This window comes from Novosphingobium sp. (genome assembly GCF_027486195.1).
GTDB lineage: Bacteria > Pseudomonadota > Alphaproteobacteria > Sphingomonadales > Sphingomonadaceae > Novosphingobium.
Map to the genome: position 1 here is coordinate 1 of NZ_JAIXPP010000010.1, position 55,621 is coordinate 55,621.

The 55,621-nt window shown below is 65.4% G+C and carries 60 protein-coding genes (1 of these 60 cut by a window edge); 43 read left to right on the plus strand and 17 right to left on the minus strand.

From position 1 onward, the window contains the following. From Q0071_RS01500 to Q0071_RS01535, 8 genes are all read right to left on the minus strand, one after another. Positions 1-564 (minus strand): hypothetical protein (locus Q0071_RS01500; RefSeq protein ID WP_298164516.1); only part of this gene is annotated, 564 nt, incomplete at its 3' end. Positions 565-606: 42 nt separating this feature from the next. Then, positions 607-990, minus strand: coding sequence for a hypothetical protein (locus tag Q0071_RS01505; protein WP_298164519.1), 384 nt, complete (start codon positions 988-990; stop codon positions 607-609). Beyond that, the gene (locus tag Q0071_RS01510) at positions 987-1,229 is read right to left on the minus strand and encodes a hypothetical protein (RefSeq protein WP_298164522.1); all 243 of its coding nucleotides are present in this window, start codon (positions 1,227-1,229) and stop codon (positions 987-989) included. The genes Q0071_RS01505 and Q0071_RS01510 overlap by 4 nt, the downstream gene beginning before the upstream one ends. Next, on the minus strand, positions 1,226-1,573 hold the full coding sequence (locus Q0071_RS01515) for a hypothetical protein (protein WP_298164524.1): 348 nt from the start codon (positions 1,571-1,573) through the stop codon (positions 1,226-1,228). Before Q0071_RS01515 ends, Q0071_RS01510 begins: the two co-directional genes overlap by 4 nt. After that, on the minus strand, positions 1,566-1,871 hold the full coding sequence (locus Q0071_RS01520; RefSeq protein ID WP_298164527.1) for a hypothetical protein: 306 nt from the start codon (positions 1,869-1,871) through the stop codon (positions 1,566-1,568). The genes Q0071_RS01515 and Q0071_RS01520 overlap by 8 nt, the downstream gene beginning before the upstream one ends. Positions 1,872-1,991: 120 nt before the next feature. Then, entirely contained in the window at positions 1,992-2,174 is a 183-nt protein-coding gene (locus Q0071_RS01525) for a hypothetical protein (RefSeq protein WP_298164530.1), read from the minus strand. Further along, positions 2,171-2,623, minus strand: a complete 453-nt coding sequence (locus Q0071_RS01530; protein WP_298164532.1) for a hypothetical protein — start codon at positions 2,621-2,623, stop codon at positions 2,171-2,173. The genes Q0071_RS01525 and Q0071_RS01530 overlap by 4 nt, the downstream gene beginning before the upstream one ends. A gap of 87 nt (positions 2,624-2,710) precedes the next feature. Further along, positions 2,711-3,070: a helix-turn-helix transcriptional regulator gene (locus Q0071_RS01535; RefSeq protein ID WP_298164534.1), complete on the minus strand. Its 360-nt coding sequence runs from the start codon at positions 3,068-3,070 to the stop codon at positions 2,711-2,713. Between the two features lie 95 nt (positions 3,071-3,165). On the opposite strand from Q0071_RS01535, the gene Q0071_RS01540 reads away from it, so the two are divergent. Genes Q0071_RS01540 through Q0071_RS01550 form a run of 3 tightly spaced genes read left to right on the plus strand, consistent with a single transcriptional unit; the run spans position 3,166 to position 6,781 of the window. Continuing rightward, entirely contained in the window at positions 3,166-3,432 is a 267-nt protein-coding gene (locus Q0071_RS01540; protein ID WP_298164537.1) for a helix-turn-helix transcriptional regulator, read from the plus strand. Next, positions 3,432-4,715, plus strand: a complete 1,284-nt coding sequence (locus tag Q0071_RS01545; RefSeq protein WP_298164540.1) for a hypothetical protein — start codon at positions 3,432-3,434, stop codon at positions 4,713-4,715. Before Q0071_RS01540 ends, Q0071_RS01545 begins: the two co-directional genes overlap by 1 nt. Continuing rightward, a complete protein-coding gene (locus Q0071_RS01550) occupies positions 4,712-6,781 on the plus strand; it encodes a hypothetical protein (protein WP_298164543.1) in 2,070 nt (689 codons plus the stop codon). Before Q0071_RS01545 ends, Q0071_RS01550 begins: the two co-directional genes overlap by 4 nt. A gap of 171 nt (positions 6,782-6,952) precedes the next feature. On the opposite strand, the gene Q0071_RS01555 is transcribed toward Q0071_RS01550, so the two are convergent. From Q0071_RS01555 to Q0071_RS01565, 3 genes are read right to left on the minus strand one after another with little or no spacing between them, the layout of a single operon-like run. Further along, complete coding sequence (locus Q0071_RS01555) at positions 6,953-7,090, minus strand: hypothetical protein (RefSeq protein ID WP_298164545.1); 138 nt, start codon at positions 7,088-7,090, stop codon at positions 6,953-6,955. A gap of 16 nt (positions 7,091-7,106) precedes the next feature. After that, a complete protein-coding gene (locus Q0071_RS01560) occupies positions 7,107-7,295 on the minus strand; it encodes a hypothetical protein (RefSeq protein WP_298164548.1) in 189 nt (62 codons plus the stop codon). Further along, positions 7,292-8,083 (minus strand): BRO family protein, encoded by a 792-nt coding sequence (locus tag Q0071_RS01565; RefSeq protein ID WP_298164551.1) that lies wholly within the window; start codon positions 8,081-8,083, stop codon positions 7,292-7,294. Before Q0071_RS01565 ends, Q0071_RS01560 begins: the two co-directional genes overlap by 4 nt. A gap of 264 nt (positions 8,084-8,347) precedes the next feature. Here Q0071_RS01565 and Q0071_RS01570 point away from each other — a divergent pair, with 264 nt between their 5' ends. From Q0071_RS01570 to Q0071_RS01650, 17 genes are all read left to right on the plus strand, one after another. Continuing rightward, the gene (locus Q0071_RS01570; RefSeq protein ID WP_298164554.1) at positions 8,348-8,707 is read left to right on the plus strand and encodes a hypothetical protein; all 360 of its coding nucleotides are present in this window, start codon (positions 8,348-8,350) and stop codon (positions 8,705-8,707) included. Positions 8,708-10,078: 1,371 nt separating this feature from the next. Beyond that, the gene (locus Q0071_RS01575) at positions 10,079-10,690 is read left to right on the plus strand and encodes a hypothetical protein (RefSeq protein WP_298164557.1); all 612 of its coding nucleotides are present in this window, start codon (positions 10,079-10,081) and stop codon (positions 10,688-10,690) included. Continuing rightward, on the plus strand, positions 10,687-12,243 hold the full coding sequence (locus tag Q0071_RS01580) for a hypothetical protein (protein WP_298164560.1): 1,557 nt from the start codon (positions 10,687-10,689) through the stop codon (positions 12,241-12,243). Before Q0071_RS01575 ends, Q0071_RS01580 begins: the two co-directional genes overlap by 4 nt. Continuing rightward, positions 12,243-12,497: a hypothetical protein gene (locus tag Q0071_RS01585; RefSeq protein WP_298164564.1), complete on the plus strand. Its 255-nt coding sequence runs from the start codon at positions 12,243-12,245 to the stop codon at positions 12,495-12,497. The genes Q0071_RS01580 and Q0071_RS01585 overlap by 1 nt, the downstream gene beginning before the upstream one ends. Before the next feature lie 32 nt (positions 12,498-12,529). Continuing rightward, entirely contained in the window at positions 12,530-13,471 is a 942-nt protein-coding gene (locus Q0071_RS01590; protein WP_298164566.1) for a hypothetical protein, read from the plus strand. 65 nt (positions 13,472-13,536) lie between these two features. Further along, the gene (locus Q0071_RS01595) at positions 13,537-15,204 is read left to right on the plus strand and encodes a portal protein (RefSeq protein ID WP_298164714.1); all 1,668 of its coding nucleotides are present in this window, start codon (positions 13,537-13,539) and stop codon (positions 15,202-15,204) included. Further along, entirely contained in the window at positions 15,194-15,565 is a 372-nt protein-coding gene (locus Q0071_RS01600) for a hypothetical protein (protein WP_298164569.1), read from the plus strand. Before Q0071_RS01595 ends, Q0071_RS01600 begins: the two co-directional genes overlap by 11 nt. After that, on the plus strand, positions 15,562-16,410 hold the full coding sequence (locus tag Q0071_RS01605) for a hypothetical protein (RefSeq protein WP_298164571.1): 849 nt from the start codon (positions 15,562-15,564) through the stop codon (positions 16,408-16,410). The genes Q0071_RS01600 and Q0071_RS01605 overlap by 4 nt, the downstream gene beginning before the upstream one ends. A gap of 318 nt (positions 16,411-16,728) precedes the next feature. Then, positions 16,729-17,673, plus strand: coding sequence for a phage capsid protein (locus Q0071_RS01610; RefSeq protein WP_298164573.1), 945 nt, complete (start codon positions 16,729-16,731; stop codon positions 17,671-17,673). A gap of 74 nt (positions 17,674-17,747) precedes the next feature. Beyond that, positions 17,748-18,203 carry a hypothetical protein gene (locus Q0071_RS01615; protein WP_298164575.1) on the plus strand — a complete coding sequence of 152 codons (456 nt, stop codon included), beginning with the start codon at positions 17,748-17,750 and terminating at the stop codon, positions 18,201-18,203. Between the two features lie 102 nt (positions 18,204-18,305). Beyond that, positions 18,306-18,938: a hypothetical protein gene (locus Q0071_RS01620; RefSeq protein ID WP_298164577.1), complete on the plus strand. Its 633-nt coding sequence runs from the start codon at positions 18,306-18,308 to the stop codon at positions 18,936-18,938. Between the two features lie 6 nt (positions 18,939-18,944). Continuing rightward, on the plus strand, positions 18,945-21,152 hold the full coding sequence (locus Q0071_RS01625) for a hypothetical protein (protein WP_298164579.1): 2,208 nt from the start codon (positions 18,945-18,947) through the stop codon (positions 21,150-21,152). Beyond that, positions 21,149-21,625: a hypothetical protein gene (locus Q0071_RS01630; protein ID WP_298164581.1), complete on the plus strand. Its 477-nt coding sequence runs from the start codon at positions 21,149-21,151 to the stop codon at positions 21,623-21,625. The genes Q0071_RS01625 and Q0071_RS01630 overlap by 4 nt, the downstream gene beginning before the upstream one ends. Then, on the plus strand, positions 21,622-22,119 hold the full coding sequence (locus tag Q0071_RS01635) for a hypothetical protein (RefSeq protein ID WP_298164583.1): 498 nt from the start codon (positions 21,622-21,624) through the stop codon (positions 22,117-22,119). The genes Q0071_RS01630 and Q0071_RS01635 overlap by 4 nt, the downstream gene beginning before the upstream one ends. Position 22,120: 1 nt before the next feature. Beyond that, on the plus strand, positions 22,121-24,076 hold the full coding sequence (locus Q0071_RS01640) for a hypothetical protein (RefSeq protein WP_298164584.1): 1,956 nt from the start codon (positions 22,121-22,123) through the stop codon (positions 24,074-24,076). After that, the gene (locus Q0071_RS01645) at positions 24,073-26,532 is read left to right on the plus strand and encodes a hypothetical protein (protein ID WP_298164586.1); all 2,460 of its coding nucleotides are present in this window, start codon (positions 24,073-24,075) and stop codon (positions 26,530-26,532) included. The genes Q0071_RS01640 and Q0071_RS01645 overlap by 4 nt, the downstream gene beginning before the upstream one ends. Continuing rightward, positions 26,529-29,024, plus strand: coding sequence for a hypothetical protein (locus tag Q0071_RS01650; RefSeq protein WP_298164588.1), 2,496 nt, complete (start codon positions 26,529-26,531; stop codon positions 29,022-29,024). The genes Q0071_RS01645 and Q0071_RS01650 overlap by 4 nt, the downstream gene beginning before the upstream one ends. 12 nt (positions 29,025-29,036) lie before the next feature. On the opposite strand, the gene Q0071_RS01655 is transcribed toward Q0071_RS01650, so the two are convergent. Beyond that, positions 29,037-29,348: a hypothetical protein gene (locus Q0071_RS01655; RefSeq protein WP_298164590.1), complete on the minus strand. Its 312-nt coding sequence runs from the start codon at positions 29,346-29,348 to the stop codon at positions 29,037-29,039. A 286-nt stretch (positions 29,349-29,634) separates the two neighbouring features. Between Q0071_RS01655 and Q0071_RS01660 the strand changes: the two genes are divergently transcribed. From Q0071_RS01660 to Q0071_RS01770, 23 genes are all read left to right on the plus strand, one after another. Further along, entirely contained in the window at positions 29,635-30,384 is a 750-nt protein-coding gene (locus tag Q0071_RS01660; RefSeq protein ID WP_298164593.1) for a Bro-N domain-containing protein, read from the plus strand. Further along, on the plus strand, positions 30,381-30,587 hold the full coding sequence (locus tag Q0071_RS01665; RefSeq protein WP_298164595.1) for a hypothetical protein: 207 nt from the start codon (positions 30,381-30,383) through the stop codon (positions 30,585-30,587). Before Q0071_RS01660 ends, Q0071_RS01665 begins: the two co-directional genes overlap by 4 nt. A gap of 107 nt (positions 30,588-30,694) precedes the next feature. Further along, positions 30,695-33,358, plus strand: a complete 2,664-nt coding sequence (locus tag Q0071_RS01670; RefSeq protein ID WP_298164597.1) for a hypothetical protein — start codon at positions 30,695-30,697, stop codon at positions 33,356-33,358. Positions 33,359-33,383: 25 nt separating this feature from the next. Continuing rightward, the gene (locus Q0071_RS01675) at positions 33,384-34,223 is read left to right on the plus strand and encodes a hypothetical protein (protein ID WP_298164598.1); all 840 of its coding nucleotides are present in this window, start codon (positions 33,384-33,386) and stop codon (positions 34,221-34,223) included. A 3-nt stretch (positions 34,224-34,226) separates the two neighbouring features. Further along, positions 34,227-34,475, plus strand: a complete 249-nt coding sequence (locus Q0071_RS01680) for a hypothetical protein (RefSeq protein ID WP_298164601.1) — start codon at positions 34,227-34,229, stop codon at positions 34,473-34,475. A gap of 3 nt (positions 34,476-34,478) precedes the next feature. Next, positions 34,479-35,159: an N-acetylmuramidase domain-containing protein gene (locus Q0071_RS01685; RefSeq protein WP_298164603.1), complete on the plus strand. Its 681-nt coding sequence runs from the start codon at positions 34,479-34,481 to the stop codon at positions 35,157-35,159. Further along, positions 35,156-35,500 carry a hypothetical protein gene (locus tag Q0071_RS01690; protein WP_298164605.1) on the plus strand — a complete coding sequence of 115 codons (345 nt, stop codon included), beginning with the start codon at positions 35,156-35,158 and terminating at the stop codon, positions 35,498-35,500. The genes Q0071_RS01685 and Q0071_RS01690 overlap by 4 nt, the downstream gene beginning before the upstream one ends. Further along, complete coding sequence (locus tag Q0071_RS01695) at positions 35,497-35,853, plus strand: hypothetical protein (RefSeq protein WP_298164607.1); 357 nt, start codon at positions 35,497-35,499, stop codon at positions 35,851-35,853. Before Q0071_RS01690 ends, Q0071_RS01695 begins: the two co-directional genes overlap by 4 nt. Positions 35,854-35,887: 34 nt before the next feature. Next, on the plus strand, positions 35,888-36,043 hold the full coding sequence (locus Q0071_RS01700; RefSeq protein WP_298164608.1) for a hypothetical protein: 156 nt from the start codon (positions 35,888-35,890) through the stop codon (positions 36,041-36,043). 649 nt (positions 36,044-36,692) lie between these two features. After that, entirely contained in the window at positions 36,693-38,972 is a 2,280-nt protein-coding gene (locus Q0071_RS01705) for a TonB-dependent receptor (RefSeq protein ID WP_298164610.1), read from the plus strand. 75 nt (positions 38,973-39,047) lie between these two features. Further along, complete coding sequence (locus Q0071_RS01710) at positions 39,048-39,776, plus strand: TetR/AcrR family transcriptional regulator (RefSeq protein ID WP_298164612.1); 729 nt, start codon at positions 39,048-39,050, stop codon at positions 39,774-39,776. After that, the gene (locus tag Q0071_RS01715) at positions 39,773-40,654 is read left to right on the plus strand and encodes an NAD(P)-dependent oxidoreductase (protein WP_298164614.1); all 882 of its coding nucleotides are present in this window, start codon (positions 39,773-39,775) and stop codon (positions 40,652-40,654) included. Before Q0071_RS01710 ends, Q0071_RS01715 begins: the two co-directional genes overlap by 4 nt. A 64-nt stretch (positions 40,655-40,718) precedes the next feature. Continuing rightward, positions 40,719-41,642, plus strand: a complete 924-nt coding sequence (locus Q0071_RS01720) for an SMP-30/gluconolactonase/LRE family protein (RefSeq protein ID WP_298164617.1) — start codon at positions 40,719-40,721, stop codon at positions 41,640-41,642. Beyond that, positions 41,636-42,433, plus strand: a complete 798-nt coding sequence (locus Q0071_RS01725; RefSeq protein ID WP_298164716.1) for an SDR family oxidoreductase — start codon at positions 41,636-41,638, stop codon at positions 42,431-42,433. Before Q0071_RS01720 ends, Q0071_RS01725 begins: the two co-directional genes overlap by 7 nt. Before the next feature lie 20 nt (positions 42,434-42,453). Further along, the gene (locus Q0071_RS01730) at positions 42,454-43,437 is read left to right on the plus strand and encodes a 3-keto-5-aminohexanoate cleavage protein (protein WP_298164618.1); all 984 of its coding nucleotides are present in this window, start codon (positions 42,454-42,456) and stop codon (positions 43,435-43,437) included. Between the two features lie 25 nt (positions 43,438-43,462). Continuing rightward, positions 43,463-44,794, plus strand: a complete 1,332-nt coding sequence (locus tag Q0071_RS01735; RefSeq protein ID WP_298164620.1) for an aminotransferase class III-fold pyridoxal phosphate-dependent enzyme — start codon at positions 43,463-43,465, stop codon at positions 44,792-44,794. After that, positions 44,791-45,870 carry a CPBP family intramembrane glutamic endopeptidase gene (locus Q0071_RS01740; RefSeq protein WP_298164622.1) on the plus strand — a complete coding sequence of 360 codons (1,080 nt, stop codon included), beginning with the start codon at positions 44,791-44,793 and terminating at the stop codon, positions 45,868-45,870. The genes Q0071_RS01735 and Q0071_RS01740 overlap by 4 nt, the downstream gene beginning before the upstream one ends. Continuing rightward, positions 45,860-47,188, plus strand: a complete 1,329-nt coding sequence (locus tag Q0071_RS01745) for an aspartate aminotransferase family protein (protein ID WP_298164624.1) — start codon at positions 45,860-45,862, stop codon at positions 47,186-47,188. The genes Q0071_RS01740 and Q0071_RS01745 overlap by 11 nt, the downstream gene beginning before the upstream one ends. Next, on the plus strand, positions 47,185-47,964 hold the full coding sequence (locus Q0071_RS01750) for a TIM barrel protein (RefSeq protein WP_298164625.1): 780 nt from the start codon (positions 47,185-47,187) through the stop codon (positions 47,962-47,964). The genes Q0071_RS01745 and Q0071_RS01750 overlap by 4 nt, the downstream gene beginning before the upstream one ends. Then, positions 47,964-49,037: a serine hydrolase domain-containing protein gene (locus Q0071_RS01755; protein ID WP_298164717.1), complete on the plus strand. Its 1,074-nt coding sequence runs from the start codon at positions 47,964-47,966 to the stop codon at positions 49,035-49,037. Before Q0071_RS01750 ends, Q0071_RS01755 begins: the two co-directional genes overlap by 1 nt. Then, positions 49,034-49,456 carry a hypothetical protein gene (locus tag Q0071_RS01760; RefSeq protein WP_298164627.1) on the plus strand — a complete coding sequence of 141 codons (423 nt, stop codon included), beginning with the start codon at positions 49,034-49,036 and terminating at the stop codon, positions 49,454-49,456. The genes Q0071_RS01755 and Q0071_RS01760 overlap by 4 nt, the downstream gene beginning before the upstream one ends. Further along, positions 49,456-50,409, plus strand: coding sequence for an alpha/beta fold hydrolase (locus Q0071_RS01765; RefSeq protein WP_298164629.1), 954 nt, complete (start codon positions 49,456-49,458; stop codon positions 50,407-50,409). Before Q0071_RS01760 ends, Q0071_RS01765 begins: the two co-directional genes overlap by 1 nt. Next, a complete protein-coding gene (locus Q0071_RS01770; RefSeq protein WP_298164631.1) occupies positions 50,406-51,809 on the plus strand; it encodes an MFS transporter in 1,404 nt (467 codons plus the stop codon). The genes Q0071_RS01765 and Q0071_RS01770 overlap by 4 nt, the downstream gene beginning before the upstream one ends. On the opposite strand, the gene Q0071_RS01775 is transcribed toward Q0071_RS01770, so the two are convergent. The 5 genes in view from Q0071_RS01775 to Q0071_RS01795 are tightly spaced (at most 45 nt apart) and all read right to left on the minus strand, a layout consistent with a single transcriptional unit that may run on beyond the window. After that, positions 51,810-52,466 (minus strand): SGNH/GDSL hydrolase family protein, encoded by a 657-nt coding sequence (locus Q0071_RS01775; RefSeq protein WP_298164633.1) that lies wholly within the window; start codon positions 52,464-52,466, stop codon positions 51,810-51,812. It abuts the gene before it with no gap. Continuing rightward, positions 52,463-53,584, minus strand: coding sequence for a C45 family peptidase (locus Q0071_RS01780; RefSeq protein WP_298164635.1), 1,122 nt, complete (start codon positions 53,582-53,584; stop codon positions 52,463-52,465). Before Q0071_RS01780 ends, Q0071_RS01775 begins: the two co-directional genes overlap by 4 nt. Continuing rightward, complete coding sequence (locus Q0071_RS01785) at positions 53,581-54,453, minus strand: 3-keto-5-aminohexanoate cleavage protein (protein ID WP_298164637.1); 873 nt, start codon at positions 54,451-54,453, stop codon at positions 53,581-53,583. The genes Q0071_RS01780 and Q0071_RS01785 overlap by 4 nt, the downstream gene beginning before the upstream one ends. A gap of 45 nt (positions 54,454-54,498) precedes the next feature. Then, a complete protein-coding gene (locus tag Q0071_RS01790) occupies positions 54,499-55,254 on the minus strand; it encodes an SDR family oxidoreductase (RefSeq protein ID WP_298164640.1) in 756 nt (251 codons plus the stop codon). Then, a protein-coding gene (locus tag Q0071_RS01795; protein ID WP_298164642.1) for a mandelate racemase/muconate lactonizing enzyme family protein crosses the window boundary here: on the minus strand, positions 55,251-55,621 show its 3' portion. Its footprint extends 721 nt past the window's final position; the window shows 371 of its 1,092 coding nt (coding positions 722-1,092); its start codon lies off the right edge, out of view; it ends in the stop codon at positions 55,251-55,253. Before Q0071_RS01795 ends, Q0071_RS01790 begins: the two co-directional genes overlap by 4 nt.

The window sequence follows — 55,621 nt, forward strand, 5'->3', positions numbered from 1 at the left end:
CCTCGCCGCCGCCGCCCTCGCCGCCCACGCCGCCGCCCTCGCCGCCGCCTCCGCCGCCCTCGCCGCCGCCTCCGCCGCCTCCGCCGCCGCCGCCGCCTCCGCCAGCCCTCGCCCGGACTTCAGGGCGGCGCAAACTTGCTCGCAGGCGGCGGTGACTTTGGGCCAGTAATCGGGCGCGGGCTGGCCCTGATGAGCCTTGGTGGCATGCGCCATGGCTTGTTCGACCGTGGCGACCAGAAAGCCCGTGTTGATCCGCGACCATGCGGCGGCATCGAGGACGTGCCAGCGCGCGGCGCGCTCGATCAGTTCGCCGGAAAACCACGCCACGCGATGCGGCGCAATGCCATCATCGATCGCGGGGACAAGCGCGGCGAGCCACAAGGGCATGAGATCGGCGGGGCAATCGCCGCTCGCGTTGATATCAGGGCCGAACGCGGCCAGCGCGCAGACGAGCTCGCGCCCGCTGGCTGCGTTCATCCGCCACTTGCCCTGAATGATCGCGCCATCGGCGTGGTACTTGCGGGCAAGATTGATGCGGTCGGTAATGGTAAGGTTGGCAGCCATGGTGCTCTCCTGTCTGGCTGGTTGGGAAAAAGGCGACCGGGGCTACTTGCGCGTCCGATCAATGTAGCGGGTGCCGCTGTCCATCATGGCGGCGACGAAGGCGACGGGATCGCGGCCAAGCTCTTCGTGGCGTTCGAGCTGAAGCCCGGCGATTTCGGCAATCTGCTGGCGCGCGTAGCGGCAGATTTCCGCATTGCGGGTGCCGGGCTTGGCATGCCGCGTCTTGATCCAGGCGTGCACGAACGTGGCCAGAACCTGCCCATCGCTGACGGTGCTGGCGTGAAACCGGCGGCGGCAGGGATTGGAACAGAAGCGCTTGCCCAGCCCGCGACCGCCGGGGGCGAAAGCCGCGCCGCAGCCGGGGCAGGTGCAGGCCTGTGTCTCGACTTCGCTCGACACGAACGGGTGCGCGGGGGCGGCGTTCATGCCCGCTGCCTTTCGATCAAGTCGGCAACGTGAACGACGTAACCAACGTACAAATCCACGATAGGTCCGCCCTGCTCAAGGCGTCCCTCCTTCCATGCGGCTGAAAGCTGGCGGACCTGCGCAAGCAGCCATGTGTAGCGCTGGGCTTCAAGTATGCGGCCCCAGCCATAGCCAGCGCTAAACCCGCAAGCGCCGCCGAAAAGCCCAACGGCCAGCAGAGCGGCATCCATCGCGTTCATGCGCCCTTCCCCTTGGCGAGGGTGGCGGCGAGCTGGACATTGCTGGCTTCGAGCATTTCGCTTTCGGCAGCATCGGCCATCTTGACCAATTCGGCCGCGAGCAGGCGCGCGCCTTCGGGCGTGAAGGCCTCGTGCAGCATCAGGCGATGGCGCTGGAGCTGGAGCAAGATATGCACCGGGCCGCTGGCCAAGCAGAACAGCGACGTGGCAAAGAACATCGCAGGCAGTGACACCTGCCCGCCGGGCATGCTGGTGACAAAGGGAAGCGGGCTGATCGTGTGATCGGCGGCATCGAGGATGCGGGCATCCTTATCGTTGCACCCCGCGAAGGGATCATCAGCCATGATCGACCTCCCCGCACCTGGCGCGGCGCTCTGCATCGATGCGATCGATCAGGGCGAGGCAGAGGGCGGCGTGCTTCACCACGCGGCGGCGCATCACTTCCAGATCGAGATTGAACTGCGCATCCTCTTCAATCCGGATCGCGCCGCCGTGGAGCTGGCGGGCGAAGTGGTGAAGCGGCAGCCGGGCATCGCTTTCGGGCGTGTGACCGTGGCGGAAAATCTGTTCCGACCGGATGGCCATCACATCTTCCATGGCCTTGACCGGCACGAAATCGGGCGGTGAGAGCGGTTTGGTCATGCGGACACCCACGCAACAAAGCCGGTGATCACCGAGACGGCGACCATGGCGACGAGAAACAAGGCCAGATCGAGCAGATCGGGGCGCGGCTGTTCGGGCGGCATCGGGTGGAGCATGGCGCTATCCCCAGAGACGGAGGGCGGCATCTGCCAGCACCGCGCCGACATAGAGCGCGGCGAAGCTGATAAGCAGCGTGTAGGGCAGAGCGCGCGCAACGCCGGGGGTGAGCAGCGCGGTGGACGGCGGCAGGGGCGGCAGCATTTCCGCATCCCAATCAGCCTGCTGCTGGTGGAGGGCGTTCATGCCTGTTGCTCCCTGCCCTGCCCGGCGAAGCGTTCCGCCAGCATGGCTTCGATGCGGGCGGCGCGATCGGGATTGGCGGCGGCATTCGCAGCGCCGGCATCGGTGCCGGAGTGGCGGGCATCGATCCAGGCATCGACGGCAGCGCGGAGCCATTCGCTTTTCGGGGTGACGGCGGCCGCGCCGGTGACGGGCATGCCTGCGCGCAGCCGCGACGTGACGGGCGCGGGGAAGCCGGAGGCTTGAATGTGCGCGCGGATGTGGTGGACGACCGTGCGGATATCGACCGCCGTGAGCCGGAGCTGGCGGGCGACGTACATGATCCCGCAGAACTGGCCGCGTTGGCCCAGCTCCGTGACGGACTGCGTGACAGGGGGATTGGCTGGTGCGCGAGCCGGATCAGGGCGACGCCATTCGGCGAGATGCGTGACGACTGACTGAGTTCGGGGCATGATAACCTCCGTTCGGGTGAACGGAGGTGTTATGTTCTCGAATTGATTACAAGGTCAAGCGCTAAAATTATCAGATCGATAACACGCCTATGCCGCTCGATCCGAATCAGCCGTTTTTGCCGGATCGGCGAAGGGCACCGGATCGCGCGGTTCGGCAACGCGGTGGATCATATCGCGCTGGAACGGGGTGGCGGCACGATAGGCGCGGACCAGCTCCATCTCCTCTTCCCGAAGGAATGCGTTCTGTTCTTCCTCGAGCAGCAAATCCACGGGCGTGAGACCAAATGCGGTGGCGATGCGTTTCATGTAATCCAGGGTGAGCTGCATGCGGCCGACTTCGAGCGAGCTGATGGTAACCTTGGAGACGCCGACCTTATCGGCCAGCGCCTGCTGCGACAGCTTTGCCGCCATGCGGATTGCGCGGATGCGGTTGGGTGCCTTGTCCATAGGCAGGAGATGAATGACATCACAAACCATGGCTAGACGAGTAAATGATGACGGGGGCTTGTCAATGTGTAATCGAAACCATTACACGAACCATTATGACACATCCTGACAGCATCGATCGCATTGACACGACGGCCGCCCTGTCCTCGCCGGGCATCTGCCACCCGCTGCGTGCCTGGCGCATGGCGCAAGGCCTTTCGCTGGCGCAGGCGGCGGACAAGGTGGGGACGACGCGGCAGGTGTGGCACAACTGGGAGACGGGCAAGCGGCGACCGCGCCCGCGATACATGGCGCGGCTGCGCCAGGTGACGGGCGGCAAGGTGAATGCCGACGTGTTTTACCCGGAAACAGATGCTGCGTGATGGGCCGGGAATTGACCGCAGAGCAGCAGGCCGCCCGCGCGGCCGAGCTGGTGGAGATTCGCCGCCGCCTGAATGACCGGGTGGACGAGCTGGTGCCGATGTATCTGACGGGTGCCCGGCGCGCGGGCCGGTTCTGGGAAGTGGGCAGCCTTGAAGGCGAGCCGGGCCAATCGATGAAGATCAACCGCGACGGGCCGAGGCAAGGCTATTGGACCGCGTTCAAGCTGCAACCGGGCGAGCACGGCCGCAGCGGGCAGATGCTGGACCTGGTTGTCGCCAAGAAATACGGGGGCAATTTCGGCGAGGCGATCAAGGCGCTGCGCCAGAGCCTGGGCCTTGCCAATGTGAGCGATGCCGATCGCGCGCGGTTTGCCCGCGAAGCGGAAGCGCGCGCGGCACAGGCCAAGGCGGACACCAGTGCGGCGGCGCAAAAAAAGCGCAGCCGGGCGCAGGCGCTGTGGCACGGCGCGGTGCCGATCCATGGGACCCCGGCAGAGGCCTATCTGCAATTTCGCGTGCCGAGCTGGCGCGCGCTGGGCGCATGGCCGGGGGCGTTGCGGTATCGCCCGGATGTGGGTTGCCCGGTGCGATCAAGCTATCCGCAGTGGCAGGGATATCCCGCCATGCTGGCGGCGGTGTTTGGCCCCGAGGGCGACATTCTAGCGTGCCACCGGACCTATCTGGACATCAGCGGGTGGGACCATGCGACCCGCACAGGCCGCGTGGTGCAGCACAAGATCGTGCGGCCGGAATGGGAAGAGGTGGACGACTTCGGCGGAGTTCGCCTGATCCGGGGGGAACCGCAAATTCAGGATACCGCTGACCCGGTGCCTGGCAGGATGAAAAGCCACAAGGCGACGCTGGGGCAGTATCACGATGCCGAGAGCGCCGGGCGCGGTGGGTATATCCCGCTGCGCAAGGGCTTTGGCGGCAGGCGGCTGAAGGACATTCCGCCGGGCACGGTCCCGCTGTTTGCCGAAGGGATCGAGGACGCGCTGAATTATGCCGTGCGGGCGATCGAGCAAGGCCGCGACCCGTGGATCGGCGCGGCGGTGAGCCTTTCCAACATGGCCAATGTATGGGTGCCGCCACAGGCGGCGGGCGTCTGCTTCATCGCGGACCGCGATGCTGCGGACAACGAGGCGGCGGCGGCAAGCTTTGAAGCGGCGGTGGCGGCGCACCAGGCGCGGCGGAACGATCCCGATTTCGTGCGCGCGGTGTGGCCATCGCCGGGGTTCAAAGACTTTTCCGATGAAGCGTTTGCGAAGGCCGGGATGGCATGAGCGGCATGGGGGAGGACGAAACCGGGGGCGGTGCAGAACCGCAAGTGCTGCCCGATATGCGCGGGAAGGCGGCGGCGCGGAAAAGCAAACCGCGCGGGGCGAAGGTGGAGCGGGGCGAACCCGATGACATGCGTGATCCGACCGGCGGGGGACTTGGGCCGGATTGCCCGGTGACCTTCCTTGGCGTCAACGGCGGCACGTACTACATGCTGGACTCGCTCTATCAGCTCCGCGACACGAACGCGAAGCTCGACAAGGGTGTGCTCTACGACATCTTCACGCCGGGCTGGATCACGGAAAAATTCCCGATGATGCGCGACGGCCAGCCCGTGCGCGGCAAACTGAACCAGGACGCGGCGCAAAAGGCAGTCATCGCCGCGTGCCAAGCCAAGGGCCGCATCAAGATCGACGACTCCGAGCGCCAGCGTGGCAGCCATGCGAGCCGCAAGGGGGCGCTGATCCTGCATTGCGGGGATCAGCTGATCATTGCGGGGGAGATGCGAGACGGCAAGGTGCGCCCACTCTATCCGCGCGCGCCGGGGCTTTACGAACGGCTGATCTTCCCGCTGGACGACGAGCTGGTGCGCCCCGCCGACGATGCCGCGACGCAGGGCGAGGCCTGGGACTGCCTCGACCATATCAACCGGGGTGGGTGGAACTGGAAAGGGCCGACGCATGTTCGGCTCGATGGCGATCCGACGGACCCGGCTGACAGCGTGGATATCTACGCCTGGCTGGTGTTTGGCTGGGCCATGAGCGCAAAGCTGTGCGGCGCGCTGTTTCGCCGCCCTGCCCTGCTTGTCACCGGCCCGACGCAGCAGGGCAAATCCACCTTGCTGGCGCGGCTGAAAGACCTGATCGGCGAAGGCTGGTTCATCAGCCCCGAAGATCCGAGCGAGGCGGGCATCACGGCCGAGATGGGCAAGGCGCGCATCGCGGTGCTGCTGGACGAGCTGGAGGGCAAGGAAGACGATCCGGGATACATCAAGCGGATGTACAACCTGATGCTGCGAAGCTTTGACGGCGGCGGCAAGCTGCGATCGAGCGCGGACCAGAAGGCGGTGAAGACCGAGCTTTATTCGAGCTTCCAAGGTTCGAGCGTGCTGCCGCCGAAGATGCGGCCGCAGGAGCGCAACCGCATGATCATTGCCGAGATCGGCGTGCGGCTTGATCCATCGCAGCCCTATATCTGCCCGAACTGGTTTGGCGAAATGGGGCCGAAGCTGCACCGCAGGCTTGCCGAGCAATGGCCACGCTATGCCGCGACGCTCAAGGCCTATGAAGGCGAGATGGCGCGGCGGGGCAGCACTGGGCGCGAACGCGACTGCTATGCCACGGCGCTGGCCTGTGCCGACCTGGCGCTGTTCGAGAAAGCCCCGGACGCGGTGAGCGAGGCGGGCAAGGATGCGGACAATCCGGCGCGGGTGAAGGAAATCGTGGCGGCGATCGTGCCGCTGATCGGGACGATGCGGACCGAAAACATCGACCATCCCGAGCGTGCGATGGCGACGCTGCTATCGAGCCACCTGCCGAGCAGCGGGGGCCAAGTGCAGCAGACCGTGGGGCAATGGATCGAGCGCGGCATCATCGCGCTGGGCACCGATGACGAGACGGGGTGGAACCTCGCCCGGACCCAGCTGGCGGCGCACGGCATGCGATTGTGCAACCTGAAGCCGGATCATGCCGCCAGCAAGGCGGGTGTGATCGAGCTGAACGACCTGGGCACGGGATACCTGTGCATCGCCGGGGCAACGCACGAGGGCATGATCAAGATATTCAAGGCGACCGAATTCAACCAGGGGCGCTGGCCGGATGCACTTTCAAGGCTGGTGCACGTGGTGCGCAACAAGGCTGGCCACGAGACTGGGCAGATGCCGGCGATCAAGGGCAAGATACCCAAGATTGGCGGATGGCAGGGGGCGTGCACGCTGATCCCGCTGGCGGCGTTCCTCGACCTGGTGGACCTTACCGAGCAGATCGAAATCGCCATCGCGGCGAAGGACCTGGGCCATGCCGAGGCGGTGCGGCGGATCAGGGAAGAGCGCAAGCGCAAGGGGGGCGAATGAGCGGCGAGCAGCCGGAGGGCGCGGCGGTGCTGCCGATCCGCGACGGGCTCGAGCTGGTGGCCGACGTGCTGAGCCATGATGCGCGCGCGCTGATGGCGCTGGCGGCATGAGAAAGGCCCCGGCGCTTGTAGCGCGCGGGGCCTTGCTGTGGGCTGGTGGGGGTGGATCAGATCAGCGCGCGAGGATATCGGCGCACTCCAGCAGCTCGACGAGCTTGCGGGCCCATGCTTCGGCGTCTTCCTGCTTGCCGCACTGCTTGTAGGCGATGGCCTTGGCGAGAGCTTGGGCGATTTGGCTGCGATCGATCATGTGATGTCCTTTCCGGTCAGTCGTTCGCGGCGGGGGTGATGAGCCGCTGCACGAGGGTGCGCTTGGCGCGGGTGGAGACGTTGCGGATCAGGTGCTCCATCGCATCGCAATCGAGATGGCTTTGCCATGCCATGGTGCGCGCCGCCTGCACGAGCTGCTGCGTGGTATGATCCAGTGCGCCGATGGGGTTGCCGGTGATGGTCACTGGACGATCTCCCCGGCAAGGGCGGGAGCGACGGGTGCGCGCCATGTCCAGCGCTGCGCCTGCCCGAACTTGGTGTTGCGCCAGCTCCACCCGCGCGCGGTGAGGATATCTGCGATGCGGTGCTTGGCGGGGGTATCGGGCGTGCCGATGCCGATGCCATGGCCGATATCGTTATAAGTGAGCCGATCCTTGCCTTCGACCCATGCGAGGAGCGCGGTGACAAGGCCATCTGGGAAGCTGTGCTCCATGGAAGCGGCGGCGAAGTGATCCGGATCGGGCAGGCCGACAGCGGCCCAAATGTTGCGGGCGGCGCGGGTGCCGAAGAGGCGGCGGGCTTCGCGCACCACGGCGACGGCCGCGCTGAGATAGGCGGGATCGAATGCCGGCGCGGCGGGCGCGGCCGGCGTTGGTGGCGGCTCGGCGCCCGGCATGGTGTAGGTGCCGTGCTGGCGCAGGGTGGGGAGGATTTCGCCGGTCAGCACGCGCACGAAGCGCTTTGCCTCGGGCTTGTTGGAGCGGATGACGCACGTCCACATGCCGGACTCGTTGACGATCGAAAGCGACTGCGGCCCGCCGAGCGTTGGCACGGTATGCGTGCTCTTCTGGTCCTCGTCGAGCATGCGGAGCATGTCGTAGGCGTCACGGTAGCCGAGGCAGGTGGCCAGATCGGCGGCAACCCAGTGCGGGTTAGAAAGGGTACGCGTTTCGTGCGTACCCTTTGCCTCGTCATCGAGCATGATGACGCGGACGGGCTTGGTTTCGAAATCGAAGAAGCTGATATCACTCATGGCTGATCGTCCTGTGCGGACGGCCACCAGCTTCCATTCTGGTGGCCGGACGTGACGGGTTGGAAGACCGATCAGCAACGGCAAGGCTTTCGCCTTCCCACCACGCCCGACCATAAGAAAACGCGCTGAGGCCGGGGCCTAGCGCGTTGGTCGCGCTGAATTCGGGCTTCCACTCCCGGCCCGGCGACTTGCCGGACGAGTGGGGGTATACCGTTGGTCGACTCGAACAGCAAGGGGGCGCGGGTGGGGCGGATAGCGACGATCATGGGGCGACCAGTCGGGGTGACGATTGCCGTAATAGCCTTCTACCTCGCACTCGTGCCACTGCCCGGCGTTGAAGAGGCGCTACTGATCGGGGCGGGCCTTGCCTCGATGACGGACCCGCCGATTGCAGTTGCTACGCTTCTCACTGCCGTCATGGCGACGCGATCTTGGCATGTTCTGGTGGGCGCTTCAGTCGCCGCGTTCATATGCGCAGTCGAGCCTAGGCCGCGCTTGGTGCCGATTGAGACGACATTCTACGTCGATATGGTGCTCGGCGCGTGGTGCATGGCTGCTTTACTGGCGGGAGTGGTGGCGCAATTGATTCCGCGCGCGAAAATCAGCGAGGGCGGTGAAGGCTAGCCCGCGCCCGGACCCGCTTCGGTTTCCGTCAAGCACGGATATGGCGCCACGCAGTAGACCTTGCCCTGACGGCGGCAGAGGCAAACCGGGCCGAAGATCCCGGCGGCGCTCACCAGGCGGACGGCCAGAAGACTTAAACCAGCTCGCGCGGACAGCATCGGAGCCCGGCCATAGCCGGGGCCGATGCGGTGCGTCCGCGCTCCACATTCCTTTCTCTCGGCCGAGTTCACCCGGACCCGGTGAAGCGCGCCGCGTCGTCCTGGAGCGGTTAGCGCATCGCTCTCTCTATCCCGGACCCGTACCCATAGGCGGGGATGGCAAGAGGGCTTTGCCGGGCCTGCCGATGGGTCGGGGGGCGGAGATAACCACAAGGCTAACTTGAGGCGCTAACCTATAGGGACGCACAAGGCATTGGGATTGCTTGGGTTTTTGATCACGGTTAGCAGGTTAGCAGGTTAGCGGACTTCTCTATACGCGCGCGATCAGGCGCGCGCGATCGGGCCGGATCGATGGGCTTCGCGGCTCGCATGCGTATTCGGCATGGCAAGGCGCTAACCTGCTAACCTATCGGATTATATCTATAGATTTCCGTAGGTTGTGAGGGCTGGCCGGTTAATCGGGCGCGGTTAGGGCGGTTTCGGGCCTCGCTACCCATTAACCATTTGCGGCGGCTCTGATCCGGGGGATACATATCCGGCCCTATGGCGTCGGACACTCATCTCGCAGCGAATAAACTAGGGGCTGGAAATGCCGGGGCGCTCGGCGTGCGGTCCTCGATGTCGTCCAGACAGGTGTTCGGGGCGGCGGGGGGCGGATTTCTGGGAGGATTTTCCGGCGGCGCGGCCTCGGCCTGGGCGGCATCGAGGAGCTGGGCGGCGCGGATCGGGAACGGCGGTTTTCTGCGGTTTCGGGGTGGGCATGGCCTCGATGTCAGAATGGGCAAGTCAGAACGGAGAGCACAAAGCTTTGATTTGGCTGCATTTTCGGCGCTGCGGGTTCAGCCTGACAGGCTGAATTCGGCCGGTCTGGCCTTCGGCCAGGGGGTGCGCCCCCCTCGCCAACGGCGACCGCTTCCCCTCCCCGTCGCTGACGGCAGGAACCAGATTGGTCAAAAGTTTCCGGATCGGGGCCAGCCCCGCGACAATGGCGCTTGTCAGGCCGAAATGGGCCGTTCGGACGGGCGCGGAGTTCTTCAGACCCTACTGGGGTCGGGGGTGCGGGCGGCACCGAGCGCAGGTGTCAACGGCCAGTCTGGGTGCCGCCCAATATCGCGCCAGAATGCGCGGAAAACTGCGGGTTCGGGTGGGGGATTTGCCCTGTCCTGCGCCAAAGGTGTCAACGTTCTGCGGACGCTAGAATCGGGGGCGGGCAATGTCAACCAGCGGGCTTGACCGGATGCTGACCGAAGCCGCCGGCAGCCCAGCACGGCCGCTGCACGGCATGCCCAGCGCCGAGCAGCTCGACCTGCTGCGCGACGAGAGCGGGAAGTTGCCCAAGGATGTGTTTCAGCTGGCGCGCAAGCGCGGGCGGCCGGAAGGCGCCCGCAACAAGCGTGATCAGGATCTGGCGAAGTACATCGTCCAGGAGTTCGGCGACCCGGTAAATGCCCTTGGCAACGTCATGGCGATGGATTGGCAGAGCCTGCGCGACCTGTGGGTGGCGGCACAGCGCAGCGAGGACAAATCCAAGCCCGTGCGCATCCGGGATGTGGCCGAATTCTGGCTGAAGTGCGTCCAGGAGCTGATGGACCGGGTGCACGGCAAGGCCGTCCAGCGCCTCGAAGTCGACGGCAAGGTGGACGGGTTCATCTTTGCGCCGCAGCTTCTGCCCAAGGGCGCGGTTTCCGATGCCGCGCTGACCGAATTCATGGGCCGGATGAAGGGTGTGGTCCATGCGGACGACATTCGGCTGCTGGAAGCCGAGATCGAGGAGGCCCGCTTCGAGCCGGTGAGCGCGCCGGACGGTTCCGGGGCGGGTGAGTGAGCGCGGCCTTGCCCTATAGCGAGGACGGCGAAAGCAATGTCCTGACGATGGAGCCGGTCGGCCCGATCGCGGACCGCTTCATCAACGATACGAAGCTGATTTCGGCGATCATGGGGCCTTACGGATCGGCCAAGACGACGAGCTGCTTCCAGAAGATCATCAACGCGGCGCTGTGGCAGAAGCCGATGCAGGACGGCGTGCGCCGGATCGCGGTGTGCTGCGTGCGCGCGACCTATTCCCAGCTTGCCACCAACGTGATGCAGGACTGGTTCCGCTGGTTTCCCCAAACCAAGGCCAATTGGAACGGCGAGCTGAACCGGCACGTGGTGCGACGCATGGTGATCGGCATCGGCGAGATCGAAATCACGATGTGGTTTCGCGCCATGGGCGACCTGAAGGCCGAAGAGGTCTTCAAGGGCATGTCGCTGACCGTGCTGTGGCTCAACGAGGTCGATACGCTCGATCCTTCGGTGATCCGCTTCGGCCTGCCCCGCGTGGGCCGCTATCACGGCTCCGTGCATGGCTGGAACGGGGTGATTGCCGACTTCAACGCGCCTGACGTGGACAACTGGACCTATGACCTGCTGGTTGAGGGCAATCTGGGCATTCCCGATGACATGGTGGATGGTTTCCAGCAGCAATTCGGCGACGATTTCGGGATCAATTTTCACCGGCAGCCCGGCGGGCTTAGTCCCCAGGCCGAAAACCTCAAGAACCTGCGCAAGGGTTACTATCAGGGCATGATGCTCACCATGTCGGAGAACGATATCCGGCGGTTCATTCACAACGAATTCGGCGCGGTGCGCGCCGGGCAGCCGGTCTATCCTGAATTCAACGACCGAATGCACATGGCGGAGGGTGCGCTTCAGCCCCTGCCTGACCTGCCGATCCATTTCGGCATCGACGGCGGGCGAACCCCCGCGATCGTGTTTGCGCAAGAGGACATGGGCCAGCTTCGGGTGCTGGACGAGCTGGTGATCTTCGATCCGGCGAAGAACAACGAACTGACCCGCATGGGGCCGACCGCTTTCGGCGAGCTGGCCCGCGAATTCGTGAGCACCGCCTATCCGCGGGCGACGCTGGGCAAGGGGTTTTTCGATCCGGCGGCGGAATGGGGCGAGTATGACGACGAGGGCACGTGGATTGAAATCTTCCTGCGTGCCTTTGGTGGCAGCGCCAAGCCCGGCGGGGAGCCGGGGAACCGGATCGAGCCGCGCCTTGAGGCGGTGCGGGCGCGCCTGAATGCATCGCCGGGCGGGCGGCCCGGCCTGCTGGTGAGCACAACGGCGCGGATGCTGCGGCGCGGCTTCAACAACGGCTACGTGATCGAGCGCATCCAGACATCGGCCGGTGGCCGCTTCCGCGATCTGCCGACCAAGAACGACTTCAGCCATGTGCAGGATGCTCTGCAATACCTGTGCCTTGGTTTGGCCAAGAAAGGCCGCGTGATCACTGACATGGATGCGCGGCGCGATGCGCGGCGGGTTGCCGGGGGGCAGGTTTCATACTCGAAGCAGGTGGCGCAGCTGCGCGGGCCGGAGAGGAGACACTGATGGCGTTTCTGGCGGCAATCGTTCCGGCCCTTTTTGCAACGGCGGCGACAGTGGGTGTGTCGAAGGCGCTTTCTGGCGGGGCCGGGCAGCAGCAGGCTCCGCAGGTGGCGACGCGCAACGACGCGCTCGAGCGCGCGGCGGCGGCGGACAGCCTGGCGCGGCGCACCGGTGCGCGCGGGCAGAAAAAGACGCCTGTGGGCGGGGCCGAAGCCTCGACCGGGCCGAAGACGAGTTTGCTGGGGCGTTCGGCCTGAAGGCCCCGATTTGACCGCAAAGGAACACGACGATGGCACGGCTGAAGACCCTGAAGGATGGCGATGAAACGGCAGCGCAGGATGCGGTGGCGGGCGACCTTGCACCGGAAACCGCGCCGGAGGGCGAGGCGATTGCGCCTGCCGAAGAAGCGGCCCCGGAGGCAGTGAGCGATGCGCCCGCGATCGATGAAGCGAGCGAGTTTGCGGTGACTGCGGCTCAAACTGTCTCGACTTCGCCCGACACGATCGGGGGGGCTGAGGGTGTCTCGACTGCCGGTCAAGGATCGGCAGTTCATCCTGAGCCTGCCGAAGGGCTCGACACGAACGGTGCGGCGGAGCCTGAAACCGTTGCCATTGATCCGATTGCAGTGGCGCAGGCTGCGGCTTCAGATGCGCTGGCACGCGTTGATGATGTCCAAGCCGAATATCTGGCGCAGAGCGACAAGCTGGCGGCCGCGAATGCGCAGGTGGCGAGCCTGACCGATGACCTGAAGGACCGCGAGGCGCGGATCGATGCGCTGACCGCGACGCTGGCGCAGCGCGATGCGCAGATTGCGGCGCTGGGGGCTGCGCCGCCTGCCCCGGTGGCGGAAACGACCATCAAGCGGCCCAAGGTGGGCAAGGCGCTGAAGCTGCCGGAAGAGGGCGAATATGCCAAGTGGGGCGATGTTTCGGACCTGCTCGATGCCGGGGACCTGACGGTTCTGGTGCTGGCGGACGACAACGGCGTGGTCCAGCCCTATCCGGCTGTGATCGGCGGAAAGGCCCTGTTCACGCCGCAGGCCAGCTCGCTGCTCTTTGGCGGCATGATCCAGCTTGAACCCGAAATGGACCAGGTGACGCTGCGCTTTGCGGTGCTGCTCGATGCCGGGGGCAAGGTGCTTTCGGTGTGCCGGCTTGGCGCGTTGCTGATCGGTGGCGGCGGGCTTTCCGCGATGATCCCGGGCAACAATCTGCGGTTCAGCTTCGGCTGAGGGGGCGTGGTGGAGGAGTCTGGCGCTCCTCCACCATTGCGCGACGGTTTCAGGAAAGGGTGACCATGTACAGCGGTGAGGCGATCATCAAGCGGCAGGACCGGATGGCGGCGGGCCAGACCGCGATCCGTGAGCTGCGGCAGGAAGTGGCCGAATTGATCCTGCCGCGCATGGCGAAGTTCTATTGCCTCGGCCAGTACGGCGATGTGCAGCGAAGCATCGTTACCGCCGTGTTCGACGAATATGCCCAGCAGAAATTCGAGGAAGGCGTCTCGATCGCGATGGGCCTTTCCAACCCTTCGGGCCAGATTTGGCAGCGCTGGACGCTGGACGACGATGACCTGATGAAGCTTCAGCACGTGGCGCTGTGGGTAGAGAGCAAGAACCGCCTGCTCCAGCAGCTGCGCAGCGACCCGAAATCGGGCTTTACCGACCATCTGGGCGAAGGCTGGGCGAGCCTGCTGGCCTTTGCCATGCAATCGAGCTGGGTAGATATCAGGCGCGACATCATGGGCCGCCCGATCGGGTTTTCCTATCAGAGCGAGTTCATCGGCCAGATCTATGTGGAAGAGAACGCCGAAGGGCTGCCGATCCGCACGCACAACAAGTTCACCCTGACGGCCCGCCAGGCATGGGACAAGTGGGGGCCGGAAAGCCCCGAAGTGGTGAAACGCCATATCAGCAAGCAGGGCGGCACCGGGGACGACGAGAAGGTGGAATTCATCCACGCGATCTATCCGAATACCGAATACGATCCCGATCGGATCGATCATCTGGGCAAGCCCTGGCGCGGGTGCCTTGTCGCCCTGGAAGGCAAGGAGCTATTCAAGGAAGGCGGCTACGTCGCCGCCCCGCGCGTGGTGAGCCGCTTCGCCAAGGGCCTCAACGGACCCTATGGCCACTGCGCCGCGTTTCAGGTGCTCCCCTCTGTCCGCCAGTGCGAGATGATGATGGTGGATATGACCGAAACCGCCGAGCAGAAGGCGGGGCCGACGATGCTGGCCCATGACGACATGCTTGATTACGGCATCCGCTATGCCCCGCGCGAAGTGATCATGGGGGGGCTTGGCAGCCGCTATGAAGAGCGGATCAAGGCACTGTTCAACCCGGCCGACAACACCGAAGCCGAGCGGCTGCTGGAGCTGCGGCACAGCTACATCGACCGCGCGTTCTATGCCCACCTGCTGCAAATCAATCAGGACCTGAAAAGCCATGTGACCGATGGCCAGATCATGGAGCGCAAGGCCGATGCCGGCGTGCTGCTGACCCCGCTGGCGCGGCAGGAGAACGAATGGTTCTCCCCCGAGCTGGACCGCGAGCTGGCGCTGATGGACGAGCTGGGCCTGATGGACGACGAACCCGGCGAAGTGCGCGAGGCGCGCGAAGCGGGCATGGGGATCAAGGCGGTCTATGACAATGGCGTAACCAGATCGCAGGGCGCGGCCGGCGTGGGCGCGCTGCTCGACATGGAGCGGTTCTTTGCGCCGACCTTCCAGAACGATCCCGAGACCTACCAGACGTACAAGCAATACTTCCCGTTCGAGAAGCGGCTGAAGTTCGTGGCGGAAAACACATCGGTGCCGGTTTCGATCATGAGCACCGAAGAAGAGCGCGCGGCGATCAAGCAGCAGCACGATCAGCAGAACCAGGAGCAGCAGTTCCTGGCCGCCGTGCCGGAGCTGGCGAAGGCATCGAAGGACCTGGCCGGGGCGGTGCCTCCCAATGTCGCCTGACTACGGCGAGAGCCCGGACCTGATCGAGCTGCGCGCAAAAATGGCGGCATCGCGCCAGAAGCGGCGCACCCTGCCCGGCATGGGCGGAATCCAGCGACGCAGGGCGCTGCGCGAAGTGCACGAGGCCTATCGCGAGGTGTTCTATCCGGACGGAGCTACGCTTTCGCGCGCAGGCGCAATCGTACTTGACGATTTAGCGCAGGCGGCGGGGCTGGGCGCGGCCTCTGCCCTGACCGATCATGCCGAACTTTGCGTGCTGGAGGGCAAGCGGCGGCTGATGCTGCACCTGCTGGCGCGCTTTCGCCTCATCCCGGCCGAGAAAGCCAAATCCCTGCAAACTGAACTGGAGAACCAACGATGAGTGACGTTGACCCCATCGCCCCCGCCGCCGATCCGGCCCCGGCTGCCGATCCCGCGCCTGCTTCCCCGCTGGGCCGGGCGGACCCAGCCCCGGCCGCCGATCCTGCTGCCGATCCCGGCGCGAAGGCGTGGATGGACAGCTTGCCCGATGACCTGAAGGGCGACAAGACGCTGGCGCGGTTCAAATCGGTGGAGGAGCTGGCGGCAGGGCTGGTGGAGCGCCAGAAGATGCTGGGGAACCGCATCGAGCTGCCCAAGGCCGACGATCCCGACAGCTTCGAGCGCTTTGCCGCTGCCGTCCGGCCGGAGAAGGCGGAAGACTACAAGATCGAGGTTCCTGAAGGGCAGGATGCGACTTTTGCTGAATCGATGCGGCCCGTGTTCCACAAGGCCGGGCTGCATCCGGCGCAGGCGGAATTGCTGGTGGCTGCGAACAACGCCTATGTCGCCGAGCAGCAGGCTGCGTTGCAGGCGGCTGCGCAGCGCGAGCTGGCCGATCTGGAAGCGGGCATGGGCAAGGCGGAGTTTGCAGCCGCCAAGGCCGCGACCAATTCCTGGCTGACGCGCATGGGCATCCCGGTGAAGTTCGATACCGACCTTGCCCGCTTGGTCGACGCGGGCAATTCGGTGCGCATCCTGTTCGACATCGCGCGCCGCACGGGCGAGATGGGCAAGGTGGATGATACCGAAATGGCCATGGCGCTGGGCACCATGACGCCGGAACAGGCCAAGGCGGCGGCGGCGAAGCTCCCGGCGGACAAGCTGCGCAACCCGAACAGCGCCGAAAGCAAGAAGCTGGACGAATATGCAAAGATCATCGCGGCGGGCAGTTCGCGAAGGGGTTAACCCTTCGCGGGTTTTGGTGGCTCTGCTTCGCTTCGCTCCGCAACCGCGCGGACGGCACTGAGATAATCCTGCTTGACTTTGTTATCGATTCGATAAACTTCTAGGGCGTTCCGATCGGGCTGAAGCACCCTGCCCCCCGGCCCGATCGGAACGACCCGGACACCCTGCCAGATGGCGGCCCCGGTGCTTCCCCGCAAAAGACGCGGGCGTTCACGCGGCACGTGAGTCGCCAGTCCGGCCCGGCCCTGCGGCGACGCACGGGGCGATACCCCTGACGAAAATTTCGCATGTTGTGAAACTTTTGCCAGGAGAAAGACTGTGGGAGTCCCTTTTGAAAATTGGCCCGAGAACGATCGGACCATTGCCTATTCGCTGAAGGTCACCAACGAGCTTAACCAGATTCCGGGGAAGTTCACCCAGCTGTTCGACGAGAGCAACAGCGGCCAGTGCAGCGGCACGATCAAGATCCTCGAAGACCGCTTCGATATCATCAATCTCGAAACGCAGAACAACCGCGCCGACGATACCAACTATGTCGACATCGGCAACGTTCGCCGTGCGATCCGCAAGCGCAAGCCTGCCGATGCGGCGGTGCTGGTGGGCCGCCATGACATTCAGGCGACCGATGTCAACATTGAGGCTGTGCCGCCCAAGAGCCTCGCGGACGCCGCGCGCCGGTATCACGACGACGCGTTCTTCGATCCGCTCGGCGGGTTCTATGGCAACGCCTATACCGGCGAATATGGCCAGACGGCAGTGCCCTTCACCCCCGGCAACATCATCCCACACGGCGGCGCGGGCATCACGAAAGCCAAGCTGCAGGCGCTGATGAAGCTGTTCAACGACAACGACGTGGACACCGAGACCGAAGAGCCGATCCTGTTCATCGACAACCAGGGCGTGATCGACCTTCAGAACATCACCGAATTCGCCAACTGGGAATACAGCGAGGACCGCCCGCTGGCGCGCGGTGAATTCGCTGCCGGGCGCGGGTTCCTCGGCTTCCGCTACATCCGCTGCAACATGCTTTCGGCGCGCGCCTATCCTTCGGCTCCGGGCACGATCGTGCCGGCAGCCGGGCAGATTGCGTTGCCGGCGTTCGTGCCCAGCGGCCTCTATCGCGGCATCTGGACCGAGTTTTTCTACCGCCAGGGCGAGAACCCCGGAAAGAAGCACCAGATGCAGCAGTATGCGGAAGCCTGCTCGGCGATCACTCGGGTCGACGAGAAGAAGTGCTTCCAGTTGGTCTGCAACGGCCGGTGATCAATCTGACGGCCCTTCGGCAAGCTCAAGGTGAGCGGGTTTAGGGGCCGTCAAAAGCTTTCAGGAGAACGATCATGGCCGACCGTACCGGCAAATTTCTGACCAACGTGTACACGGGGACCAAGGGGCAGCAGGCCCCTGGCCACAGCAACAATGCAGGCATTCGGCGCAACCGCGAAGTGTTCCTGACCGACGACGGCGGCGCGAATGCCATCGGCACCACGCTGGTGATCGGTGCACTGCGCGGCGGCGATGTGCCTGACTGGGTGGATCTCACGGCGGGCACTGTTTCGATGGCGGGCGTGAGCTTTTCCGTGGGCACGCGCGCCAACCCCACCAAGTATAGCGCGGCGGTGGCAGGCCCGGCGGCCGGCGCAACCGTGCGCATCAAGCTGCTCGACTTCAACGACATCGGCCTGAACACCGTGCCGTTTTCGACCGAAGAACTGGTGCTGACTACCAGCGTTGCCGTGATCCCGGTGACCGCTGGCGGCAAGCTTCAGGTGGATACGTACTACAGCCATAAGTGAGCACACCCGCGCTCATTGGGCTGAAACTACGCCCGCCGCGTGCCGGGGTCTTGATCTCGGGCTGGACACGCGGCGGGTGCTTTCTTGGTGGGAGAGTGAAGCGTGGCTGATATCGTGACTTCGCAGACCCGCATCGCCAACCGCGCGCTGATCCTGCTGGGGACGGTGACGCGGATCATCTCGATCGATGATCCTGCTCCGCTGGCGCGCCAGCTGGCCGACCTGTGGCACGAAAGCCGCCGCGCCGCGATCGTGTGCCATCCGTGGAATTTTGCGCTGTTTCGTGCGCTGCTGAACGAGACGGGCGACGCGCCCGCGTTTGGCTATACCCGTCGCTTCAAGCTGCCTGCCGATTGCCTGCGCTGGTTGCCGCCGCCGCGCGACGACGATGCCTTCTTCGAGGGCGTGGAAGAGGGCGGCCATATTCTGACCAATACGGCCGCACCGCTGCCGTTTCGCGGGATTCGCGACGTGGAGGACGTGGGGGCCTGGCCAGCGCATTTTCAGGTGTTCATGGCCTATCAACTGGCGTTGGACCTGGCCGACGCGGCAACGCAGTTTGCCAGCAAGGCGCAGGACATGGCGCAGATGCGCGAGGCTGCGCTGGAGGAGGCCAAGAAGCTGGACGGCCTGGCATCGGGCGAGCGCACCACAGGCAATGCCCGCTATCTTTCGCGCTGGAACCGCGCGCGGCGTGAACGGGCATGGGGCAGCTATCCGAGCTGGGGGCGGTAAGGCACGATGTCTCTCGTCACCCCGCTGCAATCCAACTTCACCGGCGGCGAGCTTTCGCCGTTCATGCTTGGCCGAATCGACCACGAAGTGTGGAAGGTTTCCTCGCTTGAAGTGACCGGGTGGGTGCCGCGCCCGCAAGGCCCGTTGGAGGCCTGCCCCGGTTTTGAATACGTGGAGGCGGCGGCAGGCCCCTGCCGCTTGATCCCGTTCGAGCCGTATCTCACGCAGGCCTACCAGATCGAAATGTCTGCCCTGAAGTTTCGCTTTTATACGAACGACGTGCGGATCGAGACAGTGGGCGTGCCGGTGGAGCTGGCGCATCCCTATACGCTGCCGCAGGTGAAGGCGCTGGATTACACGTTTTCACCCGATGGGGACACGATGTGGTTCTGGCACCGCGACGTGGCACCCAACCAGCTTTTCCGCACCGGGGCGACGACATTCACGTTGCAGAGCTTTGCATTCCAGAACGGGCCGTTCGAGGACCGCAATGCGGACAAGACGCGGACCGTGCAGGCGAGCGCGAGCAGCGGCGCGGTGACGCTGGTGGCCAATCAGCCGCTGTTCGATCCGGGCGACGTGGGTGGCCTGTTTGAAATGGAGTTCATCGACCTTTCCACCATTCCGCATTGGATGGTGGGCATGACGGTGACGGCGGGGATGCGCGTGGTCAGTGTCAACGGCAAGGTCTATCAGCATAGCTCCGGTACCATCACGGGATCGGTTGCGCCGACGCACAACGAGGGCACGCAGTACGACGGGATCAATGGCAACGATGTGAACGCCAAAGGCCCCTATGGCTGCGCCTGGACCTACCTTTACAGCGCGATCGGGCGGCTGAAGATCACTGCCTATACCGACAGCACGCATGTGACCGCGACGGTGACCCAGGACCTTGCATCGACCAACGCGACCTGGCGCTGGCGCTTTGGCGCGTTCAGCCCCAAGCGGGGCTGGCCGCAGCACGGCGCGATCATTCAGGACCGGCTGATCCTTTCCAAGGACAACGTGCGCTATGCGAGCCAGATCGGGCTGTACGATGACTTCGACCGCTTCAACGAGAACGGCGATATCGGCGACGATCAGGCGTTCATTTCCCCGCTGACCGACCCCAACGAAATCGCATGGATGCAATCGGGCAACAACCTGTTCACCGGCGGTGCGCGCGAGGAAGGCGTGATGCAGCAGAGCAGCGCCGCGCGCGGGATCGCGCCGGGCAACATCCGCAACACGGTGAATTCGCGGCGCGGCAGCGCCGTGGTGCGGCCGGTGGACCTCGACGGCAAGCCGGTGTTCCTCCAGCGCAACCGGCGCAAGGTGCTGCGGGTGACCGATACGACTTACGAGCGGCTCGGCGTGGAAGACATGACCCGCTATGCCGACCATATCGGCAACAGCCCGATCGTGGAGATGGCCAAGCAGAGTGAGCCAATGCCGCTGCTGTGGAGCGTGCACGAGGACGGCATGCTGAAGGGCTGCCTGCTGATGCCGGAGGAAGCCATCCTTGGGTGGTTCAACCGGCCGCTGGGTGGCGGCATGCTGGCCCGATCCATTTCCGCCTGCACCGCCCCCGATGGCACGCGCGAGGATCTGTGGATCGCGGCGGAAACGCCGGACGGCGCGTGGTTCGTGATGAAAATGGCGCCGTTTCGCAATGCCGGCGAATATGACGAAAACGGGATCATGTGCGATGCGGCGCTGACCTATGACGGGCCGCCGGCCAGTGTCTTCACGGCGGCGCATCTGGCTGGCAAGACGGTGGAAATCATCGCTGATGGCGCAGTGCTGGGCACGTTCACGCTGGACGGCACGGGCACGGTGGACCTTTCGGGCTATGGCGACGACGGCGCATTCAGCAAAGTGATGCTGGGCCTGCCCTATGCCTGCCGCTGGCGTTCGCTGCCCCCGGAGGCGGGGGGCGATAATGGCCCTGCGATGTTCAAGATCGGCCGCACGGCCAAAGTGTGGCTTCGCGTGCAGAACAGCCTTGGCCTTCGCGTGACGGTGGATGGCGCTGCCAATTCGGCAAGGGACGTGGAAAGCCAGACGACGGACAGCCCGCTGGACGTGGCGCTGCCGTTCCTGACGCAGGATATCCCGCTGGATACCGTCGGCGATTACGACGGGCTCAACGTGATCGAGGTCGAGCGCACGGCGGCCAAGCAATCGACCATTCTGGCAGTGATGCAGCAGGTGAAGAAGGCGGGCGGATGATCAAGGGGCGCGCCCTGAGCGGCGGCATGCTGCGGGTGCCTTTCGAGGCGCGGCATCTGAGCATGATCGAGGTGCAGCCGGAGCAGGCGAACGACTGGCCGGACTGCGCGGCGCGCGACGCGCGTGCGGAGGCCTTTGCTGCCGAAGAGCATTGCTGGACCTTTGCCAATCCGGAGCGCGACCGCGTGCTGGCATGCTTTGGCATGGTGCGCAGCCATGCCGAATATCTGACGGCCTGGGCGGTGATGAGCGAGCTGGGCACGGCGCGGCTTGCCCATGTGACGCGCTGGTGCCGCGCCTATATCGCCGCCATGCCGGAACGGCGCATCGATGTGACGGTGCGGCGCGGCTTTGCCAATGGCCACCAGTGGGCGCGGCTGCTGGGGCTGGGCTTCGAGGGGTGGCATTACCGCTTCTGCCCCGATGGGGAGGACATGGCCGTGTACGCGCGAATCGACGGGAGGCCTGTATGAGCGCGGGATTGCTGGGGGCTGTGCAGCTGGTGGGCGGCGTGGCCGGGCCGATCATCGGCGGCATGGAGCAGAGCGGCACCTTGCGGGCGCAGGCGCGGATGGACCGCGAGAATGCGAACCGCACCGAATTTCAGGGCGAGCTGGACGCCTGGCAGACGGCGCGCGACGCGAGGCTGGCGCAGGGCGCTGGCCTTGCCATGGCGGCGGCGGACGGCAACCCGGTGGGCACGGGCACTGTGGCCGATCTGGTTGAGCAGGCGGCGCTGGAGCGCGAGCTGGAGATTGCCAACCTGCGATCCAAGGCGCGGGGCGAGGCCTATAACCTGCGGGTGCGCGCGGGGCAGGCCGACCGGCAGGCGCGGGGGGCGCTGGTGAAGGGCTTTCTTGGCGGCGCGGTGGGCTATGCCGCCACGAAACACGATCAGCGGAACGGGCAGATGCTGCTTGAAATGAACAAGCGCAACAATGCCAGCATCCTGAACAGGAACGGGTGACATGGCGGGATGGTTCACGAGCCGGATCAACGCGAGCGTGGTGCCGGCCGCGCCGGTGGCCGAGCCGCAGGGCATCGGGGAGACGGTTTCAGCGCTGGGGCGGACGGCGGGCGGCATCCTCGACCAAAATCGCCAGACTGAAATCCAGACGGACAAGATCGCCACTGCCATTGCCGAGCGCGAGAAGGCGCGCCAGCAGGATAAGGCGAGTAGTGGATTTGGGGTCGACTATCAGGCGAGCGAGGGGGACTTTGAGCGCTACTATACCGATGTGCGTAATGACCCGGATGCCTACAGCAAGATCGACGCGCGGATCGAGACGGACAAGGCAATGCTGCGGGCAAAGCTGGGCAACGATCAGGACTTGATTAACCACTGGAACCCGATCCTCGAAAAAATGGCGCAGTCGCGCAGAACGCAGGCGTACCAATACATTGCGCAGGTGAATGCCAAGGCAAGCGCCATGGCGGCGGACCAAGCCCTGACGCTGGCAAAGGACAATGCCAGAGCACACCCGGAGCGCATGGAGGAGTTTGCGGCGGCAGAGGTCACGCGCGTTACCGGGGATAGCACGATCCCGGCTGCGTGGCGGCCGGGCGTTGCGGCCTCGACGGCGGCGGCAATCAGGATGGAGGGGCTGACTTCTTCCGTTCAGAACGGAAACAGTGATTGGGTGGAAAAAGCGCTCGATACGGGCGCGTTCGATGGAAAGTTGCCGGACGGTGCGATTCCGAGGCTGAAGCAGATGATTGAGGCATCGCGCGGCGCAGTGCTGGCGACAGCCAAGGAGCAGGTGCAGACGTGGGAGCAGCGCGCGGCGGATGGCCTTACGCTGAGCGAAGGCGATATCGCGCAGGCGGCGGCGGCGCGGGACCGCTTCCGCGCGGGGGGCGACACGTCCACTGCCGAGAAGCTGCAGGGCCTGATCGCGGACAACGTGTTTGCCAAGCAATACGAGGGCATTCTGCCGACCCGATTGCAGAATGATCTGGCGACGCTGGCGGGGAAAGCGGATCAGAACGAGGCGGACCTGCGCCAGATTGCGTGGCTGCGCAAGCAGATCGGGCCGCGATCCGAGGCGTTCCGCGCGGACCCCAAAGGGTTCTTCACCAAGTATGGCAGCGCGGCCAGTTTGCCGCCGCCGCTCAATCTCGATGATCAGGCATCGGTTGATGCGACGGCGCGATGGGCGCGGGCGCGGACGCTGGAAACAGGCATCCCGATTTCACCCATCGACGCCAACGAAGCGTTCATGCTCAAGGAGCAGGCGCGGCAGGGGGTGCAAGGCCGGGGCGCGGTGCTGGCGAAGCTGGACCGGTTCCCGGATGATGTGCGCGCAGCGGCGGCGGACAAGATCATGCCGAACGATGCGATGTTCCAGCAAGAGGCGCAGATGCGGCCCGATGCGCGCGGCTTTGTCTATAACGGGCGCAAGGTGTTGGAGGCCGACAAGAAGTTCCTGACCCCCGACAAGGAAAAGGCCCCGAATGCTGTGCAGCTGATCGGCGTAGCCAATCACGAGATGGATATGGCGCTGCGCGCCGTCCCGGCGGATAATCGCAATGCGATCAAGCAGACATCGGGGCAATGGCTGGCGGGGTGGCTGGCGGAGCACGGGCGGAGTGTGGATACGCTGACGCCGAGCGATATCCGGCTTGCATCGCAGGCGGCGCTGGGCGGCCGCTTTGTTGGCGGGCGGCAGATCGGCGGGATCGCGCATGCGCGTAACGACACGCCCTTCGTGCTGCCGGACACGATGAGTGAATTGGACTTCTGGCACAGCGTGGACCGGGACGCTGGGGCAAGGAAGCCGGATGAGCAACCGGCGTTCTCGCTGCGGCTTGCCGCGCCGGTGTGGATCGGTGGAGGGCACTACCGGTGGGAAACAGCAGCGGGCCGGATCGTGACGGACAAGAGCGGGCGTGACTATATCAGCGCCGTGGTGCCGGGCCGATGAGTGTCCTATCGGTCATCCAGCCTACCCCGGAAGAGGCACAGGCGCGGCCGCAGCAGGCGGCAACGCCATATGACGATCTGAAATCGACGGGATGGCTCGACAGCACCGGATCGCAAATCAACCTCTCGGTAGACGACGATCCCTTGATCGATGAAATGCGCCGCCGCCGAGTATCGGTTCCTGTGGTCAACGCGGTCGCCAAGGCGATGGGGAAATCAGCGACATTTGGCTACGTATCGCCATGGAAGGCGGCGTGGAGCATGCTGCCGATGGCAGGCAAGGACACGACGGATTACGACGCCGTGCAGCGGGATATTGACCTGCTGCGGCAGCAGGGGCGCCTGCCCGAAGGCGTGCCGACGAACCTTGCCGCTGCGCAACAGGCAGCGGCCAATCGCGGCGACGGGCACCTGCGGGATAAGATCATTGCGAGCCAAGGGCCGTTCAGTGCGCGGCTTGCGGGCGGCCTGATTGGCGGGCTGGCCGACCCGGTGCAGACCGGGCTGGCAATTGCGACGGGCGGGCTGAGCAGCGAGCTTTCAGTTGGCCGCGCGATCCTCATGGAAGGGTTGGTGAACGCGGCGGGGGTGGCGGTGGAGCTGCCGGCGATGGCGGCGGTGCGGGCGCGACGCGGCGAGGAGGTGACCGCGGGTGATGCCGCGATGGAAGTCGGAACCGCATTTGCCTTTGGGGCGGTGGCCGGCCTTGGCCTGCGCGGCGCGGGGGCTGCCTATCGCGCTGGGCGGGAGGCGCTGGCGATCCCGGAACGGACCAACCCGGTGGCGGTGGTGAAGGCGTTCGCCAAGGCGGTGCCGGAGCAGCTGCGCACGCCGGAGCAGATGGCGGCGGTGGACGTGATCGAGCGGGACGCCGATGTGCAGGGGCGCAATCCGTTTGATGAGGAAGGAGCGGACGCGCACCGTGCCAAGATCGATGCGGCGCAGCGCGCGATTGTGGAGCCGCCGCCATTGCCATCGCGCACGGGCGCCAGCGCAGCGACACGCGCGCCGATCACGGGCGATGCCAACGGCGCGGTCGATGCCTATATGGCGGCGGCGCGACGGCAGGAATCGAGCGGAAGCGATACAGCGGCGAATCCGCGATCGAGCGCTACCGGGCGATACCAGTTCACCGATGGCACGTGGGTGCATTATTACCACAAGACGTTTCCACAAAGCGGCATGACGCGCGCGGCGATCCTGCAGCGCCGCCTAGATGGCGAGACGCAGGACCGGGTGATGCGGGTGTTCACCCAGGACAATGCGGCGTTCCTGCAACGCATCGGAGTGGAGCCGGACCCCGGTAACCTCTATGTTGTGCACCATCTTGGGCAGGGCGGCGCTGAAGCCGTCCTGCACGCTTCGCCTTCAGCACCGCTGAGCGCACTATTGCCCCAAGAAGTGATCGTAGCGAACCCGCATTTGCGGACCATGACGGCGGGGCAGTTCGTGGACTGGGCGGCTGAGCGCATGGGTGGACGTGGAAGCGGCGGTGCGATGCGTGTTGCGGCGAGGCCGGATGCCATGCCGGACGAGGCGAGTGCGATCCGAACTGCGGCAGACTATCCGGACCCGATCAGGCCGGAGGTACCGCAACTGCGGCGCGATGCGTTCCCGGACGAGACAAGCTGGAATATCGCCCAAGCCAAAGTGGAAGCGGACACGCTGGGGCTGCCGGAGCCGAGCATGGCGCAGGCGAGCATTGCGCGCAGCCTCGATCCCGGCACATTCCGCGATTACAAGGCGCTGCAAATTCGGCGGGAGCTTGACCTCGATCTGCTCCAGCGCCTTGGGGGTGAGCGGCAAGCGCTACCGCAGGTGCGAGAATTGCAGGACCGTATTGACACGATCCTGACCAAGGTGGGCGGTGTTGAGAGCCGGTTGACCAATGTGGCAGCGGCGCGCCTCGACGAAGCGCGGGCAAGCCTGAAGCAAATGCTGAGCAGCGATACGCCATACATGCAGCTGGTGCGGCAGCGGCTGCTTAAGAATGATTTCAGGATGCGCGATCTGGCGCCGAAGGTTGCAGAGGCCAATCGCCGTGCGGCGGACATGGTGCCGGAAACAGCGCTAGAACAGGCACCCGCACCGCCACTGCGCGAAGAGGGCTTGGCCAGCGTGGAAGGGCGCGGCGCGCCGCCATTGGGCCCAATCGCCGAGCGTACGGGCGGCGCAGCGGAAGGCGCGGCGGTGCGCCCGATCGCGCCGCCTGACCTGCGCCAGGACGCGTTGCCGATGGCTGATCACATGACGGCGAAGTTTGCCGATCCGGCGGCAGCGGAGATCCGCGCGCAAGCGGACGGGCACACGCACGATCTTGAGGGTGAGCGCGAGGCAGGAGCGTGGCGCGAAGTGGCGTTCGGCACTGGCGCGCCGGTACCAGAAAGCATCGCGCAGGCGCTTGGCCGGCTCGACGATGAAGACATGGCCCTCAAAGCCCTGAAGGACTGCCTATGAGTTTCCTGCAATGCCTGACCAAGCTGCGCGCCGAAGGGGTGATAGACCGCGAGCGGGCTGACCGGTTCCGGCAGGAATTCGAGCGGCTGAACGGCGAATATCGCAAGACGATGGATGCGGTGAGCGCGGCGGACCTTGCGGGGCGCGACGCGCTTTCGGCGCTGGAATGGCAGGCGCTGACCGACCGGCGGCAGAAAACGATGGCGATCAAGGTGCAGCAAGGGCTGCTGGACGATCTTGAGGCGCACCTGACCGGGGGCGGCAATGCCAAGCACTTCGTTGACGGGCTGATGGACCATCACGAGGCCGCGCCGGGGATGGCATCGGTGGACAATACACGCTGGGCTATGGAGAGCCTTGCGTGGAGCCGGATGGGAGACTTTCTGAGCCGGTACAAGCGCGACCTGTTGGGGCGGCTGCGCAATGCGGGCGAGCTGGACGACGTGGTGCGGGCACTGCGCGGCGAAGCGGTGGACAACCCCGATGCGGTGCAAGTGGCTGAAGCGGTAGCGGACACGATGGAATGGCTGCGCCAGCAATTCAATGCGGCGGGTGGCGCGATCCCGAAGCTGGACAACTGGGGCCTGCCGCAGACGCATGACGCGCTGGAAATTGCCAAGGCCGGGTACGAGCTGTGGCGTGATTTCATTCGCCCACAGCTTGACTGGGCGCGGATGATCGATGCGGAGACCAATCTGCCGTTCGCGAGCGAGGATGCGCTGGAACCGGCGTTGGTTGCGGCGTGGAAGAACATCACGAGCAACGGCCTCGACAGCGCAACGCCCGGCGCGTTCAACGGGAATGGCAAGCTGGCAAACCGGCGGAGCGATCACCGGTTCTTCGTGTTCAAATCGGCGGACGACTGGCTGGCCTATAATGACCGGTTCGGCACAGGGAACGTGTTCGACGCGATCACGGGCCATATCAGCAGCATGAGCCGCGACATTGCGGCGATGCGCGTGCTGGGGCCGAACCCGGATCATACCGTGCGCTGGCTGGCGGACATGTTGCGCAAGGATGCGCTGCCGACCATGGAGGCCGGGCGCAAGGTGAAGCTGGCGGGCGAAGCGGGACGGGCGGCTAAAATCCTGCAGAACACGTGGGACATGTATTCGGGCGAGCTGGGCCGGATCGCGCCTGAGAACCGCTCCACAGCGCGGTTCTTCAGCGGCGTGCGCAACTGGAACGTGATGAGCAAGATGGGCAGCGCCGCGCTTTCCGCGCTGCCGACCGACCCGATGTTCACGGGCATGACGGCCAAGTTCAACGGCCTTTCCGTGATCGATGAGATGCACAATTACGCGAAGCTGATCGATCCGAGCGATGCCAGCTATCGCGATGCGGCGCTGCATTCGGGGTTGGTGTTTGCCGAAATGACGGGGCGAGCCGAGCGCATGTGGCGCGACGGGCAGTTCAACACGCACGAATTCACCAAGCGGGGGGCGGATGCGCTGCTGCGGACGACGCTGCTGACACCGCATACGGTGGCGATGAAGCAGGCGAATGGACTGAGCTTCATGAAGGAATGGGCCGAGCATATCGACCAGAGCTTTGGCGATCTGGCGGAGCCGAAGCGGATGGCGCTGGAGCGATACGGCATCAATGGCAAGGACTGGGACCGGCTGCGCGGGGTCGGCCCGGTGGAACAAGGTGGCCTCCACCTGCTCCGGCCGGGCGATCTGGCGCGGACGGGCGATGCGGATGCGCTGGCGACGGCAATTAAGTTCATGAACCTGATCGACAGCGAGACCAAGTTTGCCGTGCCGGGCGAAAGCCTGCGGGCGCGCACGGCGGTGGCGACGCTGGGGCATTCGGTGCGGATGGAGCGGGGCACGATCGGCGGCGAGTTGCTGCATTCGGCCAACCAGTTCAAGACATTCTCCGTGATCTGGATGATGACGCATCTGGAGCGGGCGGTGTATGGCCGGGGCGGGATGGGCCGCCTGCAGTATGCGCTTTCGCTGCCGATCTTCCTTACGCTGGGCGGCTATCTGGCAGATACGATGATCGACCTTTCTAAGGGCGAGAACCCGGCGCTGGAAGTGACGCCGATGCGGCTTGGCCGGGCGATGGTGCGTGGTGGCGGGCTTGGCATTCTGGGCGATATCGCGGCGCAGAGCATGGCAGGGCAGCGCGGGACAACGGGGCCGATTTCCGGGTTCTTCGTGGGGCCGACGATGGGGGCGGTGGTGGACCCGATTGCCGCGCTGACACTCGGCAATCTGGGCGAGGCGGGCCAAGGCAAGGAAACGCACCTATCGAGCGAGCTGGTGCGGCAGATGCGGCAGGCCACGCCGGGCAGCAATGCATGGTATGCGCGGGCGGCTGTAAACCGCCTGCTGCTGGACCAGCTTCAGGAAATGGTGGACCCGCATTACCGGCAGAGCTTTCACCGCATGGCGCGCGCGGCGCAGGAGCGCGGATCAACCTATTGGTGGGCGCCGGGCGATGTGACGCCGGGGGCATCGCAGCCGGAAGCGGCGAGGCAGTGAGTAGAGATAGGATCAATCATGGTCGGGATCTGCGTCCTGCCGCATGCGGGCCTGCGCAGCGACCTGATCATAGAGCCCGCCCGCATAGTATCCGGCCAATGCCCCAAAGTGCGCCATGGCCGGGGGTATCACCAAAACGATCAGCGCGGACATCGCGGAATCGATAACTAGGATTTGCTCGACAAGGCCAAGCAGCGACGCAGCCAAGGCGTTGGCGGCGAATACCAGACCAAAGATGTGGGGATCGGAAATGCCACGCCGCAGGTTCCAGCCAAAGAAAGCGGAGAGCAAAAACGCGATAACTGCAAAGGCAACAAAGCCCACGGTCATATTCCCTTGCCCGGCGAGTCGATGGGGAATATAGCGACGGAGCTGCGGGGAGTCTCGCAGTAGGGATTGGTCTCCCTGTATGCAGGCGCTCCCCGCGCCAAGCACCCCGCTTCGGCGCGGTTTCTTATGGTCGGGCGCGTCGTGAGCACCTCCAGGTGCGCCGTTCCTGCATCGGTAAGACCAATCATGGCGCGTCCGGCCACCAAAGGGTGTCGTTTAAAACGACACCCTTTCGGGGATTGGTCTCTCAGGGGGCCGGGCGATCTGCAGGAGATCGACCATGAATGCCTTGCTGTCCTACCAATTCGATGAAGAGCCCGTCCGCGTCGTGATGATCGCGAATGAGCCGTGGTTCGTGGCGAACGACCTCTGTCGGGTGCTGAGCATCGCAAATGCGCGACATGCGCTGGCGCGTCTCGATGATGACGAAAAGGGTGTAACCACCAGTGACACCCTTGGTGGCGTGCAGGAAATGAACGTCGTTTCAGAGAGCGGGATGTACGCGCTCGTGCTGGGTAGCAGAAAGCCCGAAGCGCGCCGCTTCCGCAAATGGGTAACCTCGGAAGTCTTGCCCGAGCTGCGGCGCACGGGCCGATACCAGATGCATGATATCGAGCCGCCACCAACGGAAGCGATGGATTACGACCCCGTGCGACTGACCGCCGGGGTGACCGTGGTGCGCGAGGCGCGGCGGTTGTTTGGCCCGCGCGCGGCGCGGGGGCTGTGGGTGCAGGTGGGGCTGCCGCCAGTGATCGCAGACAGCGAGGCGCTGTTTGACGGGGACCCGCTGGCGGTGCCGCTGAAATCGTGGCTCGAACCCCGCCAGTTCTGCACGGTGACCGAAGCGGCGGCGGGCATCGGCCTTGCTGGCACGGACCAATCCACCCGGCACCGCATCGGCCAGGTGCTGCGCATGTGGGGGTGGCGGCCCAAGGTGCGCAAGCAGGACGGGCGGAGCGCGTGGGTGTTCGAGCGGCCGCTTCCGCTGCGCGTGGAAATGTCTGCCTGCGAAGAGGGAGGCGCGGCATGAAGCTGGACCATGAAAGCCGGGCGCACCGGTTTCTCGATTCGATGACCGTGGTGCAGGCGATGCTGGCGCAAATGCCGCCGGACAGCGACCTGAAAGCGGAGGGGCTGCACCAGCTGTTCTCGCTGCTTTCCGACGAGGCGCGGGTGGTGGTGGTGCCGTTTCGCATGGGGGCGAACGATGATGATGATCCCGGCGGTAGTTGACCCAGTGTTATCCATCCGATAACAGAACCGCACCGGGGACCTCGCTCCAGCCCGTCCCGGCCTTTACCGCTCGCATGGCGTGAGCGCGATCAGGTCGGGCGCTTCTCATGACGGTATCTTCGGCGGTCCTTTCCCATAGCTACGTTCCGGGCGCGGCCATGCTGGCGGAATCGCTGGCGGGCCTGATTGCCATGCAGGCCAGCGAGCTGGTGGTGACCGACCCGGATGGCGTGGTGCAGGTGCCGGGCACCGATTACGAGATTACCGGCAACCTGCGCACCGGGGCGGCATCGATCCGCACGCTGCGCGCCTATACGGCGGGCGTGCAGCTGACGGTGACGCGCAAGACGAGCCGGGTGCAACTGACGCAGCTGAGCCCGACGCAGCCGCTGCCGGCGAAGAAGATCGAGGACGAGCTGGACCGGCGCGCGCTGATCGAGCAGGAGCAGGATGCGTTTGCGGCCGATGTCGCGCTGCGTGCCATTCAGGGCTTGCCGGGCCAGACGGGGCTGGCGCTGGATACTGCGGACCTGCTGGACGGTGATATCCTGCAATATCGCGCGGGCAAGCTGCGGCGGTTTGATCGCAGCCTGTTCGCGGGCAAGTTCTATGCCGGGGGAGCGACCGGCGAGCTGGTTCCGGCCAGCGGCACGGGCAACGATAACGCCCTGCGCGGTGACCTTGCCAGCACCATCGGCGACCTGCTGATCAAAGTGGGCGACAAGACGCTGCATGAGGTGCTGGGCAATCCCAATGCCTTCCGGCTTACGGGCCTTTCCGGGGTGAACGGCCTGCCTGCCGCCGCACCCGGCACGGATGAAAGCGTGCTGCTGGCGCAGGCCATGTATCTGATGAATTTCTGGCGCCGGCCATTGATCATCGACCGCACCATTCAGGCCATCAGCTTTACCACGGTGAGCGGCTACTGCGTTGTGGTTTGCGAGGAAGATTGCTTCATCGAATTCACCGGCGGGACAACCGGCTTCCGCGCCGAGAACACCTATGCCGCCGTGGGGAGCTGGACCGGGGCTTTCGTGCCCGCGCAATCGCCGGTGGGAAGCGGCGCGATTGTCAGCACCGTGCCGGTGGACGCGGCATCTTATGCTGCGCTCAACGTGGGTGACCGTGTGTTCCTGGGCGATAGCGTGCCCAATACCTTCACCTACAACGCCAATTCGACTTCACTGGCGGACTGGGCGCAGGTCATCGACAAGACCGGCGGCAACACGCTGTGGTTTGACCGGACCATCGACGAGGCGGCGCTCTATGCCGCCACCGGCACGATCTACAAGGTAGACCAGAACGAATGCGTGCTGGACATCAAGGTGCGCGGCGAGAAGACGCAGGTGCGCGAGGCGGTGCGCATCGAGGGCTATATCTGCGCGCGCGGCAAGGTGCGGGTGGAAGGCAATTCGAGCCGGGGCTTCATGCCCGTTTCCTGCTACATGCCGGTGTTCGAAATCTTCGCGCGGGATCTGCGCGATGATGAAAGCGCCAACTGCTATGGCTATGGCTGCTCGCCCTTCGGCGCGACCGTGGACGGCTACTACAAGATTTATGCCGAGGAATGCCGGCATGCCTATACCGATGGCATCATCGGCGGTGTGGCGGCAGCTGCGCGGATGCGGCAGGGGGTGTGCCGCCGCAACACCGTTACCGGCGTGGCGGTGCGCTGCACGGCGGCAAGCTGGGATACGCACCCCAACAGCAAGGGCACCCTGTTCATCAACATCGTGGCGTGGGGCACGCATTCGGTCAGCCCCGGGCAGACGATCAACGGCCTGAACTGGGCGATGCAGGTGCGCGGCAATGATGTGACGGTAGACGGTTTCACGACCGATATCCGGCAAGGCATCATTTATGTCGGCTATGCAGTTGTCAGCCGCGCCAGCGTGACGGAAGTGAAGAATTTCACGCACCAGTGCAACTTCCCCGGTGCGTATGCCGGCCTCAATTCGATGATTTCGGTGGGGTTTTTCTCCAAGACCGGAACGGGCACGCATACCTTCATCTGCCGCAATTCGAGCATCCACAACTTCACGACGACGGGCGGCGGGTGGACCGGGCGCTTCGTGGATTGCGAGATCGACCGGACCACGACGGCCTCGAGCATGGCGGGCGACAGCACTTGCCGGTTCGAGCTCGAAAACTGCGAGCTGATTTCGCCCGGTTCCCTCACCATCGCGGGCGGCTATGTGTTTCGCGGCGGCCTGATCCGCATCGCCAATTCGGGCGGGCTCAACCTGATCGACGGCGCGGATGTGACGGCGATCAACGTGGGGATCGAGCGGCCAGCGCTGCTGACCTCGCTCAACAAGGCCTTTGCCTACACGACGATCGCAGCGGGCACGGTGAAATTCCAGCACGCGGGCCTGTGGATCAATTCGCCGAACGATGCGGCGCGCAGCGTGCGGCCGTTTGCCGATCTTTCCACGGGCGGCGCGGTGACGGTGAAGAGCCTTGCCATTCCGGCCGAGTTTCGCGGGACGGCGACCAAGGGCAATGCCGACGTGACGCTGCAAGTGGGCGTGGATGAGTATCAGCAGACGTTCAACACGGCGCTGACGGCCGCGCGCACCATCACGCTCAAGAAGAAGGGCGCGACGTCCGGTGACAGTTTCTATTTCACGCGGCCGGCGGGCGGCGCTTTCGCGCTTTCCATCATCAACGACACGGCCGGAGCAACGATCCTCACGCTGGCAACCGGCGAAGCGGGCATCGCGATGTTCAACGGGGTGGACTGGTTCCTCGTGATCAAGGGCACCTGCTGACGCGGGCCGAACAGGAGAAGACTTCATGCGTCTACGGATTTTGATGATGATCGCGCTGGCGGCGCTGCTGCTGCCGGGGGCAGCGCTGGCAGGCATCGCCTATCCCACCAACGTGGCGGGCACGTTTGCCGATGCGGCGGTGAACCTGCAATGCGACGCCAGCGGCATCAACTGCCAGCCTGTGACGACGGCAAACCCTGTGCCGGTGGCGGCGACGGGCAACGTGGCGGCAGGGGCCACGGACAGCGGCAACCCGGTGAAGGTGGGCGCGATCTACAACGCGACCCGGCCGACCTATACGACGGGCCAGCGCGGGGATCTTCAAGTTGATACGCGCGGCAGTCTGGGCGTGGCGCTGTTCGGCTTCAACGGTGCGACCGGCGTGACGGCCGCCGCGCCCAGCTCGGACGGCTTTGCCACTTCGAATACTGGCCTTGCCACCCAAGCCTTTCCCTATGCCTTCAACGGCACCACGCTCGATCGCGTGCGCGGGGATACGAACGGGCTTGTCGTGCAGCCGGGGCTCTCCTCGACATACTGGAGCTATGCATCGGCTGCTGGCGGCATCGTATCCAGCACCGCAGACGTTGCCATCGCGGCGGCGCGCGGCGCGAGCGTACGAAACTACGTCAAATCGCTGACCATCTCGCATGACACGCTGGGAGCTGCGACCGAAATTGTCGTCAAGGACGGCACGACTGTCATCTATCGCGGCAAGTTGCAGACGACTGCCATCGAGGGTGGGAGCGAGCTGATCTTCGACCCGCCGCTGCGCGGAACTGCAAACACGGCCGTCAACGTCGCGCTGATTTCATCGGTGACCGGAGGCGTCTTCGTGAATGCCACCGGATGGACGGGGAACTGAGCCATGGATGACAACGCCGACGCCCCCGCATCTGGCGAGCATGTGCGGACGATCACCGATGAGGACGCCAAGGCGATTGCCGCCGCGCTGCTGACCGAAGCGACCAAGCAGGTGCTGATGGCGACGGGGCGCGGTGTGTGGAGCACGATCAAGGCGCTGGTGTTCCCGCTGCTGATCGGCGTGGTCATCTGGTGGGCCGCGACCAAGGGCACGCAGATCGAGGTGCCCGTTCATATCAAGCAGGTGAGGTGAGGCATGGATATCAAGGCGCTCCAGCGCGCGATCGGCGCGAACCCGGACGGGATATGGGGGCCGAAATCGAAGGCCCTGTTGCTGGAGTGGTTCCGCAACCCGGCGGCGGACCTGATCCGGCCAACGGAGCTTTCCTGGGCGGCAGGGCAGATCGGCTGCTCAATCCTCCAGATCAAGGCCATCTGGACGGTGGAATCATCCGGGCGCGGCTTTGATGCGGCGGGGCGGCCGAAGATGCTTTACGAGCGACACAAGTTTCACCGCTTTACCGCCGGATACTGGAGTCCGGCTGCGTTCAGCCAGCCAAGCGCGGGTGGCTATTCGCGCGATGCGGACGGCAACGGCGTGCTCGATGCCTGGGACCGGCTTTCGGATGCCATCGCCACGGGCGCGGTGGATGCGGCGTTCATGGCGGCAAGCTGGGGCGCGTTCCAGATCATGGGCGAGTGGTGGGACGAGCTGGGCTATGCCAGCCCCTTTGCCATGGCCCATGCCTGCGTGACGGGCGAGGCTGCGCACCTCGACATGCTGGTGCGCTATATCCGCCATTTCAAGCTGGAGGACGAGGTGCGGGCGATCACGAGCAACCCCGACTCCTGCCGCCGTTTTGCCGCCGCCTACAACGGCGCGGCATATGCGCGGTTCAACTATCACACCAAGCTTGCGGCGGAGATGCGTGCATGACGCTTTTCAAGGAATGGCCACCCCGTGACTGGCGCAAGGTTCTAGCGCTGATCTTCTCTGTGGCGGGCGCTGCGTTTCTGACGGCGCTGGTGTGGTGGGGCATGGCGGCGCTATTGCCGGAACGCGGATGGACGGTGGCAAGCGAGCCTGACCGCGCGGCAACGCTGCGCTGGGTGTTGTGGATCGCGATCGGCGGGGTGGTGGTGGTACTGTTCAGCCTGGGCATGGCGATCAACCGCCGCAGCCTTCAGGCGCAATGGGGCGACAAGCGCGTTGACTTCTCGGGCGGTGAGAACAGCGATGACGATGCCGCGCCTGCGGCAGGGGTGAGCACGCCATGAGCGGGCTGCGCGGCACGCTGATCGCGGCGGCGGTGGCGCTGGTGTTTGCGCTGCTGTTCCTGGCCAAGTGCCAGGAGGCGCGAACGGCAGGGGCACAAGCGCGACTTTCGCGCGATACGGGGCAGGCGGCGGTGGAAAGCGGCAGGGACGCTGTGGGCACTGTGAGCGCGGCGGGGGCACGGGCCGATGCCGGCGACGCAATCGGGAGAATGAATGATGAATCGATCCAAGGTGCGGCCGGGGCGGATCAGCCGGTGCCTCCTGCTGTTGCTGCCGCTGTGCGCAGCGGGCTGTGTCGGCGCGCCGCCTATCGGGACGATCCCCGCTGCCTGCGCTTCACTCCTGCCAAGTGAATGGCGCACCCCGGTGCCGGGCGCGGAAATGCCCGTGGACGACACGGTGGCGAACTGGGTGAGCTTTGGCGATCAGCAGACGGGCCAGCTCGACAAGGCGAACGACCGCGCGATTTCGGCGATCGGGATCATCGAGCGGTGCGAGGCGCGCGACCAGGCGGCAGTGAAGCGAAGCCGCCGCCTGTTCTGACTTTGCGCGATTTCAATGCAGATTGCTGCCGTTTTTTGCAGGCTAAGCTATTGAAAAATAGACTTGGCTGGCAGCTTCCCAAGCTGAATACGAGGGTTCGATTCCCTTCACCCGCTCCATTTTCCCGTCCGCCCATGTTCGCAGGCGCCTAAACAAACCCCCAAAATCCAAGGTATTTAGCGGTTATCAGGCCGCAAGCGTTCACCCGCGTTCGCAGCAGTGCGCCTGAAATTGCGATAGAATCAGCACCATAAGGCCGCTGACAGCCTGCGATTGGCCTCTATGGCCTGTCTCGAGCGGCTGCGCCTCCTCCGCCTGTCCGGCTGCCATAGAGCACTTTCCGCCCAATCAGGTTCCACGTCACTTTATATGACCTTAAGGTCATTTCATTGTCACGCCATGAGCTTCAGAAATCTTTGATCGCAGCAAACATTGGGCTTGACGCCGGTTTATCGGCAATTCAACATGACTTTAAGGTCATATTTGGTGGCGGGGCCGAACGGAAGCAAATCCGATCACGCCCCCCCCGGTTCGGTGCCTGGCCCCAGGCTGGCGCAGGCACCAAAAGGTGATGTCGCGACGATTGGAGGCGGGAATGGTTCAAGCACGAAGCACACTGTTGGTCTCGTCAGCTCTGGCGACTTTGGTCATGGCTGCACCCGCTACGGCGCAGCAGGCGCAGGACAACGAAATCATCGTGACGGCAAACCAGCGCGCGCAAAGCGTGCAGGACGTGCCCATCGCCATCAACGTCCTTACCGAGGAGCAGCTTCGCGCTGCCGGTGCCACCGATATCGGCAGCGCGCTGCAGGATGTGGCCGGCGTCGAATTCCGCACCGAGCAGACCGGCACCGGTGCCATCGCCATTCGCGGCATTGCCGAACTCAACACGAGCAATATCAACGGCACGACCGGTACGGCTGTCGGCCTCTATATCGATGACGCGCCCTTCTCGGTCGGCGGGTTCTTCCCGCAAGCGGCGGTATTCGATGCCGCGCGGCTCGAAGTGCTGCGCGGGCCGCAAGGCACGATCTTCGGCGAAGGCTCCCTCGCGGGCACGATCCGTGTGGTCACGAACAAGCCCGATGCCGGGAAAGTGGCCGGCGCAATCGAGGGCAATGTCGGCGCGGTCAAGCGCGGCGGCACCAATGGCAGCGTGAACGGCATGGTCAACCTGCCCATCGTGAAGGACAAGGTCGCGCTGCGCGTGGTCGGCTTCTGGCAGCAGGACGCAGGCTGGATCGACCGCACCGCCGCCACCGTCACCGCACAGTTCCTGCCGCAGCCCAATCCCATTCTCGGCCCCGCTGCGCCCGACGTGAAGACGATCTGGACGAAATCCACCACCACCCCCGATGCCAATGGTGCCGATTCGTGGGGAGGGCGCGCCGCGCTGGCGATCACGCCGAACGATAGCTTCAAAGCCACGGCCTCGGTGCTCCTCAGCCGCGCCGACCGCGGCTATCCCAATCGCGGCGGACGCGACGGCACCGGCTATTTCTCGTCCGGCAAAGTCGGGATGACCGACGATTTCGAGATGTACAGCCTCGTGCTCGAACAGAAAGCAGACTTCGGCACGTTCCTGTCCTCGAGCAACTATTTCAAGCGCCGGATCGACCAGACCACCGACCAGTTCGGCATCATTGCGCTCGCCAATCAGATCGGCGTTCCGCTGAGCGGCGGCCAGTTCGTGTTCCAGGGATCGCGCACCGACAACACACTACGGGTCAAGGAATTCAATCAGGAACTGCGCTTTGTCTCGGCGTTCAAGGGGCCGTTCCAGCTCACTGCCGGCGGCTTCTACCGCAACCGCGATGTGGGCTTCCGCATCCGCGGCCCGCAGGAGCCGCTGACCCCGGCGGGGATCGCCAATGTCCTGTGCGGCGGGCTGTGCGGCTATACGCTCCCCGGCTCGGGTGATCTCGATGCTCAGACGACCAGCAACTCGCGCCAGATCGCGGCCTTTGCCGAAGGCACGTTCGATATAACGCCCAAGTTCCAGCTGCTCGCCGGCGCGCGCTATTTCAACGACAAGCGCAAGTCCTCGACACTCGCGACCAGCCTGTTCAGCGGCCTGCCCTTCCCGCAGACATTCGGCTCGAAGGGCGAGGACAACGTGTTCAACCCGCGCGTGTCCCTGCGCTGGCAGCCCAACAGCGACGTTTCTGCTTACATCTCGTTCAGCCGGGGCTTCCGCTCGGGCGGGCAGAACGATCTCTTCGTGCTCGTGGCCGGCGCCACACCGGCGGACCAGACTTTCAAGTCCGAACGGCTCAGCGCCTACGAGGCCGGCGTGAAGACCCAGTTCGGCGCGGGTGGCCGGTTCAACGCAGCAGTGTTCTACAACGATTGGTCGAACCTGCAGGTGGTGACCAAGGAAGGCACCGGCAGCGTGGGCGAAGTGATCGGCAACGCCGGCTCCGCGCGCAGCTACGGCGTCGATCTCGATGCCAGCTACGAAGTGAGCAAAGGCCTTGTGCTCGCAGCCAACACCACGATCATTTCCAGCAAGCTCAAGGATGTCATCGCATCAGGTGCGCTGATCAAGGAAGCGCGTATTCCCGGCACCGCAAATTTCACCGCGAGCGGATCGATCAACTACAACTTCCCGGTGACGGACAAGGTCGAAGGCTTTGCGCGCGCCTCGGTCACCCACCGCGGCAATGCGCTTTCGGGCCTGCTGCGCATCGGGACCCCGGTGGAGCAGATCCCCGCCTATACCACGCTCGATCTGCGCGCGGGCGCAACGATCGGGTCTGCCCGTTTCGAGGTCTATGCGGAAAACGTGACCAACACTTTCGTGCCGCTGTCGATCTTCTATGCGCCCAACGCCAGCAACCCCGGCGGCGGCGATCCGCTCACTGGCAATGTGCTCTACTACCAGGGCTCGCCGCGCGTGATCGGCGCGCGGGTGAGCTTCCGGTACTGATCGGCCTGATGCGCGGTGTCGACGCCTCGGTCGCGCCGCGCTATCGGGAAGGCCGTCTAACCAGAGGACCGGGCCTTGTCGGATATCGGCGCGATCAAGTTTACCACCTATCTCGAAGCGCTGGCGCTCGAGATCCGCAAAGTCCGCAGTGGCGAGAAGACCAGCCTCAAGCTGCTGGCCGCCGGGGCGCGGCTGCTGGACAATGTCGGCTACCGCGATCTCAACGTCGAGGAAATCTCGGCCGAGGCCGGACTCGCAAAGGGCACGTTCTACATCTACTTCAAGACGAAGGACGAGTTCCTGATCGAGCTGGCGCGCCGCTTCGTTGCGTTCGAGCCGCAGACCCTGCCCTCGTTCTCCCCGCGCGAGACGGCGTTTGGCAGCACGTTGACGCTGGTCAGGTGGTATGAGCGCGGCTTCCTGCGCAATGTCGGTATCCTGCGCTGCATCATCCAGATGGGCGAGACCGACGATGCGATGCGCGAGTTGTGGCAGCGCCGCAACCGCATCATTGCCGAACATGCCTGGGATGGCACGCTGGCACGGTTCAATAATCCCGCGCTCGATCCGGCCCTGCTGATGCTGGCCGTGCGCACCGTCGGCGGGATGATGGACCAGAGCCTGTTCAACCGCACCCGGGTCCAGACCGACACCGGTGAGGCAGGAGAAGGTGACGCGGATCCCGAATTCCTGTGCCGCTTCCATGCGCTCCTCATCTACCGCGCGGTCTATGCGCACAATCCGCCTGATCCCGAAGTCGCTGATCTGGTGGCGGCGATCGCGGGCCCCACCGCTCTGGCATGAGCACCGTCACCCTCTTCGGCACGGGCATCATGGGCGCCCCGATGGCGCGCAATCTGGCGCGGGCCGGACACCGGATGACGGTGTGGAACCGCAGCTTCGCAAAGGCGGCAGCGCTGGCGCAGGATGGCCTCGTCGCGATTGCCGATGCGGCAGAGGCGGCGCGCGGCGCAGAGATCGCCATTCTCATGCTCACCGATGGACCGGCCTGCGATGCCTTGCTGTTTGAGGCTGGTGTGGCCGAGGCGCTCGCGCCGGGCTCGGCGGTCGTGGTGATGAGTTCGATCCCGGTCGCGACCTCGCGCACGCAGGCCGCGCGCCTTGCCGAGCGCGGCATTGCCTGCGTCGATGCGCCGGTCTCGGGTGGCGAGAAGGGGGCGATCGAGGCCACGCTTTCGATCATGGCAGGCGGCAGCGCCGAAGCGGTAGCGAGGGTGCAGCCGGTTCTGGAGGCTCTCGGCCGGGTCACCCATGTCGGCCCCGCCGGTAGCGGACAACTGGCCAAGCTTGCCAACCAGCTCATCGTCGGCGTGACGATCGGCGCCGTCTCGGAAGCCATGCTGCTGGTCGAGGCTGGTGGCGGCGATGCGGCGGCGGTGCATCAGGCGCTGATGGGCGGCTTTGCCGATTCCACGATCTGGCGCCAGCACGGCGCGCGCATTCTGGAGCGCCGCTTTGCCCCCGGCGGCAAGGCCACCGTGCAGCTCAAGGACATGCGCACGATCACCGCCGCTGCCGTCGGCATGGGGCTCGACCTGCCCTTCGCCGGCCTTGCCGAGGCGCTCTACGCGGCCATGTGCCAAGGGCCGCACGCCGAACTCGATCATAGCGCGCTCTATCTGGAACTGGCCGCGCGGGGTGCCGGAAAACCGCCCGCGTAAAAACCGGTTGCATTATATGACCCACGGGTCATAAACTTTCTCTCGTAACGGGAGAGAGTCGCGCGTGACACTTCAGGTCATCACAGACAGGCTGCGCTTCCCCGAAGGCCCAATCGCGCTTTCGGACGGCAGTGTGGTCGTCGTGGAGATCGAGGGTGGCGCCCTCACACGCGTCCGCCCAAATGGTGACCTTGAGGTCATTTCACAGCTCGAAGGTGGGCCAAACGGCGCAGCTCTCGGCCCCGATGGCTGGGTCGTCATCGCCAATTCCGGCGGCTGGCTCTATACCAGTGAAGCCAATGGCTGGCGGCGGCCGACCGGGCAATCCGATGTCCCCGGCTGGATCGAACGCGTCTCACTCGCCACTGGAGAGAGTCAGCGCCTCTACGATGCCTCCGGTGGCATGCGCCTGCAGAGCCCCAACGATCTCGTGTTCGATGCGCTGGGCAATTTCTACGTCACCGATCACGGCAAGCGTGATGGGCGCACACTGGGGCTTGGTGCGATCCACTACGGCGCGCCGGATGGCAGCTTCCTGCGCCCGGTCGTCACTGGCCTGATCACCCCCAACGGCGTGGGCTTGTCGGCCGACGGGAAGACGCTGTTCGTGGCCGAAACGGTCACGCGCCGGATCCTGTCCTATCCCATTGTCGCACCCGGCGAAGTCAGCCTGCTGCCCTGGCCTGCCCCGGCCGGCGGGCACCTCGTGGCCGGCCTGCCCGATCGCAACTTCCTCGACAGCATGGCGCTCGATGCCGAGGGCCACATCTGCGTCGCCAGCTTCAACGCCTGCGGCATCTTGCGCATCTCGCCCGATGGCGCTGCGCGCCGCTTCACCCCGCTCGACGACTACTACGCCACCAACATCGCATTCGGCGGCCCGGATCGGCGCACAGCATTCGTCACCCTCTCCTCCACCGGGCGGCTGGTGTCGTTCGAATGGCCCTGCCCCGGTCAGCCTCTTGCCTTTGAAGGACCTGCATCGTGAGTTTCGTCCCCGATCTGCTCGCCGGCCGCAGCGCCTTCATCGCTGGCGGAACCAGCGGCATCAATCTCGCCATCGCCCAGGCCTATGCCGCGCACGGGGCCAAGGTGGCAGTGCTGAGCCGCAAGGCTGAAAAGGTGGAGGCCGCAACCGCCGCGATCGGCCACGGCGCCATCGGCTTTGCCGCCGATGTCCGCGATGCCGAAGCGGTGAGCGCGGCGATGAAGGCAGCTGCAGAGGCGAACGGCCCGTTCGATGTGATCGTCTCGGGCGCGGCGGGCAATTTCGTCGCCCCTGCTGCCGCGCTTTCGCCCAACGGCTTCAAGACTGTGGTCGATATCGACCTCGTCGGCACCTTCCATGTGTTTCGCGCCGGGTATGAACTGGCGAAGAAGCCCGGTGCCTCGTTCATCGCGATCTCCGCGCCGCAGGGCTCCGCGCCCTATTTCGCGCAGGCCCACGTTTGCGCAGCCAAGGCGGGGATCGACATGCTGGTCAAATGCCTCGCCTTCGAATGGGGGCCGGAAGGCGTGCGGGTGAACAGCCTCGTCCCCGGTCCAATCGACGGCACCGAGGGCATGGCCAAGCTCGCCCCCAACGAAGCGATGCGCAAGATCGCGACCGAGGCCACCGCGCTGCGCCGCTTCGGCAGCACCGGCGATGTCGCGATGCTGGCGCTCTACCTTGCCTCCGACGCCGCATCCTATGTGACCGGCGCGATCATGCCGGCCGATGGCGGCCAGATGCTGGCGGGCAACGGCGCGTTCAGCCCGGCCCGAATTTTCCAACAGTAGAACAATCCGGAGAAAATCTGATGCGCAAGACCAACAAGGTCATCATCACCAGCGCGACCACGGGCGCGATGCATATGCCGGTGATGTCACCCTATCTGCCGATCACCCCCGAACAGATCATCGCGGATTCGGTCGGCGCGGCGGAAGCGGGCGCTGCCATCGTCCACCTCCACGCGCGCGATGCGGAAACCGGCTGCCCCGTCACCGATCCGGCGGTCTATGGCCAGTATCTGCCCGCCATCAAGCAGCAGTCCGATGTCATCATCAACATCACCACCGGCCAGCCCGCGATCCGCCGCAAGCCCGATGGCGGGTTCGATGTGAAGACCGCCTGGGCCGATGTGCTCGACGAGCGGCTCGCCGCGCCCAAGCAGTTCGAGCCGGAGATCACCAGCTTCAACATGGGGCCGATGAATGCGGCCAACTGGATGCTGGGCATGCGGTACGAGCTCGACAAGCTGAGCGACTGGGAAAGGCTCTTCGTGCTGAGCACCAAGGACCTCACCATGCAGAACACCTTCGCCTCGATGGAACGCATCGCGAAGGAGCTCGGCCAGGAGCGCGGCGTCGTTTTCGAGTATGAATGCTTCGATATCGGCCACCTCTACAGCCTGAAAATGCTGGAAACGATGGGCTGGGTGAAGCCGCCCTATTTCATCCAGTCGGTGTTCGGCTTCCTTGGCGGCATCGGCACCGGCATGCGCCATGTCCATCACTTCAAGGACACCGCCGACGAGCTGTTTGGCGATGACTACATCTGGTCATGCCTCGCGGCGGGCAAATCACAGATCCCCACGATCACCCAAGGCGCGCTGCTGGGCAGCAGCGTGCGCGTCGGGCTCGAGGATTCGCTCTGGTACGGCAAGGGCCAGCTCGCGAAATCCTCGGGCGAACAGGTCGGCCGCATCCGCCGCATCCTCGAAGAGCTCGGCCTCGAGATCGCCACGCCAGACGAAGCGCGGGCGATGCTGGGCACCAAGGGCGCCAACAACGTCAAGTTCTAGTCTCCATTTGCTGAAGGAATCCGCCATGGCCGCCGCTGCCGCCGGACACAACCAGACCGCTTCCGCCCAGATCTTCGAGCGTGCGCGCCATGTCATGCCTTCGGGCTACACGCGGCACCTCGTCGTGCAAAAGCCCAACCCGACATACGCCGCGTCCGGCGATGGCTGCTGGATCACCGACGTCGAAGGCAACCGCCGGCTCGACTGGGTCAACAACTTCTCCTCGCTGATCCACGGCCATAACAAGCGCGAGATCGTCGAGATGCTGGCCGCGCAGGCCGGGCGGCTGATGTCCGCCGTGCTGCCCACCGAATGGGAAGTCTCGCTGGCGGAGATCCTGTGCGAGCGCATTCCGTCGGTTGAACGCGTACGCTTCATGAACAGCGGAACCGAGGCCAACCAGATCGCAATCAAGGCCGCGCGCGCCTATACCGGCAAGCCCAAGATCGCCAAGATGGAAGGCGGCTACCACGGCCAGTTCGATCTGCTGGAAGCCAGCTTCCAATCGAACCCCGGCAACTGGGGCCCGGCCGAGCGGCCCAATGCCACGGCCTATCAGGTCGGCCATCCGCAAGGCCTGCTCGATCTCGTCACGATTCTGCCGCTCAACGATATCGAGGCGACGCGCGCCATCCTGCGCGCCGAGGCGGACCAGCTCGCTGCCGTCATCCTCGACCCGCAGCGTTTGCAGCTCGGCATGGTCGCCCCGCACCGCCCCTATCTCGAAATGCTGCGCGAAGAGACCGAGAAGCTCGGCATTGTTCTGATCTTCGATGAGGTCTGGTCGCTGCGCGCAGGCTACAACGGCTTTCAGGGCGAAATCGGGATCACGCCCGATCTCACCACCATGGGCAAGATCATCGGCGGCGGCATTCCCGTCGGCGGCTGCGGCGGCCAGCAGAAGTTCATGAGCGTGTTCGAGGTCGATGCCGGCGATCCGAAGATCAAGCACAGCGGCACTTTCACCGCCAATCCGATGGCGATGGCCTGCGGCACCACCTCGCTGCGCCTGCTGACGCCGGATGTGTTTGCCCGCATGGCCGCGCAGGGCGAACGGCTGCGCGAGGGCCTGCGCGCGATCCGGCGCGATCTGGGGATCAAGGCGCAAGTGCTCGGCGAAGGCTCGCTTTCGGGCATGACCCCTACCGAACTGCCGCTGAACAACTACCGCGAGTTGGCCTATGCCTTCGCCACCGAAATCGCCCCCAAGCTGCCGGTGATCCAGACGGAACTGCTGGCGGAAGATCTCCTCACCATGCGCGGCGGTTTTGTCGGCTCGACGCCGATGACCGATGACGATATCGATTTCACCATCGCCGGCGCCCGCCGCGCATGGACGAGGATCATGGCGCAATGAGCCTTTCCGCGCGGGTCCGCCGCCATCCCTTTCGCTGGTTCTACGGCATTGCCCTGGGCTTTTCGACTGTGCTGTGGACCTATGCGGTCATCCACACCGTGCTTTGGCCGAATTACGCCGGGCCGGGCGTGACTTTGGGCGACTACTTCTATGCCGAACGCGCCAAAGTGGCCGCCGCGCATCCTTATTGGGCCGCCCATTCGGATGGCGTGCCAATCAGCCTCATGGGCTACTGGCAAGTGCCGCAAGTCTCGATGTTCCTGTTCTTCCCGGGCGCGCCGACAGTTGCGGCCCTGCTGGTCACCGGCATCGGCTGGGGTCGGCGCGGAGTTGGTGCGCTGTTGTCGCTCTACAGGCCCATTCTCGGCGATCAGGGCTGGCGCGAGGCTGTGCGGCTTTATGCAGCGCTGGTGCTGATTATTGCAGGCGTGGCTGGCCTGTGCGCCGCAGCGGCGTTCTTCATGGCGGGATCAGCCGCAAAAGGCGTCGTCGCATCGGCTTATGGCATGGCCTCGCTGCCAATGTTCCTCTCGGCATGGGGCATCGCGCTGCTCATGAACCAGGGGGGACTGCTTGAGGAGATGGGCTGGCGCGGCTTTGGCTGGCCGACTCTGGCACGCAAGCTGGCCACACCGCTCTCCGCTGCCGTGGTGCTGGGCGTCTGCTGGGCTCTCTGGCACTTCCCGCGCGAAGTGCCGCTGCTTCTGACCGGACAAAACACGCTTTCCAACCTTTTGCTTGGCCAATCCCGGTTCATTCTGGCCTGCGTATCGATGACGATCGTGGCCGTCTATTTCGTCAATATGGCGGGTGGCAGTGTCTGGCCGGCGATCATGGTCCACGGCACTTTCAACATGATCTACGGCGCGTTGAAACTCGGGCCCGATGGCAATGGCGGCGGCGGCAGCGTTTTCAACGAAACCCTTTGGGTGTGGGTGATCGGGGCCGTCATCGTGCTGCTGATCTCGGGCAAGGACCTCGGCTGGTCGACGCGCCTCAGGCTCCACGGCGGCGATGGCCGCACAGATCCCTCACGTCTCTGGTCCGAAAGGGAGAGCAATACCCATGGCCAATGATCGTTCCCGCGCGCTGTTCGATCGCGCCAGCGCCGTCCAGCCCGGCGGAAACACCCGCCACATGATCGTGTTCGGCCCGCCGATGCTCTACGCCAGCCACGGCGAAGGGTGCCGCGTCACCGATGTCGACGGCAACGTCTATATCGATTGGGTCAACAACTTCTCGACCCTGATCCACGGCTATGGCCACCGCCCGACGATCGAGGCGGTGAAAGCGCAGGCCGAGCGCATGCTGTGCTGCATCCTCCCCGCCGAGCCCGAAGTGGAGCTGGCCGAGCGCATCTGCGCGCGCTGGCCCGGTGCCGATCAGGTGCGCTTCATGAATTCGGGGACCGAAGCGATCATGGTCGCGGTCAAGGGGGCCCGGGCGCTGACGGGCCGCTCCAAAGTCGCCAAGTCCGAAGGCGGCTATCACGGCCAGTACGATCTGGTCGAAGCGAGCTTCCTGCCCACTGCCGAGACCTGGGGCCCGGCCGACCACCCCGCCGCCCCGCCCTTCGGGCGCGGCACGCCGCAGAGCCTGCTGGATGAAGCGGTGATCTTCCCGTTCAACGATAGCGCCGCCACGCTGGCGATCCTTGAGGAACAGGCCGAAAGCCTCGCTGCCGTGGTGATCGACCCGATTCCCGCCCGGCTCGGCTTCTCCCCCGCAGACCCCGCCTATCTCGCCGCGCTCCGCGAGTTCTGCACGCGTCGCGGGGTGGTGCTGATCTTCGACGAGGTGTTCTGCGGCCGCGCGGGCTACAATGGCGCGCAAGGCCGCCTCGGCGTGACGCCGGACATGACCGCGCTCGGCAAGATCATCGGCGGTGGCCTGCCCATCGGCGCAGTGGCCGGCACGCGCGCCGCGATGGCGGTGTTCGACAATCTGGCGGGGCCGCTCAAGATGAGCCATTCGGGCACCTTCACCGGCAATCCGATGACCATGGCTGCGGGCTGCGCTGCGCTCGATGCGCTGACGCCGGAGGCCTTCGCCCAGCTCGAACGGCAAGGCGATGCCCTGCGCGCGGGGCTCACCGCGCATTTCGATGCGCTCGGCCTTGCCATGCGCGCCAATGGCCTTGCCTCGATGACCAGCCTGCAGTTCTTCCGCGAACCGGCACGCAACTACCGCGAGTTTCATGTGCGCTCTGGCACGGATTACCTGGCTCGGATGAAACAACTGCACGGCCTGATGCTGGAAGCGGGCGTGCTCATGGCCACGCGCGGCCTGATGGTCGGCTCGACCGCGATGACCGATGCCGATATCGCCGAGACCGTGGACCGCGCCGGGCAGGCGCTGGCCCGTTTTGCCGAGGCGGAAAGGATTGCGGCTTGAGGCGCTTTACCACCAGCGTATCCCTGATGTGGCGCGATCTGCCGATCGCGGAACGTTTTGCATCGGCCAAGGCGGCGGGTTTCTGCGGCGCGGAAATCCAGGTGCCGGGCGAAGCCGCCGCAGCCGATTGGGCCGCAGCGGCAGAGTCATCGGGCCTGCCCGTCATGCTGATGAACCTTGATATGGGCGATTATCTGGGCGGCGGTCCGGGCCTGTCCGGCGTACCGGGGCGCGAAGCCGCCTTCGCGGCGGCGCTTGATATCGGGCTCGATGCCGCCGCGCTGCTGAAGCCCGCAATCCTCCATATCGGCCCCTCGCGCTTGCCCGAAGGCGTGGCCCGCGAGGCATGTCTCGATGTCTACCGCGCCAATGTCGCGCTCGCGCTTGAACAGGCCTGCAGCCGCGGGATCACGGCGCAGCTCGTGGTCGAAGCGGTCAACCGCGCCGAGGCCCCCACCGCGCTGATCGGCACGACCGCCGAAGCCGCCGCCATTGCCGCCGACTTTGGCGGGGCGCTGGGGCTGCTATTCGATCTCTATCACGCGGCAGCAGGCGGCGAGGATCCGCTCGCCAGCTACCGGACCCATGCCGGGGCTATCGCGCATATCCAGTTCTCCGACCTGCCCGGCCGCCAGCCGCCCGGCCAGGGCACGCTCGATTTCGCCGCGTTGTTCGCCGGGATCGAGGCCGCTGGCTACGCGGGAGCCTGGGGAGCGGAATACATGTCGTTTGCCGGCACCGGCGCAACGCTCGGCTGGATGGAAGCGCTGGCGTGATGCCGCCAACCATGGGCTTGGCCGAGGCCTTCGCCGCGCTCCCTCCGGCGCTCCACACGCCGATCCTGCGCATCGAGGATCGCCACGGCACTTGCCGCTTCGCCGCCGCGCGCGCACCCGCGACCGCCGATGGCGCGTTCCACGTCGCCTCCATCACCAAGACGATGACCGCCACGGTGATCCTCCAGCTGATCGAGGAAGGCGCCTTCTCGCTCGAGACCCCGTTCGACGATCTCGGCGTGATTGACCGCACGTTGACGCGGGGGCGGCTCGATGGCGGGATCACGATCCGCCACTTGCTCTCGCACACCGCCGGCATCCGCGACACGATGGAGGACGATGCCGAAACGCTGGGCGGCCCGGCGCCGGGCAGCGTGATCGGCCGGCTGATGCTCGATCCCGGCAAGCACTGGCAGCCTTTCGATCCTGCACGGCCCGAAGATGGCAGCGCCGGGATCATCAACCACTTCTTTGCCAGCGGCACTGCCGATGCGCGCCTTTCCCCGCCGGGCGCGCGCTTCCATTATTCCGATACCGGCTACATGCTTCTCGGCCTCCTGATCGAGCGCGCTGGGGGCGAGCCGCTGCACGCAGCCTACCGCCGCCGTCTGTTCGATCCGGCCGGCATCGACGATATCTGGCTGGCCTACCGCGAGCCGGCGCGGCTGCCCGAAATCGATCAATACTTCGGTGACATGCCCCTTCTCGCCAGCGGCGTCTCGCTCAGCTTCGACTGGGCGGGCGGCGGCCTTGTCGCCACCGCTGCAGCGCTCGCCACGTTCCTGCGCGCGCTGCTGGCCGGGTCCCTGTTCCGCAAGCCTGAGACGCTGGCAGCAATGCAGGACTGGGCCGCGCCCGAAGGCATGGCCGCGCCGCGCACCGGCGTCGGGCTTGGCCTGTTCCGGGTCGAGCGCGATGGCATGACCCTCATCGGCCATTCCGGCGCACCTGCCGCGCGCATGTTCACCGATCCCGAAAGTGGCCTCTTCCTCACCGGCACAGCCAACCAGGCCATCGGTGCGGCGGACTGGCACTGGCCGCTGCTCGCCCTCGCCCGAAAGGAATTCGCATGACCACTGCCGCCGAAACCTTCATCGAAACCGTGCTTGAAAAGGTCAAGGCCGGCACCGGGAGTTCGGTCAGCGCATGGCTCGCCCCCGGCGCGCGGCTGTTCACCCCGCGCCATCACAAGCCGGTCACCGATCCCAATCACTTCGCGATCATTCTCCAGTCGATCCCCAAGGTCCTCGAAAACTTCCGCTACGACCGCACCTGGGCAGCGGGCGACGAGGCAATCATGGAGTTCAAGGGCAATATCGGTGCGGTCGAAGTCCACGGGCTCGATATCTTCACCATCGACGACAACGGCCAGATCAGCGAGCTCACCGTGTTCGTGCGCCCGACCAAGGCCCACGCCGCCCTCGCCGAGCGCGAGGATGCGATGGTGATCGAAACGCTTCAGAAACTGCAACGCGGCGAAGCCATCGGCTGATGCGGCGGCTCGACGATCCGTTCTGCACATTGGCCGCCCCGCGCGCTTCGGGGCATCTCGACGTCGGCGATGGCCACCAGATCCACTGGGTCGAAATGGGCAGCGCGGACGGCCTGCCCCAGATCATCTGCCACGGCGGTCCGGGCGGTGCGATGATGCTGGGCAGCGGGCGGTTCAGCGATGGCACGCGCCTGCGCAGCGTCCATTTCGACCAGCGCGGCTGCGGCCAGTCCACCCCTCGCGGCGAACTCGCCGCCAACAGCCTGCAGCACAGCATCGCCGATATGGAGGCATTGCGCCGCCATCTCGGCATCGAGCGCTGGTTGGTCAGCGGCGGCTCCTGGGGCTCGACGCTCGCGCTCGCCTATGCGCAGGCGCATCCCGAACGCTGCCTTGGCCTGTTCCTTGTCGGCGCCTGGCTCTGCCGCAAGCGTGACACGCGCTGGTGGTTCCACGGCGTCCGCGCGCTGTTTCCCGAACTGTGGGAGGCGTTTGCCGGTGCGGTCCCGCCCGAAGAGCGCGGCGATCTGCGCGCTGCCTACTGCAAGCGCATTCTGGGCGACGATCCCGAAATTGCGGCCGATTTTGCCACCCGGCTGTTCCTCTACGAAGAAGGCTTCATGCACTTCGATGCGCCGCTGACCCCGCCCGATCCCCTGCGCGGGCGCGACTATGGCCGCATTTTCGCGCACTATGCCGCGCACGATTTCTTCGTCGACGATGACCAGTTGCTGCGCGAGGCGGACCGGCTGGCGGGCATTCCGGTCCATATCATCACCGGCCGCTACGATTGCTGCACCACGCCGGAGAACGCTTTCGATCTGGCGCAGGCGGTGCCGCATGCGGTGCTGGAGATCGTGCCCGGCGCAGGCCACTATCCCACCGAACCGACCTTCGCCCGCGCCGTCGCGCGCGCGGCACAGAGCTTTGCTGCCAGAGTCGGCGGCTGGTGAGCGGCAAGGTCCCCTTCGGCCAGCTTACGGCCTATGCCCTGCCGGGGCTGCCGCTGTCGTTGCTGATCTCGCCCTTCCCAGCGCTGCTCATGGCGTTCTACGCCAAGCACACTGCCGCAACCACTGCGGGCATCGCCACGATCATTCTCTTTGCGCGCATTTTCAACGGCGTGATCGATCCGCCGATCGGCTATCTCTCCGATCGCACCCGTGGCCGGTTCGGCCCGCGCAAGCCCTGGCTGATCGGCGGCGCGCTCATCTCGGTCCCCGCGTTCTACGTGGCCTACATGCCGCCCGCCGATGCCGGCAACGCATGGTTCGCGCTCGCCATTGTCAGCTTCTACATCGCGCATTCAATGATCGCGACACCCTACAACAGCTGGACCGGCGAGATCAGCACCGACTACGCCGAACGCTCGCGCATTGCCGGGGCGCAGACGCTGACCCTGCTGATTGGCGGGGTGTTCTTCCTTGCCCTCCCTGAAATCCTCTCGGCGCCGGGGATCGGCCTGCTCAAGACTTCGGCGCTGAACCGCGAGGCCATGGCCGTGTTCGGCCTGATCGGCATGATCGCCATGCCCATCGCGATTGGCTTGGCCGTGTGGAAAGTGCCGGTCGGCACCGTCACCCAGGGCGAAAGTTACGGCATGCTGGAGATGCGCACGGTCTTTACGCTCAACGGCCCGTTCCGCCGCTTCATCGCCGCCGACATGCTGAGCGCGATCGGCTGGGCGGTGAGCTATGCGCTGATCACCATCGTGCTCGACAACTACTTCGGCTTTGGCGAGGGGATCGTGCTGTTCCTGCTCAGCGCCACCGCCGCGCAGCTCCTCGCGATCCCGGTCTGCACCCGGCTCGCAGCGCGCTTCGGGAAGCACCAGGTCTATGCCTGGGGCCAGATCCTCAATGGCGCACTCCTGCCGGTCTACCTGCTGTTTCCGCCGGGCGGGCAGGCCAATTTCCTGCTGATGCTGGCCTTCGGCAGCTTCGTCAGCGCGCTCGGCACGCCCAACATGCTGTTTCCCAGTGCGCTGCTGGCCGATCTGGCAGACTACGACAGCCTCAAATCCCGCCAGTCGCGCCCCGGCATCTATTTCTCGATGCGCACGCTGCTCAATCCTGCAGGCGGCGCGATCGGCGGGGCGCTGGGGTTCTACATGCTCTCGATCGTCGGCTTCGATCCCTCGGCCAAGGTCAACAGCGCCAGTGCAACCTTCGGCATGCTGATGACTTCCACCTTCGTGCCGCTGCTATGCTTCATCCTTTCGGGTGCGCTGATGCGCGGCTACGAGATCACCGCCCGCCGCCACGCCGCGATCCGCCGCGCACTGGATCGGCGCGATCAGGCCATGATCGGCGGCGAACCGAGCCTGATCGGCGCGACCGTCCTCGCGAACTGATCAGAGCGCCCCGAACAGGCCTGCGATCACCGCCTCGGCAATGATCATGTGCCCAGCAAGTGCCGGATGCACCCGATCAGGCGCGAGCGCCATGGGATGCAGCGCTTCCAGCACATGATCGAACGCAGCCTGCACATCGATGAAGCCAAGGCCCTGCTCCGCCGCCACGCCGCTCGCGATGGCGGCATAGGCGTCCATTCTTGCCCGCATCGGTTCCGTGCGATCAGGCTCGATGAAGAAGGGCCCCGCCACGCTCACCCCGATGCCCGCTGCGCGGGTCTCGGTCACCAGCCGCGTCAGCGTTTCGCGGTATTCCTCCGGCCCGATCTGCCAATCGCCCCAGTTCGTGCGGCTGAAGGCGCGCCACACGTCGTTGATGCCGATCATGATCACCACGTGATCGGGCGCGATCGCCAGAACATCGCTCTGCCAGCGCGCCGCAAGGCCGCGCACCGTATCGCCCGAAACGCCCATGTTGACGATGCGTTGGCGGTGCGTCGGGCGCCGGGCGGTGAGCAGCGCGGCGACCAGCGCGACATAGCCTGTGCCGAGCGGCGTGCCCATGACCCCCTCGCCAACCGGGCGGAGCCGGTCGCAGTCCGTGATGGAATCGCCGATGAACAGCACTTTGCGTGGCATCATTGGATCAAGCGTCATGCGTCAAACTCCTGCCATGCGGTGCGATCAGCTGGCCCCGGCGCGACATGGAGGCGCGGCGTTTCCCCCAGTTCCATCACCAGCGAGCCGAAGCTGAAGCCATCCCGCTTGCCCTCGATTTCCCCCACGCGGCAAATCGGCCCCTCGCGGCAGGCGAGCAGCGCCTTGGCTGCTGCTACATCCAGCCGCTGGGTTGGATCGATGCGCTCATAAAGCGTTGCGAGGCGCGCCTCGGTAGTGAAACCGAAGCGGGCGGTGCGCTGTGCTTCGTCCATCCCGGCAATCATCGCCTCGAACCAGCCTTGGTGCGGATTGGCGACGGGGTGATTGCTGTGCGCCACAACGAGATCACCGGCATCGCGGCGCCATTCGCTGACGCCATTTGCCGAACATTCGAGGCTGACGGCGCGGCCGTGGCCATCGGGGACGATATAGTTCTGGCCCGAAGCGTGGTGCACATGCCGCAGGAACCCGTGCCCGGCTGCCGGAGAACCGCTGGCCAGATAGCTGCGCACGACGAGGTCTTCGGCAAGGCCGGTGCGTGCCGGATCGAGTTGCAGCAGCGAATTGCAGGTGATGGCAAGGCCGCGCCTGGTCATGCCGCACAAACTGATCTTGCCAGCCACCGTGAAGACAAGGGCGTGGTCGCCATTAGGCTGCACGAAACGCAGCAGAGTCTGTCCGCCATCCCACCAGGTCGGTACGTCCATGGTCTGCGCAATGAGCAGCGCCGCATCTGGCCCGGCATCTGAACCCAGCGATGAGCAGCCCTTGGGCGCGGTCTCGCGGTCTCGCGCATATTCCATGCGCACCCAAGGCTCCTCGTCAGAAAGCATGCGCGCGAACACGCGGGCGTAGGGGATGCCGGAGCCTTCGGCGATGCCGCAAAGTTCCTCCAACAGGTCAGGCGCAAGGCGCTCGGCCGCATCGAGGAAGCCCTGATCGATTAGTCCGTCCAGATAGGCGCCCGCAGGTTCGCCAAGATCGGCAGCAATCGCTTCCTCCCACAAGGCGTGGTGGCGCGCGATTTCCTCGCGCAGTGCCTCGCCATGCTGGCGTCCGCGCTGGCGGGGCGTGCCATAGAGATCAAGGGTGTGCAGTTTGCCCAGAAAGCTCACGCCACCAGCCCCAGCATTTCACGGGCCACCCATGGCGTTGCCACCCGCGCGCCCAGATCGCGCACGATCCGCGCCGCCTTCGCGCAAAGCTCGGCATTGCTGCGGGCCAGCGCTCCCTTTGCAAGGTAGATGTTGTCTTCAAAGCCCACGCGCACATGCCCGCCCATCAGCGTCGCGGCGGCGACCATCGGAAAGCTGCTGCGCGAAACCCCGAAGGCCGACCAGATTGCGCCCGGCGGCAGCATGGCAAGGCCCAACTGGATCGCCTCGATGCTCGCCGGCCAGCCATAGTTGATGCCAAGCACGAACGAGAACATCGGCTTCGGCCCGAAGCGCCCATCGGCCAGCAACTCCCGCGCCAGCACCAGATCGCCCGGATTGAAGATCTCGATCTCGGGCTTCGCCCCCGCGTCCAGAATAGCCTGCGCCATGATCCGCACATTGCGCGGCGTGTTCATGACCACCTGATCCCCCGAATTCATCGTGTTGAGATCGAGCGTGGCGATCTCTGGCCGCAGCGCGGGGATGTGGCTTACCCGTTCGAGCGGCGGCAGCAGGGTCGTTCCCGGCGCGGCAAGGCGCGGATCATCGGCATCCGGCACAAAGCGCCCGCCGGGGCCCGTGGTGAGGTTGAGGATGAGCTGCGATCCGGCGTTCCGGATGCGCTCGACCACCTCGGTATAATGCGCCAGTTCCATCGAGGGCCGGCCATCATCATGCCGCACATGAATATGCACGATCGCCGCCCCCGCAGCCTCGGCCTCCAGCGCCGAAGTTGCGATCTGTTCCGGCGTGATCGGCAGATAGGGGGTCATGTCGGGCCGGGTGATATTCCCGGTAAGGGCGCAGGTCAGGATCACATCGCGCATCGGCAGGCTCCAGAATGGCAAGCGGCGACGGGTTATCTCGCGCCGTCAGAGATGGCGGCCGCCGTCGACGTAGATTGTCGCCCCCGTGGTGGCCGTCAGCAGGCGCGCTGCAGCCAGCACCGCATTGGCCACTTCGGTCACGTTCGCCAGCCGGCCGAGCGGAGTGGCGGCGATTGTGCGCGCGATGAATTCGGGGCCGCGCCCCTGCGCAAACGGCGTGTCGAGCGCCGAGGGAGCCACGCTCACCGTCCGCACGGCCGGCGCCAGGGCCTTGGCGAGCGAGATCATCGCCGTATCCATGGCGGCCTTGGCGGCGCCATAGGCGATGTTGCTGCCAAGGCCTGTTCGCGCGGCGACCGAAGAGACATTGACGAAGACCGGATCGGTCCCCGCGCGCAGCAGCGGCGCAAGGTCCCGCGCCAACCGCAGCGGCCCCATGGCGTTCGCAAGGAACACCTCGTCGATCAGCCCATCATCGAGGTGCGGCAAGTCCGCCAGCGCGACCGAGCGGGTCACGCCCGCCGCCGTCACCAGAATATCGACTGCGCCGTACTTCTCCGCCACCCGCTGCGTGAAGGCGCGGATCGAAGCGGAATCCGCCAGATCGAGCCACGCGTGAACTGCATGGCCGCGCCCCGGCGCGGTCCAGTCCGCCGCGCCCTGACGCGAGGCCGCGACAACCCGCGCGCCCAGATCGCAGGCCTGCGCCGCCACTGCCGCGCCCACGCCGCCGCGTCCGCCCACGATCACCACCCGCGCACCGGCAAAGCCGCGCAGCAGTTCGGCGAGCGAGGCGCTCATATCTGGCGCGGTCCGCCGTCGGCCGCGCGCGCAAGACCATGGTGGAACTGGCTCCCGAACGGCTGGTAGCTCGCGCCCTCTAGCCACTCCAGATCAAGCTCCATCCCGATCCCCGGCACTTCGGGGATCACAAGGTAGCCGTCCTCGATCCGGTTGACCGCTTTCACCACCTGCCGCCAGGGATCGCGATCCTCGCGGACATAGCCCTGGACGTCCCAGTTCACCGTCGCCGCCGCCATCTGGATATGGGCCGCCGTCGCCACCGGCGAAGTGAAGTTGTGCGGCACGATGCGCTGCTGGCGCGATTCGGCGATCGCGGCGATCTTGCGCATCTGGGTAAAGCCGCCAGCAAGGCCGATGTCCGGCC

What these genes read in the sequence shown, in the direction of transcription:
- Q0071_RS01745 (WP_298164624.1), top strand. Translation starts at nt 45,860, where the DNA reads ATGGCCAATGATCGTTCCCGCGCGCTGTTCGATCGCGCCAGCGCCGTC.
- Q0071_RS01695 (WP_298164607.1), top strand. Translation starts at nt 35,497, where the DNA reads ATGAGCGGGCTGCGCGGCACGCTGATCGCGGCGGCGGTGGCGCTGGTG.
- Q0071_RS01625 (WP_298164579.1), top strand. Translation starts at nt 18,945, where the DNA reads ATGTCTCTCGTCACCCCGCTGCAATCCAACTTCACCGGCGGCGAGCTT.
- Q0071_RS01615 (WP_298164575.1), top strand. Translation starts at nt 17,748, where the DNA reads ATGGCCGACCGTACCGGCAAATTTCTGACCAACGTGTACACGGGGACC.
- Q0071_RS01530 (WP_298164532.1), bottom strand. Translation starts at nt 2,623, where the DNA reads ATGCCCCGAACTCAGTCAGTCGTCACGCATCTCGCCGAATGGCGTCGC.
- Q0071_RS01740 (WP_298164622.1), top strand. Translation starts at nt 44,791, where the DNA reads ATGAGCCTTTCCGCGCGGGTCCGCCGCCATCCCTTTCGCTGGTTCTAC.
- Q0071_RS01650 (WP_298164588.1), top strand. Translation starts at nt 26,529, where the DNA reads ATGAGTTTCCTGCAATGCCTGACCAAGCTGCGCGCCGAAGGGGTGATA.
- Q0071_RS01540 (WP_298164537.1), top strand. Translation starts at nt 3,166, where the DNA reads ATGACACATCCTGACAGCATCGATCGCATTGACACGACGGCCGCCCTG.
- Q0071_RS01505 (WP_298164519.1), bottom strand. Translation starts at nt 990, where the DNA reads ATGAACGCCGCCCCCGCGCACCCGTTCGTGTCGAGCGAAGTCGAGACA.
- Q0071_RS01600 (WP_298164569.1), top strand. Translation starts at nt 15,194, where the DNA reads ATGTCGCCTGACTACGGCGAGAGCCCGGACCTGATCGAGCTGCGCGCA.
- Q0071_RS01510 (WP_298164522.1), bottom strand. Translation starts at nt 1,229, where the DNA reads ATGAACGCGATGGATGCCGCTCTGCTGGCCGTTGGGCTTTTCGGCGGC.
- Q0071_RS01775 (WP_298164633.1), bottom strand. Translation starts at nt 52,466, where the DNA reads ATGACGCTTGATCCAATGATGCCACGCAAAGTGCTGTTCATCGGCGAT.
- Q0071_RS01635 (WP_298164583.1), top strand. Translation starts at nt 21,622, where the DNA reads ATGAGCGCGGGATTGCTGGGGGCTGTGCAGCTGGTGGGCGGCGTGGCC.
- Q0071_RS01585 (WP_298164564.1), top strand. Translation starts at nt 12,243, where the DNA reads ATGGCGTTTCTGGCGGCAATCGTTCCGGCCCTTTTTGCAACGGCGGCG.
- Q0071_RS01550 (WP_298164543.1), top strand. Translation starts at nt 4,712, where the DNA reads ATGAGCGGCATGGGGGAGGACGAAACCGGGGGCGGTGCAGAACCGCAA.
- Q0071_RS01570 (WP_298164554.1), top strand. Translation starts at nt 8,348, where the DNA reads ATGGGGCGACCAGTCGGGGTGACGATTGCCGTAATAGCCTTCTACCTC.
- Q0071_RS01520 (WP_298164527.1), bottom strand. Translation starts at nt 1,871, where the DNA reads ATGACCAAACCGCTCTCACCGCCCGATTTCGTGCCGGTCAAGGCCATG.
- Q0071_RS01605 (WP_298164571.1), top strand. Translation starts at nt 15,562, where the DNA reads ATGAGTGACGTTGACCCCATCGCCCCCGCCGCCGATCCGGCCCCGGCT.
- Q0071_RS01730 (WP_298164618.1), top strand. Translation starts at nt 42,454, where the DNA reads ATGCGCAAGACCAACAAGGTCATCATCACCAGCGCGACCACGGGCGCG.
- Q0071_RS01595 (WP_298164714.1), top strand. Translation starts at nt 13,537, where the DNA reads ATGTACAGCGGTGAGGCGATCATCAAGCGGCAGGACCGGATGGCGGCG.
- Q0071_RS01705 (WP_298164610.1), top strand. Translation starts at nt 36,693, where the DNA reads ATGGCTGCACCCGCTACGGCGCAGCAGGCGCAGGACAACGAAATCATC.
- Q0071_RS01535 (WP_298164534.1), bottom strand. Translation starts at nt 3,070, where the DNA reads ATGGACAAGGCACCCAACCGCATCCGCGCAATCCGCATGGCGGCAAAG.
- Q0071_RS01735 (WP_298164620.1), top strand. Translation starts at nt 43,463, where the DNA reads ATGGCCGCCGCTGCCGCCGGACACAACCAGACCGCTTCCGCCCAGATC.
- Q0071_RS01645 (WP_298164586.1), top strand. Translation starts at nt 24,073, where the DNA reads ATGAGTGTCCTATCGGTCATCCAGCCTACCCCGGAAGAGGCACAGGCG.
- Q0071_RS01660 (WP_298164593.1), top strand. Translation starts at nt 29,635, where the DNA reads ATGAATGCCTTGCTGTCCTACCAATTCGATGAAGAGCCCGTCCGCGTC.
- Q0071_RS01715 (WP_298164614.1), top strand. Translation starts at nt 39,773, where the DNA reads ATGAGCACCGTCACCCTCTTCGGCACGGGCATCATGGGCGCCCCGATG.
- Q0071_RS01565 (WP_298164551.1), bottom strand. Translation starts at nt 8,083, where the DNA reads ATGAGTGATATCAGCTTCTTCGATTTCGAAACCAAGCCCGTCCGCGTC.
- Q0071_RS01555 (WP_298164545.1), bottom strand. Translation starts at nt 7,090, where the DNA reads ATGATCGATCGCAGCCAAATCGCCCAAGCTCTCGCCAAGGCCATCGCC.
- Q0071_RS01525 (WP_298164530.1), bottom strand. Translation starts at nt 2,174, where the DNA reads ATGAACGCCCTCCACCAGCAGCAGGCTGATTGGGATGCGGAAATGCTG.
- Q0071_RS01685 (WP_298164603.1), top strand. Translation starts at nt 34,479, where the DNA reads ATGGATATCAAGGCGCTCCAGCGCGCGATCGGCGCGAACCCGGACGGG.
- Q0071_RS01765 (WP_298164629.1), top strand. Translation starts at nt 49,456, where the DNA reads ATGCGGCGGCTCGACGATCCGTTCTGCACATTGGCCGCCCCGCGCGCT.
- Q0071_RS01640 (WP_298164584.1), top strand. Translation starts at nt 22,121, where the DNA reads ATGGCGGGATGGTTCACGAGCCGGATCAACGCGAGCGTGGTGCCGGCC.
- Q0071_RS01670 (WP_298164597.1), top strand. Translation starts at nt 30,695, where the DNA reads ATGACGGTATCTTCGGCGGTCCTTTCCCATAGCTACGTTCCGGGCGCG.
- Q0071_RS01785 (WP_298164637.1), bottom strand. Translation starts at nt 54,453, where the DNA reads ATGCGCGATGTGATCCTGACCTGCGCCCTTACCGGGAATATCACCCGG.
- Q0071_RS01790 (WP_298164640.1), bottom strand. Translation starts at nt 55,254, where the DNA reads ATGAGCGCCTCGCTCGCCGAACTGCTGCGCGGCTTTGCCGGTGCGCGG.
- Q0071_RS01630 (WP_298164581.1), top strand. Translation starts at nt 21,149, where the DNA reads ATGATCAAGGGGCGCGCCCTGAGCGGCGGCATGCTGCGGGTGCCTTTC.
- Q0071_RS01760 (WP_298164627.1), top strand. Translation starts at nt 49,034, where the DNA reads ATGACCACTGCCGCCGAAACCTTCATCGAAACCGTGCTTGAAAAGGTC.
- Q0071_RS01545 (WP_298164540.1), top strand. Translation starts at nt 3,432, where the DNA reads ATGGGCCGGGAATTGACCGCAGAGCAGCAGGCCGCCCGCGCGGCCGAG.
- Q0071_RS01515 (WP_298164524.1), bottom strand. Translation starts at nt 1,573, where the DNA reads ATGGCTGATGATCCCTTCGCGGGGTGCAACGATAAGGATGCCCGCATC.
- Q0071_RS01755 (WP_298164717.1), top strand. Translation starts at nt 47,964, where the DNA reads ATGCCGCCAACCATGGGCTTGGCCGAGGCCTTCGCCGCGCTCCCTCCG.
- Q0071_RS01665 (WP_298164595.1), top strand. Translation starts at nt 30,381, where the DNA reads ATGAAGCTGGACCATGAAAGCCGGGCGCACCGGTTTCTCGATTCGATG.
- Q0071_RS01680 (WP_298164601.1), top strand. Translation starts at nt 34,227, where the DNA reads ATGGATGACAACGCCGACGCCCCCGCATCTGGCGAGCATGTGCGGACG.
- Q0071_RS01575 (WP_298164557.1), top strand. Translation starts at nt 10,079, where the DNA reads ATGTCAACCAGCGGGCTTGACCGGATGCTGACCGAAGCCGCCGGCAGC.
- Q0071_RS01675 (WP_298164598.1), top strand. Translation starts at nt 33,384, where the DNA reads ATGCGTCTACGGATTTTGATGATGATCGCGCTGGCGGCGCTGCTGCTG.
- Q0071_RS01590 (WP_298164566.1), top strand. Translation starts at nt 12,530, where the DNA reads ATGGCACGGCTGAAGACCCTGAAGGATGGCGATGAAACGGCAGCGCAG.
- Q0071_RS01690 (WP_298164605.1), top strand. Translation starts at nt 35,156, where the DNA reads ATGACGCTTTTCAAGGAATGGCCACCCCGTGACTGGCGCAAGGTTCTA.